Annotated in this window: 58 protein-coding genes (1 of these 58 cut by a window edge); 41 read left to right on the top strand and 17 right to left on the bottom strand. The window is 64.1% G+C overall.

The features are described from left to right. The 6 genes in view from GGQ68_RS16870 to GGQ68_RS16845 are tightly spaced (at most 33 nt apart) and all read left to right on the top strand, a layout consistent with a single transcriptional unit that may run on beyond the window. On the top strand, positions 1–173 hold the final stretch of the coding sequence (locus tag GGQ68_RS16870) for a sugar ABC transporter ATP-binding protein (RefSeq protein WP_183968067.1). Its footprint begins 1429 nt before the window's first position; only the last 173 of its 1602 coding nucleotides appear in the window; the start codon falls outside the window, past its left edge; the stop codon is at positions 171–173. Then, positions 170–1180, top strand: coding sequence for an ABC transporter permease (locus tag GGQ68_RS16865; protein WP_183968066.1), 1011 nt, complete (start codon positions 170–172; stop codon positions 1178–1180). Before GGQ68_RS16870 ends, GGQ68_RS16865 begins: the two co-directional genes overlap by 4 nt. A 33-nt stretch (positions 1181–1213) precedes the next feature. Then, positions 1214–1405, top strand: coding sequence for a hypothetical protein (locus GGQ68_RS16860; protein WP_183968065.1), 192 nt, complete (start codon positions 1214–1216; stop codon positions 1403–1405). After that, positions 1402–2736 (top strand): amidase, encoded by a 1335-nt coding sequence (locus GGQ68_RS16855; protein WP_183968064.1) that lies wholly within the window; start codon positions 1402–1404, stop codon positions 2734–2736. The genes GGQ68_RS16860 and GGQ68_RS16855 overlap by 4 nt, the downstream gene beginning before the upstream one ends. Positions 2737–2766: 30 nt before the next feature. Beyond that, entirely contained in the window at positions 2767–3372 is a 606-nt protein-coding gene (locus tag GGQ68_RS16850; RefSeq protein ID WP_183968063.1) for a malonic semialdehyde reductase, read from the top strand. A 14-nt stretch (positions 3373–3386) separates the two neighbouring features. Beyond that, a complete protein-coding gene (locus GGQ68_RS16845; RefSeq protein WP_221235621.1) occupies positions 3387–4649 on the top strand; it encodes an amidase in 1263 nt (420 codons plus the stop codon). Positions 4650–5055: 406 nt separating this feature from the next. Here GGQ68_RS16845 and acmB read toward each other — a convergent pair whose 3' ends face one another. From acmB to GGQ68_RS16825, 4 genes are all read right to left on the bottom strand, one after another. Continuing rightward, the gene (gene acmB, locus GGQ68_RS16840; RefSeq protein ID WP_183968059.1) at positions 5056–6243 is read right to left on the bottom strand and encodes a methyl acetate hydrolase AcmB; all 1188 of its coding nucleotides are present in this window, start codon (positions 6241–6243) and stop codon (positions 5056–5058) included. A 77-nt stretch (positions 6244–6320) separates the two neighbouring features. Then, complete coding sequence (locus tag GGQ68_RS16835) at positions 6321–7979, bottom strand: flavin-containing monooxygenase (protein WP_246429404.1); 1659 nt, start codon at positions 7977–7979, stop codon at positions 6321–6323. A gap of 187 nt (positions 7980–8166) precedes the next feature. Continuing rightward, complete coding sequence (locus GGQ68_RS16830) at positions 8167–9051, bottom strand: helix-turn-helix domain-containing protein (protein ID WP_183968058.1); 885 nt, start codon at positions 9049–9051, stop codon at positions 8167–8169. Between the two features lie 832 nt (positions 9052–9883). Then, positions 9884–10864, bottom strand: a complete 981-nt coding sequence (locus tag GGQ68_RS16825) for a GntR family transcriptional regulator (protein WP_183968056.1) — start codon at positions 10862–10864, stop codon at positions 9884–9886. Between the two features lie 284 nt (positions 10865–11148). Here GGQ68_RS16825 and GGQ68_RS16820 point away from each other — a divergent pair, with 284 nt between their 5' ends. The 12 genes from GGQ68_RS16820 to GGQ68_RS16765 are packed head-to-tail and all read left to right on the top strand — an operon-like array spanning position 11149 to position 22323. Then, entirely contained in the window at positions 11149–12222 is a 1074-nt protein-coding gene (locus tag GGQ68_RS16820; protein ID WP_183968054.1) for an ATP-binding cassette domain-containing protein, read from the top strand. Beyond that, positions 12219–13130, top strand: a complete 912-nt coding sequence (locus tag GGQ68_RS16815; RefSeq protein WP_183968052.1) for an ABC transporter permease — start codon at positions 12219–12221, stop codon at positions 13128–13130. Before GGQ68_RS16820 ends, GGQ68_RS16815 begins: the two co-directional genes overlap by 4 nt. Positions 13131–13134: 4 nt before the next feature. After that, positions 13135–13983 (top strand): ABC transporter permease, encoded by an 849-nt coding sequence (locus GGQ68_RS16810; RefSeq protein WP_183968050.1) that lies wholly within the window; start codon positions 13135–13137, stop codon positions 13981–13983. Beyond that, complete coding sequence (locus tag GGQ68_RS16805; protein ID WP_183968048.1) at positions 13980–14708, top strand: SDR family NAD(P)-dependent oxidoreductase; 729 nt, start codon at positions 13980–13982, stop codon at positions 14706–14708. Before GGQ68_RS16810 ends, GGQ68_RS16805 begins: the two co-directional genes overlap by 4 nt. Beyond that, positions 14705–15457 carry an SDR family NAD(P)-dependent oxidoreductase gene (locus GGQ68_RS16800; RefSeq protein ID WP_183968046.1) on the top strand — a complete coding sequence of 251 codons (753 nt, stop codon included), beginning with the start codon at positions 14705–14707 and terminating at the stop codon, positions 15455–15457. Before GGQ68_RS16805 ends, GGQ68_RS16800 begins: the two co-directional genes overlap by 4 nt. Positions 15458–15485: 28 nt before the next feature. Continuing rightward, a complete protein-coding gene (locus GGQ68_RS16795) occupies positions 15486–16712 on the top strand; it encodes an ABC transporter substrate-binding protein (RefSeq protein ID WP_183968043.1) in 1227 nt (408 codons plus the stop codon). A 55-nt stretch (positions 16713–16767) separates the two neighbouring features. Next, positions 16768–17814 carry an ABC transporter ATP-binding protein gene (locus GGQ68_RS16790; RefSeq protein WP_183968041.1) on the top strand — a complete coding sequence of 349 codons (1047 nt, stop codon included), beginning with the start codon at positions 16768–16770 and terminating at the stop codon, positions 17812–17814. Positions 17815–17850: 36 nt separating this feature from the next. Further along, positions 17851–18726, top strand: a complete 876-nt coding sequence (locus tag GGQ68_RS16785) for a polysaccharide deacetylase family protein (protein WP_183968040.1) — start codon at positions 17851–17853, stop codon at positions 18724–18726. Positions 18727–18781: 55 nt separating this feature from the next. Continuing rightward, the gene (locus GGQ68_RS16780) at positions 18782–19105 is read left to right on the top strand and encodes a hypothetical protein (RefSeq protein ID WP_183968039.1); all 324 of its coding nucleotides are present in this window, start codon (positions 18782–18784) and stop codon (positions 19103–19105) included. Next, complete coding sequence (locus GGQ68_RS16775) at positions 19102–20133, top strand: CobW family GTP-binding protein (RefSeq protein ID WP_246429403.1); 1032 nt, start codon at positions 19102–19104, stop codon at positions 20131–20133. The genes GGQ68_RS16780 and GGQ68_RS16775 overlap by 4 nt, the downstream gene beginning before the upstream one ends. Continuing rightward, positions 20134–21339 carry an ABC transporter substrate-binding protein gene (locus GGQ68_RS16770; protein WP_183968037.1) on the top strand — a complete coding sequence of 402 codons (1206 nt, stop codon included), beginning with the start codon at positions 20134–20136 and terminating at the stop codon, positions 21337–21339. Positions 21340–21342: 3 nt separating this feature from the next. Then, on the top strand, positions 21343–22323 hold the full coding sequence (locus tag GGQ68_RS16765) for an asparaginase (protein WP_183968035.1): 981 nt from the start codon (positions 21343–21345) through the stop codon (positions 22321–22323). A gap of 49 nt (positions 22324–22372) precedes the next feature. Here GGQ68_RS16765 and GGQ68_RS16760 read toward each other — a convergent pair whose 3' ends face one another. The 3 genes from GGQ68_RS16760 to fliI form a co-directional block, all read right to left on the bottom strand. After that, positions 22373–24460 (bottom strand): CFI-box-CTERM domain-containing protein, encoded by a 2088-nt coding sequence (locus tag GGQ68_RS16760; protein WP_183968033.1) that lies wholly within the window; start codon positions 24458–24460, stop codon positions 22373–22375. Between the two features lie 133 nt (positions 24461–24593). Next, the gene (locus GGQ68_RS16755) at positions 24594–25055 is read right to left on the bottom strand and encodes a hypothetical protein (protein WP_183968031.1); all 462 of its coding nucleotides are present in this window, start codon (positions 25053–25055) and stop codon (positions 24594–24596) included. Between the two features lie 85 nt (positions 25056–25140). Next, a complete protein-coding gene (fliI, locus tag GGQ68_RS16750) occupies positions 25141–26493 on the bottom strand; it encodes a flagellar protein export ATPase FliI (protein ID WP_183968029.1) in 1353 nt (450 codons plus the stop codon). 66 nt (positions 26494–26559) lie between these two features. On the opposite strand from fliI, the gene GGQ68_RS16745 reads away from it, so the two are divergent. From GGQ68_RS16745 to GGQ68_RS16710, 8 genes are read left to right on the top strand one after another with little or no spacing between them, the layout of a single operon-like run. Beyond that, the gene (locus GGQ68_RS16745) at positions 26560–26961 is read left to right on the top strand and encodes a flagellar basal body rod protein FlgB (RefSeq protein ID WP_183968027.1); all 402 of its coding nucleotides are present in this window, start codon (positions 26560–26562) and stop codon (positions 26959–26961) included. Between the two features lie 10 nt (positions 26962–26971). Continuing rightward, positions 26972–27382, top strand: a complete 411-nt coding sequence (gene flgC / locus GGQ68_RS16740; protein WP_183968025.1) for a flagellar basal body rod protein FlgC — start codon at positions 26972–26974, stop codon at positions 27380–27382. Between the two features lie 11 nt (positions 27383–27393). After that, complete coding sequence (gene fliE, locus GGQ68_RS16735; protein ID WP_183968023.1) at positions 27394–27723, top strand: flagellar hook-basal body complex protein FliE; 330 nt, start codon at positions 27394–27396, stop codon at positions 27721–27723. A gap of 17 nt (positions 27724–27740) precedes the next feature. Beyond that, positions 27741–28010, top strand: a complete 270-nt coding sequence (locus GGQ68_RS16730) for a flagellar biosynthetic protein FliQ (RefSeq protein WP_183968021.1) — start codon at positions 27741–27743, stop codon at positions 28008–28010. Next, positions 28010–28822, top strand: coding sequence for a lytic transglycosylase domain-containing protein (locus tag GGQ68_RS16725; RefSeq protein WP_183968019.1), 813 nt, complete (start codon positions 28010–28012; stop codon positions 28820–28822). The genes GGQ68_RS16730 and GGQ68_RS16725 overlap by 1 nt, the downstream gene beginning before the upstream one ends. Continuing rightward, positions 28822–30915 carry a flagellar biosynthesis protein FlhA gene (gene flhA, locus GGQ68_RS16720; RefSeq protein ID WP_183968017.1) on the top strand — a complete coding sequence of 698 codons (2094 nt, stop codon included), beginning with the start codon at positions 28822–28824 and terminating at the stop codon, positions 30913–30915. The genes GGQ68_RS16725 and flhA overlap by 1 nt, the downstream gene beginning before the upstream one ends. A gap of 1 nt (position 30916) precedes the next feature. Beyond that, complete coding sequence (locus GGQ68_RS16715) at positions 30917–31672, top strand: flagellar biosynthetic protein FliR (protein ID WP_183968015.1); 756 nt, start codon at positions 30917–30919, stop codon at positions 31670–31672. A 3-nt stretch (positions 31673–31675) separates the two neighbouring features. Further along, positions 31676–32803, top strand: coding sequence for an EscU/YscU/HrcU family type III secretion system export apparatus switch protein (locus tag GGQ68_RS16710; protein ID WP_183968013.1), 1128 nt, complete (start codon positions 31676–31678; stop codon positions 32801–32803). Between the two features lie 376 nt (positions 32804–33179). Here GGQ68_RS16710 and GGQ68_RS16705 read toward each other — a convergent pair whose 3' ends face one another. From GGQ68_RS16705 to motA, 3 genes are read right to left on the bottom strand one after another with little or no spacing between them, the layout of a single operon-like run. Continuing rightward, positions 33180–33605: a flagellar export protein FliJ gene (locus GGQ68_RS16705; RefSeq protein WP_183968011.1), complete on the bottom strand. Its 426-nt coding sequence runs from the start codon at positions 33603–33605 to the stop codon at positions 33180–33182. Continuing rightward, complete coding sequence (locus GGQ68_RS16700) at positions 33595–33843, bottom strand: hypothetical protein (protein WP_183968009.1); 249 nt, start codon at positions 33841–33843, stop codon at positions 33595–33597. Before GGQ68_RS16700 ends, GGQ68_RS16705 begins: the two co-directional genes overlap by 11 nt. Next, positions 33840–34706 (bottom strand): flagellar motor stator protein MotA, encoded by an 867-nt coding sequence (gene motA / locus GGQ68_RS16695; RefSeq protein WP_183968008.1) that lies wholly within the window; start codon positions 34704–34706, stop codon positions 33840–33842. The genes GGQ68_RS16700 and motA overlap by 4 nt, the downstream gene beginning before the upstream one ends. Positions 34707–34840: 134 nt before the next feature. Here motA and GGQ68_RS16690 point away from each other — a divergent pair, with 134 nt between their 5' ends. Further along, complete coding sequence (locus GGQ68_RS16690; RefSeq protein WP_183968006.1) at positions 34841–35896, top strand: hypothetical protein; 1056 nt, start codon at positions 34841–34843, stop codon at positions 35894–35896. Positions 35897–35902: 6 nt separating this feature from the next. Here GGQ68_RS16690 and GGQ68_RS16685 read toward each other — a convergent pair whose 3' ends face one another. Beyond that, positions 35903–36562: a winged helix-turn-helix domain-containing protein gene (locus GGQ68_RS16685; protein ID WP_183968004.1), complete on the bottom strand. Its 660-nt coding sequence runs from the start codon at positions 36560–36562 to the stop codon at positions 35903–35905. A 166-nt stretch (positions 36563–36728) separates the two neighbouring features. Here GGQ68_RS16685 and GGQ68_RS24615 point away from each other — a divergent pair, with 166 nt between their 5' ends. The 6 genes from GGQ68_RS24615 to GGQ68_RS16655 all read left to right on the top strand — a co-directional run bounded on the left by GGQ68_RS24615 (position 36729) and on the right by GGQ68_RS16655 (position 41716). Further along, complete coding sequence (locus GGQ68_RS24615) at positions 36729–37004, top strand: MucR family transcriptional regulator (RefSeq protein ID WP_183968002.1); 276 nt, start codon at positions 36729–36731, stop codon at positions 37002–37004. Positions 37005–37124: 120 nt separating this feature from the next. Then, positions 37125–37553 carry a Ros/MucR family transcriptional regulator gene (locus GGQ68_RS16675; protein ID WP_183968000.1) on the top strand — a complete coding sequence of 143 codons (429 nt, stop codon included), beginning with the start codon at positions 37125–37127 and terminating at the stop codon, positions 37551–37553. Positions 37554–37562: 9 nt separating this feature from the next. Then, positions 37563–38552: a flagellar motor protein MotB gene (locus tag GGQ68_RS16670; protein ID WP_183967998.1), complete on the top strand. Its 990-nt coding sequence runs from the start codon at positions 37563–37565 to the stop codon at positions 38550–38552. Between the two features lie 329 nt (positions 38553–38881). Next, positions 38882–39649, top strand: a complete 768-nt coding sequence (locus tag GGQ68_RS16665; RefSeq protein ID WP_183967996.1) for a hypothetical protein — start codon at positions 38882–38884, stop codon at positions 39647–39649. A gap of 190 nt (positions 39650–39839) precedes the next feature. Next, entirely contained in the window at positions 39840–41030 is a 1191-nt protein-coding gene (locus tag GGQ68_RS16660) for a flagellar hook-length control protein FliK (protein ID WP_183967994.1), read from the top strand. 17 nt (positions 41031–41047) lie between these two features. Then, positions 41048–41716, top strand: coding sequence for a flagellar hook capping FlgD N-terminal domain-containing protein (locus tag GGQ68_RS16655; RefSeq protein WP_183967992.1), 669 nt, complete (start codon positions 41048–41050; stop codon positions 41714–41716). A 16-nt stretch (positions 41717–41732) separates the two neighbouring features. On the opposite strand, the gene GGQ68_RS16650 is transcribed toward GGQ68_RS16655, so the two are convergent. From GGQ68_RS16650 to GGQ68_RS16630, 5 genes are all read right to left on the bottom strand, one after another. After that, entirely contained in the window at positions 41733–42380 is a 648-nt protein-coding gene (locus GGQ68_RS16650; protein WP_183967990.1) for a hypothetical protein, read from the bottom strand. Between the two features lie 86 nt (positions 42381–42466). Then, complete coding sequence (flgH, locus tag GGQ68_RS16645) at positions 42467–43228, bottom strand: flagellar basal body L-ring protein FlgH (protein ID WP_183967988.1); 762 nt, start codon at positions 43226–43228, stop codon at positions 42467–42469. Beyond that, complete coding sequence (flgA, locus tag GGQ68_RS16640) at positions 43225–43887, bottom strand: flagellar basal body P-ring formation chaperone FlgA (RefSeq protein ID WP_183967986.1); 663 nt, start codon at positions 43885–43887, stop codon at positions 43225–43227. The genes flgH and flgA overlap by 4 nt, the downstream gene beginning before the upstream one ends. A gap of 4 nt (positions 43888–43891) precedes the next feature. After that, on the bottom strand, positions 43892–44677 hold the full coding sequence (gene flgG, locus GGQ68_RS16635) for a flagellar basal-body rod protein FlgG (protein WP_183967984.1): 786 nt from the start codon (positions 44675–44677) through the stop codon (positions 43892–43894). A gap of 13 nt (positions 44678–44690) precedes the next feature. Next, positions 44691–45440 (bottom strand): flagellar hook basal-body protein, encoded by a 750-nt coding sequence (locus tag GGQ68_RS16630; RefSeq protein WP_183967982.1) that lies wholly within the window; start codon positions 45438–45440, stop codon positions 44691–44693. A 101-nt stretch (positions 45441–45541) separates the two neighbouring features. Between GGQ68_RS16630 and GGQ68_RS16625 the strand changes: the two genes are divergently transcribed. The 4 genes from GGQ68_RS16625 to GGQ68_RS16610 all read left to right on the top strand — a co-directional run bounded on the left by GGQ68_RS16625 (position 45542) and on the right by GGQ68_RS16610 (position 51345). Further along, positions 45542–47386 carry a hypothetical protein gene (locus GGQ68_RS16625; RefSeq protein WP_183967980.1) on the top strand — a complete coding sequence of 615 codons (1845 nt, stop codon included), beginning with the start codon at positions 45542–45544 and terminating at the stop codon, positions 47384–47386. 139 nt (positions 47387–47525) lie between these two features. Beyond that, positions 47526–48827, top strand: a complete 1302-nt coding sequence (locus GGQ68_RS16620) for a flagellar hook protein FlgE (RefSeq protein ID WP_183967978.1) — start codon at positions 47526–47528, stop codon at positions 48825–48827. 29 nt (positions 48828–48856) lie between these two features. Continuing rightward, a complete protein-coding gene (flgK, locus tag GGQ68_RS16615; protein ID WP_183967976.1) occupies positions 48857–50269 on the top strand; it encodes a flagellar hook-associated protein FlgK in 1413 nt (470 codons plus the stop codon). A gap of 14 nt (positions 50270–50283) precedes the next feature. Further along, a complete protein-coding gene (locus tag GGQ68_RS16610) occupies positions 50284–51345 on the top strand; it encodes a flagellin (RefSeq protein WP_183967974.1) in 1062 nt (353 codons plus the stop codon). On the opposite strand, the gene GGQ68_RS16605 is transcribed toward GGQ68_RS16610, so the two are convergent. After that, positions 51313–52086, bottom strand: a complete 774-nt coding sequence (locus GGQ68_RS16605; protein WP_343055967.1) for a winged helix-turn-helix domain-containing protein — start codon at positions 52084–52086, stop codon at positions 51313–51315. The two genes, GGQ68_RS16610 and GGQ68_RS16605, sit on opposite strands and share 33 nt — an antisense overlap. Positions 52087–52271: 185 nt before the next feature. Here GGQ68_RS16605 and GGQ68_RS16600 point away from each other — a divergent pair, with 185 nt between their 5' ends. The 4 genes from GGQ68_RS16600 to GGQ68_RS16585 form a co-directional block, all read left to right on the top strand. Further along, entirely contained in the window at positions 52272–53384 is a 1113-nt protein-coding gene (locus GGQ68_RS16600) for a flagellar basal body P-ring protein FlgI (RefSeq protein ID WP_183967970.1), read from the top strand. Positions 53385–53395: 11 nt separating this feature from the next. Continuing rightward, positions 53396–53707: a hypothetical protein gene (locus tag GGQ68_RS16595; RefSeq protein WP_183967968.1), complete on the top strand. Its 312-nt coding sequence runs from the start codon at positions 53396–53398 to the stop codon at positions 53705–53707. Between the two features lie 14 nt (positions 53708–53721). Beyond that, a complete protein-coding gene (locus GGQ68_RS16590) occupies positions 53722–54123 on the top strand; it encodes a hypothetical protein (RefSeq protein WP_183967966.1) in 402 nt (133 codons plus the stop codon). Between the two features lie 116 nt (positions 54124–54239). Then, positions 54240–55099 (top strand): flagellin N-terminal helical domain-containing protein (locus GGQ68_RS16585; RefSeq protein WP_183967964.1); only part of this gene is annotated, 860 nt, incomplete at its 3' end.

Genomic DNA, 55099 nt, shown 5'->3' with positions numbered 1-55099 from the left:
CCACCGATTATGAACAACTTGCCCAGATGTGTGACCGGGTGTTCGTGTTTCACCGAGGACAGGCGGTGGCCTGCCTGAGTGGCGCTGCGCTGACCCGCGAAGGTATCGCGCGCGCCTGTTTCCATGATCCGGGCGTTGCCAACACAAACCCATTGAAGGAGGCCGCGCAATGAGTGTGACGGACAATCCGCAATCCTCCGGGGCGCGGTCCGCGTTTTCGGGTTTCTCTCTCAAGCGCGAGGCGGAGCGCTATGCGCTGGTGCTGGCGTGGCTGGCGCTGTTCTGCGTCTTTGGCGCGATGCTGCCGGAGACGTTTTTGAAATGGCGCACGATCTCGTCGATGCTGGGATCGCAGGCGGTGCTGGTGGTGCTGGCGCTGGCGATCCTGGTGCCGCTGACGTCGGGGGATTTTGACCTCTCGGCGGCCTCTGCGCTGGTGTTCGGCGCGATGTTCGTGGCGGTGTCGGATGTGAACTGGGGCTGGGGCGTCGGCTGGTCCGTGGTGGTGGTGCTGGTGATCGGGGCGCTGATTGGCGCGGTGAACGCGTTCTTTGTGCTGTATTTCCGCATCCACAGCCTGATCGTGACGCTGGGGTTGGGGACGTTCCTGAACGGGATGACCTTGTGGATCTCGGACTCGCGGACCGTGGCGGGCGTGTCGATGGATCTGGTGGAGGTCGTGGTGATCCAGCGCCTGTTCGGCGTGCCGTTGGCGTTTTACTACGGTTTGGCGGTGGCGCTGATCATGTGGTGGGCGCTGGAGTACACCATCGCGGGCCGCAAGCTGTTGTTCGTGGGGCGCGGGCGCGAGGTGGCGCGGCTGAACGGCATCTCTGTGGACCGGGTGCGGGCGATGTCGTTCGTGTCCTCGGGCGTGCTGTCGGTGCTGGCCGGGGTGCTGTACGCCGGGATGACCGGGTCGGCGGATCCGACGTCGGGTCTGTCGCTGCTGCTGCCGGCCTTTGCGGCCGCGTTCCTGGGCGCGACGGCGATTTATCCGGGGCGGTTCAACCCCATCGGAACGCTGGTGGGCGTCTATTTCCTCATCACCGGGATCACCGGGCTGACCATGTTGGGCGCGGATGCCTTTGTGCAATCGCTGTTTTATGGCGGCGCGCTGATCGTGGCCGTGTCGCTGAGCCAGCTGGTGCGCAAGCGGCAACCGCAGAACTTTGGCTGACTTTTGGCTGATACACGACAAGGAGACGAGACCATGACAGACACACAACATGACGCGCTGCGCGCTTATCTGGGCCGCTCGCCCACCGACGAAGAGCGCGCGATCTTTGAGGATCAGCGCACGCGGGTGGAGTTCGGCGTGATGTCGCATCCGCTGTGGGATGAGCGCGAGACCCGCACGGGGTTGGCGGCGCGGGCCCCGTTCGAGGCAGGGCAGAGCGCATGACCATTGCCAAACTGCTCAGCGATCTGGAGGCGGGGCGCGTGACGTCCCGTGCCCTGGTCGATCAGGCCGAGGCGCGCATTGCGGCCGCCGGGACAGCCTCGCCGTTTTCGACGGTGGAGCTGGATAACGCCCGTGCGCAGGCGGAGGCCGTGGATGCGGCCCGCGCGGCGGGGGCGGCCTTGGGTCCGTTGGCCGGGGTGCCGCTGGCGCATAAGGACATGTTCGAGCGGCAGGGCGCGCGCATGGGGCGGGGGGCGCATCCCTCGGCGGCCTATGTGGCGGAGAACACCGCCGAGGTGCTGTCGCGGCTCGACGGGGCAGGGGCCGTGGATCTGGGCCGCTTGCAGATGTCGGAGTTCGCCATGGGGCCAACCGGCATGAACCACCACCACGGCGCGCCGCCCAATCCGGTGGTGCCGGGGGCGATCATCGGCGGGTCGTCGTCGGGGTCCGGCGTGGCGGTGGCCATGGGGATCGTACCCGCGGCGCTGGGGTCCGACACCGGCGGGTCGATCCGCTTGCCCGCGGCCTGCAACGGCGTTGTGGGCATCAAGCCGACGCCGGGCCGGGTGCCCATGTCGCACACCATGCCGCTCAGCTGGACACAGGATTGCGTCGGGCCGCTCGCCGCCAGCGTGGATTGCGCGCGGCGGGTGCTGTCGGTTCTGACCGGCGGCGCGACACGGGCGGAGACGCAAGAGACCGGGCCGCTGCGGCTGGGCTTTGATGCGGGCGATTTCGCCTGCGATCTGTCGCCCGATATGGCGCAGGTGTTGGACGAGGAGCGCAAAGCCTTGGTTCTGGCGGGTCATGCGGACCGCGACCTTGATCTGGGCTGGCTGGGCACGCTGGACGAACCTGCCAACGTCATCGCCATGGGGGAAGCGGCCACCGTACACGCCGACCGCTTGCGCGCGCATGCGGACAGCTATGGCGATCAGGTCAGAACGCGGCTGGTGCAGGGCGCGGCGATTTCGGCGCAGGCGTATTTGCGCGCGCGTCAGATCCGCGACATTGCCCAAGGCAAGATCGCCGAGGTGTTCAGGGATGTGGACGTGATCGTGCTGCCGATGCTGCCCGATGTGCCGCCACAGATCGACGCGCTGGCGCGGCTTGAAGGGGCGTCGCTTGCGGGGATGATCTCTGCCATGACACGGTTTGCGCGGCCTGCGTCGGTGCTGGGGCTGCCTGCGATCAGCCTGCCGGTGGCCTGGACCGACCGGGGGCCGCTGTCGCTGCAACTGGTGGGGGCGCCGTGCTCTGAGGATGTGCTGGCCGATCTGGCGCGGACGCTGGAAACCGCGAGCCTGCGCGTGCCGGAACCCGCCTGAAGGGCGGACGAAATAGTAAAGGACGACGATATGAAAGATCTGGAATTGCAAGACACGCTTGGCCCGGAGGCGCTGGATCAGCTGTTTCTGGAGGCCCGGTCGCAGAATGGCTGGCGGGACACGCCGGTGGACGATGCGACGCTGGAACAGCTGTATGATCTGGTGAAGATGGGGCCGACCTCGGCCAATTGTTCGCCTGCACGGTTCGTGTTCATCCGCACGGCCGAGGGCAAGGAAAAGCTTGCCCCGGCGCTGTCGAAAAGCAACGTGGACAAGACCATGACCGCGCCGGTGACGGTGCTGGTGTGCCACGACATGGAATTCTACGAGAAGCTGCCGGAGCTGTTCCCGCATGGGGATGCGAAATCATGGTTCACCGGCTCGCCGGCCCTGATCGAAGAGACCGCCATGCGCAACGGATCGCTTGCAGGCGGCTACCTGATCATGGCGGCGCGCGCGCTGGGGCTGGATTGCGGGCCGCTGTCGGGGTTCGAGGCGGACAAGGTCGAGGAGGCGTTCCTGGCGGGGACGACGTGGAAGGTGAACTTCATCTGCAACATCGGCTATGGCGACCCGGACAAGGTCTGGGGACGGTTGCCGCGCCTGTCCTTTGACGACGCCTGCGTGATGGTCTGACCATGGACAAGCCATTGACATTTCATGCAGGCACCGCGCGGCAGATGGTCGAGGCGGTGGCCGCTGGCACGCCTCCCATGGCCGTGGCGGAGGATATGATCGCACGTGTGCAGCAGGTCGAGCCTGCGGTGAACGCCTTTGCGTTTTTCGATGCGGACCGGCTGCGGGCCGAGGCGGATGCGCTGCCCGACGGCCCGTTGAAAGGTGTGACGGTTGCGGTGAAGGACGTGCTGCTGACGCGGGACATGCCCACGGCGCATAACTCTGCGCGCTACGCGGGATCGCAGCCGGGGATTGATGCGGCCTGCGTCGACACGTTGCGCAGCGCGGGCGCCTTGATCGCCGGAAAGGCGCGCACCACGGAGTTTGCGTCAACGACCGTCGGGCCGGGCACGACGAACCCGCATGATGCGGCGCGCACGCCGGGCGGTTCGTCCTCTGGCTCTGCGGCGTCCGTGGCGGCGGGGATGACGGCGCTTGCCCTGGGCACGCAGACCGGAGGCTCGACCATCCGGCCCGCGTCATTCTGCGGGGTCTTCGGGATGAAGCCCACGTGGAACGCCATCTCTCGTGAGGGGTCAAAGATGTACTCCGCCACCTGCGACACCGTTGGCCTGTATGCGCGGGCGGCGTCGGATCTGGAGCTGCTGGCCGATGTGTTCGGTTTTGACGGGTGCGATGTGCCGGACAGCCTTGCGGGGCTGCGGATCGGCATCAGCTACGGCACCACGCCGGAGGCCGCCGATGCGGACAGCCGCGCCGCGATGGAAAACGGGGCAGGGGTGCTGCTGGCTTTGGGCGCGGAGGTGTTCGACCTGACCTTGCCCGAAGCGTTCGATGGCATTCTGGAGTCGCACCGGGTTGTTCTGGCCCGCGAAGGCGCGTCGGCCTTTTTGAACGAGGTGCGGGCCACGCCGGATCTGGGTGCTTTCTTTTCCGACATGGTGGCAGCGCCGCCGACGGCGATCGAGGCGCGCGCGGCCTACAGGCAGGCGGACCTGTGTCGTGGGCTGCTGGACGATCTGTTCGAGGGTGGGCTGGATCTGATCCTTGCGCCTTCGGCCACCGGGGTTGCACCAGAGGGCATCGGGACGGGCGACCCGACGTACAACAGCATGTGGACGCTGATGCAGGTGCCGGTGGTGAACGTGCCGATGTATCGCACGGCTGCGGGGCTGCCTGTGGGCGTGTCGCTGATCGGGCGGCGGTATGAGGATCGGCGGGTGATCCGGGCGGCGTCGTTGTTGATGCCGGAGGCGGTCGCCCCGGTGGGCTAGGCGTGCTTGGGGTGCCGAGCAGCGTTTCAGTGCTGCAAGGTCCCGGCCCCGCACCATGATGCGTAAGGGGCGTGACCGGTTGGGCTGTGCGCACCGTGATGACACGTGATCCAGCGCCATCGGCGTCATGAGGTGGCCTCACGTGGCATGAAATTCCGTGCGATCCATCGCTGGTGGGCAAGTCCATGGCTGGCCCTCAGCGACCCGATCTGTGGACACCATGCGCGCCTGCCAAAGGACGCTGCAACGTGCCGGGAAAGCCAACATTGGGGCAGGGCGGGGCAAATCAGTCCGCCGCCCCGCGTCGTCGGTCTGTTGTGCGTCCGGTGCGGCCAGCGATCAGGTTTGCCACCTGTCTGCACATTAGTGGGCGACCGCCGGAGGGGCGGCGGTCGCGGTTGTTCGGTCAGGCCGCCTTGGCTGCCTTCAGGGAGGCGTAGAAGGCGGTTTCGAGATCCATGTAGCCGGTAAACGAAGCCGGATCGCCAAACGGCAGGATCTGCGTTGCCCAGAAGCCGCCGACCCCGTTGGCCCTGTCGATCCAGTAGAACAGGTTGGCTAGACCCGCCCAGCCGAGCGCCCCGGCGGGACGGCCTGTGGGGGCCTCCTCGTCATTGACCATGAAGCTGTAGGACCAGGATTTCGACAGGCCGGGAAAGAATTCGGCGTCGTTCGACAGTGACGGGATCACGCCCGGCAACATGCCGATCTTCTTGTCGCCCAGGTGGTTCTTTTCGGCCATGGCCACCGTTTCCGGTTTCAGCACGCGACCGTTCGGGCCCATTCCGTCATTGAGCCACATGCGGATGAACTTCATGTAGTCGCCAACCGTGCCGTACAGCCCGTGCCCGCCCATGTGGACCTCGGGCTTGTCCGGCAGTTCGAAGTCCATCGGTGTGAGCGACCCGTCCGCGCCGCGCGCATGCATCCCGGCCAACCGTTTGCGCAGGCTGTCGGTGAGCTCGAAGGTCATGTCCTCGATCCCGAGCGGGTCGAAGATCCGCGTCTGGAACACCTCTCCGAGGCGCTTGCCGGTGATGCCTTCGACCACCTGACCGCACCAATCCATGTTGGAGCCGTATTCCCACTTGTCGCCCGGATCGAACTGCAGCGGCGTCATCAGGGCTTCCTTTGAGGCGGTGATGACGCTGGGCTGACCTTTTTCCTGCGCCAGTCGGCTGTAGGTTTCGGAAAAGAAGTCATACCCGAGACCGGCGGTGTGGAGCAGCAGATGCTTGGTCGTCACGGGGCGCTTGGGGGCACGCAGGATCGGCTCGCCTGCCGCGTCGAAGCCCTCGATGACTTTCAGCTCTCCGATCTCGGGGGCGTAGGTGCTGGCCGGGGCGTCGAGATCCAGCTTGCCCTCCTCCACAAGCTGTAGCGCGGCGGTGGCCGTGATCGCCTTGGTCGTCGAAAAGATGGCAAAGACATCGTCGGTGGTCATCGCGGTATCGCCGTCTGTCCGGCGGAGGCCTGCGGCGCCTTCGTAGATGTTCCTTTCACGATCCGTGACCATCGCCACGACACCGGGCACGGCCGGATCGCCCGCGACGACGTCCTTCAGGATGGCGTCAGCATTGAAACTATGGCTCATGGTATCCTCCCATTTATTGAACCGAGTGGTGGTCCGCCCCGCGACGTGATCGGGGCGGACCGGTCGTTTGACAGCGGTCAGGCGGTCGCCGGGATGGCTGTCTTGCGCATGACAAAGGACGGGTAGCCCTTTTCGGCCATCTCGTTGCACAGGGTGCGGTAGGTGCCGACACCGCCGGTGTAAGACAGGACGCGACGCGGTTTTCCGGCCACGTTCGCGCCGTTGTACCAGGACTCCGTCTTCGAGATCAGCGTGGCATTGGCGGTCTCGTCATGATGCGCGACCCAGGCGTCTTCGCCGCTTTGTGTCGGTTCGATCACGTCATTGCCACTGTCGCGCAGATCCCGGATGCATCGGGTGATCCATTCTGTCTGCTGTTGCAGGCAGGTGGTCATGTTGCACAGCGCAGCGGACGGGGCCAGCGGAGCGCCCGTCATGAAGAGATTGGGGAAGCCGTATTTCATCATCCCCAGCGTGGTGCGGATGTCCTTGCGCCATTCTTCGGCCAGCGTCATGCCGTCGGTTCCGGTGATGTCGATCCGGGACAGCGCCCCGGACCCCGCGTCAAAGCCCACGGCCATGATGATGACATCGACCTCGTAGACGGTGCCATCCTGCAGCTTGACGCCCTCTGGCACGATCTCGGCAATCGGATTGTCGCGGACGCTGACCGCCTCCACATTGTCGCGCAGATAGGTTTCGAGGTACTGGCTTTCGAGCGGCACGCGATGGGTGCCAAAGCCGTAGTCGTCGGGACCGGGCACGAGGATGTCGATCAGACGCGGGTCCTTCAGCCGCGCGCGCATCTTTTCGCGCACGAATTCCGAGATTTCCTCGCTGACCTCTTCGTCGAAGAACATCTCGCCAAAGGACGCCAGCCAGAGCTTGAGCGAACCGTCCGCGTGGGTGTCTTCGAGCACTTGGTGGCGCTGGTCCGGCGTCAGGTCGGCCCAGGCCTGTTCAAAGTCGTACTCGAAGCCGGTGAAGGTGTGCGGGATGGTGGATTTCAGCTCGTCAAAGCGGCCCTTGTACCAGGCCACCTCTGCGGGGCCGTATTTCGGGTTCTTCATCGGCAGAACGTATTGCGGCGTGCGCACGAAGACGGTCAGTTGGTCCACCTCGGGCGCAATGGTCTGGATCACCTGAATGCCGGTGGCGCCGGTCCCGATCACCGCGACTTTCCTGCCTTGCAGGTCCAGACCCTCCTTTGGGTAGCGGGCGGTGTGCACGATCTGCCCGTCGAAGCTCGACTGCCCCGGAAAGCGGTCGGTGAGCGGCGCGGAGAGCATCCCGGTGCAGCAGACCAGATACCGCACCCGGACGCTGTCGCCCTGATCGGTCTCGACCGTCCAAAGGCCACTTGTCTCGTCCCAGGTCGCGCTTGTGATCGTGGTCGAAAAGGTGATGTCGCGGCGCAGGTCAAGGCTGTCGGTGATGTAATGCATCCAGCGCTCGATCTCGCGCTGACCGGGGAACCGTTCGCTCCATGTCCATTTCTTGTAGAGCTGTTCGTCGAAGAGGTACTGGTAGATATAGGCCTCGCTGTCGAACTTCGCGCCCGGGTAGCGGTTCCAGTACCATGTGCCGCCCACGTCCGATGCGGCGTCACAGGCGTGGACCTTCAGCCCCATCTGGCGAAGCTGGTGCAATTCGTAAAGTCCGGAGACCCCAGTCCCGATCACCAGGGCGTCCAGCTCCTCCGGCATCGGGTTTCGGTCCTTCGTGGTATCCAACATGCGCTTCTCCTCCTCCATTGGTGCGGCCTCCTCCAGGCCGTGTCGTCCGTCCCGCGACGGGGACATGAGGCGAGTGTGGAGCCGCTCTTGCGGGGTGTCTTGAGCGTTTGGGTGCGTGTTTTTGAATGATCCGGACATGGCGCCGGTGGTTTTGAACGAAACACACGCGGGCGCAGATCGGGCCGGGTCAGGACGCCTGACGGCGGAACACGGCGGGCGTCTGGCCGAACTCGGTCGAAAACATGCGTGTCAGATGCGCCTGATCGGAGAAGCCGCAATCCGAGGCGATGGCCTTGATCGGCAGGTCGGTGGTGGCCAGCAGGCGCCGCGCCAGTTCCAGACGGCGCGTCGTCACAAAGGCATAGGGCGGCTTGTCAAAGCTGCGCCGGAACTGCCGGGCAAACAGGCAGGGCGTCAGGCCGAGAGCCGTCGCCATGATCTTCAGGTCCAGAGAGCTGTTCAGGTTCGCATCGATGAACTCGATGATCCGGCGTTCCTGCAGGGGAGAGAGCGCGCCAGACCGTCTGGTTTCTTGCACACGAACGGAGGCATAGTTGCGCAGCATGTGAATGATCAGCCCGCGCGCGACGGTGTCGACGTAGAGCGCGCCGCCCAGTCCGCGACTGCGGGTTTCCTCGGCGATTGCGTCGACCGCGTGCGACATCACCGGATCGTCCGTGCGCAAGATATCATGCAGTGCCACCTTGCTGACGCTGCAGTCCATCACCTCGCTGGCGACCTCGGCCACCAGAGAGCCAGACAGATAAAGGTGCGTCACGTCGATTGTTTCACGCCAGTTCCAGCAGCATTTCTGCGCCCGCGTCAGCAGTGATGTTGCGCCGGGTCCGAGGGTCTCCCGCGTCCAGCGGCCATCGAAACGTCGCTGCATGGGCGTGCTGCCGGCCTTGTAACTGACAAGCATGAAATCATTCATCGCGGGGACGACCACGTCCTGGCCTCGATAGTGGTAGGACCTCAGCGCGACGTTCCGCCAGTCCTGACCGTCGCTGGACAAAAGGACGTCGCCCGGCACCCAGTCGGGCAGGTCTTCAAATGACAGTAACCCTTCCATCAAGCGTCTCCTCCATCTTGATATCCGGCGAATTCGGGGTCTTTCCAGATGCCTCCAGCCTTTACGATTCGCAGCGACGCACTGGTTCAGATCATCCGTGACCTTAGCAAATGTGGCCTCCCATTTCTACGCGACCTTCTGCTGAGTTCCGCGCCGCACGCCTGACAGGGGCAAGCCGGTGCAGTTTATTGTCTGCGCCGTCGTTCGGAGCGGGCGAGTCGCACGATCCGCGAGGTTTGGTGGCGCACTTCGACCGAAGACACCCACGGGGGGTACCACCTCCGTCGCATGTTGTGACCGGTGCAGGCGCGGGCCACTGCGCGGGTGACGCGCGGGTTTTTTCGATATCGCCAGTTATCTCATTTGCCGCGAACGGGGGGGCTTTGACAGGTTATTGTGTCAGGACCAGACCCGGAGCCGCGCCTCGCTCAGGCCGCCATGTCAGCGGAACAGGTGCTCCTCAGGCGGAGCGCATAGGCCCAAGGCCGCCGGTCGGGTGCTGCGCAAATAAGGTGTCGTTTTGAACAAAGCTCGGATGCGGCCTTGCTAAGTTAGTGCCGTCGGGGGCGGTTACATCATCAACGCCCATCGACCCCATCCCATGTGCGACGGCGTTGGATTGACGGCAGGAGGCGGCCGAAGGTTTGGCGATATGGGTGGCGGACATCCCAGGGGTGACCGTGAGCGAAGGAAAATTGCTGCGCCTGGCCGGGTGGTTTGAGCCTGACGGTCCAGTTTTCCTGGCTTCGGATCGAGTGTTCAGATCCTTTTGGCGGCGCTGCTCCATGGCCCGCAGGTGCTTGCCGGGAAGTGTGATCCGCAGGGCAGGGGGTCAGCCCGCTTGGAGGTAGGGCGCAAGGTCGTCCGGCGGGTCGAGCACGGAGACGATCTTGAGCTGGGCGATGGTTCGGTTCAGCGCGTTCCCGAGATGCGTCGACAGCATGCTGGCCGCGGCGGACCGGGTCTGCGCCAGGATGAGGTCGACGACCATCCCGTGCTCCGACAGGGTTTGTCGATCCGGCGGCAGGCCCAGCGAAAACAGCACTTTCTGCGAGGATCGCAGCGCGGCGCGATTGGACCGGACGTATCCAGCAAGGTCGGCATTCGGGGTGGAGAGGATCGCCAGATCGTAAAACCGGCCCTCCAGGTCGAACCAGATGTCGGGATCATCCGGCCCGTCCTGTGGCAGGGCGCGGATGTCGGCGCTCAGGCGGCCAAGCGCCTCGATATCGGGCATTGCGGTCTCCAGCGCGGCGACCTCGAGGATGGAGGCGAGCTCGAACTTGTTGCGGAACCGTTGCGCGGTCAGCGGCTCCACGACCCAGCGGGAGGTGTTGCTTTTGGTCACCAGACCACGCTCCTGCAGGCGCCCGAGAACATCCCGGACAACCGTGCGGCTGACACCGAAGTGTTCAGCGACCAGCGCCTCGATGATGCGATAGCGGCCGAAGATCAGGCAGCGCGCAAGGTCGGCTTCCATCTCTTCTTGCAGGCGCTGCCAGTTGGGTTTGCCCGCATCCTCGTCCAGCTGATCGAGGTCCAGCTCGATGCTGCGCAGGTCCAGCCGCCGGGGGCTGTCGCGTCCGGCCACCAGATACCCGCGACCGTCGAAACGGCAGAGGAGGCCTTCGTCTGCCAGCAGCGACAGGGCGCGTTTGACCGTGGCGCGGGACACGCTCAGCCGTTCAGACAGCGCACTTTCCTGAAGCACGAGGCCCGGTGTCAGTGTGCCGCTGTCGATGTTGCGCCGCAGAATATCTGCGGTGCTCTGGAACAGGGGGCTGCGCCTGGGGCCGAAGGCATCCTCTGGCATCTGCGGGTCCTTTTCGTCGGGGCCGTTGGGTCGGTCCCACAGTTGTACCTTATAACGTGCACCAAGTCTTTTGGTTGTTTGCATGCAATCACCACAACCAGGCGGGCGAAAATTTGGCGTTTTGCGTCCTGTTCACGCAATACAGCCCTCAAAAGTACGCTTTGCCAAGCGAAAACGCACAGAGTTCAGGCGGTTTACGAATTTTGTACGCAAAGATCATTTATTTCTTGCCGGAATCAAAAAACGATGTTTGTGTGCAGAAAATCAAAAACGGGGAGTGAAGCGTGCTAAATCTCAGCGGGGTGACGCGGCGATACGGTGAAACCGTCGCGCTCGAAGACCTCAACCTCATCGTGCCGGACGACACCTACATGTCGCTGCTCGGCGCCTCCGGCGCGGGCAAGACGACGCTCTTGCGACTGATCGCCGGTTTCGAGGAACCGAACGCGGGCCAGATCTCGCTCAATGGTGAACGGCTCGACGGCAAGGCGCCGCACAGGCGCGACATCGGTTTCGTGTTTCAGAACTTTGCGCTGTTTCCCCACCTGACCGTTCAGGAAAACGTCGAATTCGGCCTGAAGTACCGTGAGACCGGGGCCTGCGCCGATCCCAAGGAATTGACGGAACGTGCTGCGGACGCACTGCAGCTTGTGGGGCTCGACGGATTTGGCCATCGCGGCGTCGGTGAAATCTCCGGCGGGCAGAAACAGCGTGTGGCGCTGGCGCGGACGCTGGTGACCGAGCCGCGCATCGTGTTGCTGGACGAGCCACTGGGCGCGCTCGATGCCAATCTGCGCAACCGGATGTGCGACGAACTGCGCGCCATCCGCGAACGCCTGCGTGTCAGCTTCCTTCACGTGACGGGCTCGGAAACCGAGGCGCTGACCATGGGGGACACGGTCGCGGTGCTGTCGGATGGCCGCATCGTACAGGCGGACGGATCGACCGAGTTGTTCACCCGGCCGCACAACCCGGCCGCCGCGCGCCACCTGAACGCCTGGAACCTGCTGGAAGGCACGGCATGGGCGGGTGCCCTCGACACGTCCGCCGGGATGTTGCCGCTGTCGCGCCCTCTGGCAGAGGGTGCCGCCGCCCAGATCGCGTTGCGCTTCGACCAGCTTGGTGTGTCGGACCTCGATGCGGTGCCCGGCGGGCGCAGCCACTTCACCGCCCGCTACGTCACGGGTGAATTCAACGGCCCCACGGCGCTGTCCTTCTTTCGTGCGCCCGATGGTGCCCTGATCCAGGTGGTCGATCACCTGGGCGATCCGCGCCTGCCCGAGCTGACCGAAGGCCGCAGCTACGCGCTGCACTACGCGCCTGGGGATGCACTGCTTTTCGAGGGGGCCTCCACATGACAACGGTGACCACAGACATGCCCGACACGACCGAGACCAGCCCCGCCGCCGCGCGGGAGGCCAACGAGCGGCGCCGCGCGCTGATGCTGCTGTCACCCGGCCTTTTGTGGATGATCCTTTTCATGGTGTTGCCCATGCTGATGGTGATCTACGTGTCGTTCTGGACGCAGACGACCTTTGCCGTGAACGACACGCTGACCACGGCGAGCTGGGAGCGCTTCCTGTCTTCGGCGACCTATCTCGGGGCGATCGGGACAACGCTGCGGATCTGGGCCATCGTGCTGGTGGCGACGCTGGTCGTCGGCTATCCGGTGGCGCTTTTCATCGGCCTTTTCGTGAAAAACCAGACGGTGCAGACCGCGCTTCTGGTGGCCTGCGTGATCCCGTTCTGGACGTCGTTCCTGATCCGCGTGATTGCCTGGCGTCCGATGCTGGGCACCGAAGGCGCGATCAACACGATCCTGATGAACCTCGGGCTGATCAACGAGCCGCTGACCTTCCTGCTGTTTTCCGAGTTCTCGGTCCTGGTGGGCATGACGCAGATCTACTGCGTGTTCATGGTCGGTCCGATCACTTTCATGATCTCCCGCATCGACGAAAGCACCATCGAGGCCGCGCGTGACCTTGGCGCTTCCTTCGGGACGATCTTTCGCCGCATCGTGCTGCCGCTGTCCATGCCGGGTGTGATCGTCGGCGCGATCTTCGTTTCTGTCATGGTGCTGGGCGAATTCGCCACCGCGGCCTCCCTTTCGGGTCGCAAGGTCAACCTGCTGGGCAACATCATCGTCAGCCAGGTCGGATCGCTGAAATGGGCCTTTGCCGCCGTCGCGGGCGTTGTCCTGACCATCATCATCACCGCTGTCATCACGCTCGCCCTGCGCGTCGTGGACCTGCGCAAGGAGATGTGAGCCAATGAACACCAACCTTCTCAAGCCCGGCCTCGCGGCCTACACCGGCCTGTTCCTGCTGTTCCTCTACGGCCCGCTGATCGTGCTGGCGATCCTCAGCTTCCAGGGCCCGAACGGTGGTCCGCAGTTCCCGGTCCAGGAATGGTCGACCTACTGGTATCAGCACCTTTTCGGGGCAACGGACACCAGCCGGGTGTCGCAACTGCCCGTCGGAGAAAGCCTGCTGCGGTCGCTTGTGCTGGCCTTCATGACAACCGTGGTGTCCACCGTTCTGGGCGTGATGAGCGCCGAAGCTTTCCGCGTTCGCTTCAAGGGCTCCGGCCCGGCCTTCTACCTCATCATCCTCGGCATGATGGTGCCCGGCGTTCTGGTGGGCCTCGGCATGGCGCTTTTGTCGAACTTCATCGGCGTGTCGCGGGCGTGGTGGGGGACGGCCTTCGTGCTGCACGTGGTCTACACCTACCCCTTTGCCTTTCTGGTGATGCTGGCGATCTTCAACCGCTTTGATCGCACGGTGGAGGAAGCCTCCCTCTCGCTCGGCGTCTCTCCGGCGCAGACCTTTCGCCGGGTGACGTTCCCGATCATCTTCCCCGGCGTCCTGTCGGCCATGCTGTTCAGCTTTACGCTCAGCTATGACGAATTCTCGCGGACGCTGTTCACCATCGGGCGCGAACTGACGCTGCCCTTGTCGATCTACGGGACCTTCTCGGTCGAAATCTATCCCAACCTCTTTGCCTTCGGGGTTCTGACCACGGTGTTCAGTTTCACCCTTCTGGTGGTCTACGGCCTGCTGATGAAGCGGTTCACCGCCGTGAAATCGGGCAGCTACAAAGGCCAGGAGGAGGCGGCATGATCGCTCTGGTCACTGGTGCGGGCTCCGGCATCGGGGCGGCCATCGCCCTGCGGCTGGCCGAGGACGGGCACACCGTCGCGGTCAACGATCTTCACCTCGATGCGGCGCAGGCCGTGGCGGATCAGATCACCGCGGCGGGTGGCACGGCCAAGGGCTTTGCCGCGGATGTCAGCGACGAGACGGCGGTGGGCGCGATGATGGACGAGGTCCGGTCCACCCTTGGCGCGCCGCAGATCGTGGTGAACAACGCGGGGTTCGGCCATCAGGCACCGTTCATGGAGATTGAACCGGCCATGTTCGACCGGATCTTTGCGGTGCATGTGCGGGGCACGTTCCTCGTCACCCGCGCCTGCCTTCCGGCGATACTGGAGGCGGGGCAGGGGGTCGTGGTCAACATCGCCTCGCAGCTGGGACAAGTGGGCGGGGTCGAGCTGACCCACTACGCCGGGGCGAAGGCGGCCATCATCGGCATGACGAAATCGCTGGCCCGCGAAGTCTCGGCCAGGGGGGTGCGCGTCAATGCCGTCGCGCCCGGACCGATCAACACGCCGTTGGTCGAGGCCCTCTCCGAGGACTGGAAGCGGGTCAAGAAATCAGAACTGCCGCTCGGCCGCTTTGGCGAGCCATCCGAGGTGGGGGGCGTCGTGTCCTTCCTGTGCTCGGACGATGCGGCGCTTTTCGTGGGCCAGACACTTGGCCCGAACTCCGGGGATGTGATGCTATGAGCAAGAAAATCGTACTCGTGACCGGCGCCGGCATCGGCATCGGCAAGGCCGTGGCCGAACGCTTTGGCCGCGAGGGGGCGCATGTGGTGGTGACCGACGTGCTGGCCGATGAGGGCCAAGCCGTGGTGGACGCCATCGAGGCCGCGGGCGGCAGCGCCGAATTCCAGCCGCTGAACGTGCGCGACACTGCCGCCGCAGATGCGCTGGTGGCCGACGTGGTGGCGCGCCACGGCGGGATCGACGTGATCGTGGCAAACGCGGGCATCGCCCACCGTGTGCCCATGTCCGAGATGACGGACGAGAAATGGGATGAAACCTTTGACATCGACCTCAAGGGCATGTTGCGCGTTGTCCGCCCGGCGCTGCCCGCGATGAAGGAAGGCGCGTCCATCGTCTGCCTCAGCTCCATCATGGGCGTGGCTTACGGCTGGGACGAACACGTGCACTATTCGTCGGCCAAGGCGGGTGTCGTGGGCTTTGTGCGCGGCCTCGCGGTGGAGCTGGCGCCGCGCGGCATCCGGGTGAACGGCGTCGCGCCGGGCTACATCCGCACCGCGCAGCTGCTCAGCGAACAGAACAGCCTTGGCCCGAAGGCGGCAGAGATCGCCTCCCCCTACATCCCGATGGGCCGCCTCGGCGAGCCGTCAGAGATCGCATCGGTCATCGGGTTTCTCGCATCCTCCGACGCTTCCTACCTGACCGGGCAGGTGGTGACGGTCGACGGCGGCCTGCTTCCGGGCCGCTACTAAAAACAGTTCAACAACAGGGACATGAAAAATGACAACCTATAGCAAACCGACACGTCGGGGTTTCCTGCAGGGCGGCGCGGCGCTTGGCGCCCTGGCCCTGGGGTCCGGCATTCACCCATGGACCCGTGCGGCGATGGCGCAGGATCTGTCCGGTCAGTCGCTGCGCACCACCGGCCTGTCGACCACCGTGCAGGACCGCATCCTGAACGCCTTTCAGGCGGCAAGCGGCGTCGAGTCCGTTTCCGGCACTCCGGCCACCTTTCCCGATGCACAGACCAAGATCCTGTCCGGGTCGGCGGATTACGACTGCTGGGAAATCATCGGCGAGCGCCTGCCCGCCCTGATCGCCACAAACAATGTCGAGACCATTCCGACATCGGCTCTGCAGAACTGGGATTCGATCCGCGATGTCTTTACCACGGTGAACCCGAAGTGGGCCCCCTCCGCGCAGATCGCGGGCCAGATCTGGGCGGACGAGGCGCAGACCGAGCTTTACATGGTGCCCGCCGTCTACAACTTCGACTCCATCGGCTACAACCCGGAGGTTCTGTCGGAGGAAGAGGCCAACACCTGGACCGCGCTGTTTGACGAGAAGTGGAAAGGCCGTTCCGGTCTGAACGTCGACCCGCTGATCGCCATCGGTCAGGCCATCCTGGCGCTGAACTCGTTGGGGATGCTGGAGGCCAAGAACCCCGGCAACCCGACCATGGCAGAGATCGACGAGGCGGCGAAGTTCCTGATCTCCAAGAAGAAGGACGGCCAGTTCCGCGCGCTGTGGGGCGACTTCGGTGAGCTGGTGAACCTGATGGCGTCCGGCGAGATGGTCGTCTGCGATGCGTGGCAGCCCGCCGTCATGGCGGTCAAGGCGCAGGGCAAACCCGCGCGCTACGCCTCGCCGAAGGAAGGCACGCGCGGCTGGGCCATCGGCCCGTCGATGCTGGCCGGAACGCCGAACCGCGAGGCCGTCATCGCCTACGCCGATTACTGGCTGTCGGGCGAGCCGGGCATCACCGTGACCGAGCAGGGCTACTACTCGCCGTCCACATCCATCAAGGACACGATGGATCCGGCGAAATACGCCTTCTGGTACGAGGGCGCACCATGGGAAGGCGAACCCGAGCGCGGCATCAACCCCGGCGACCTGCGCGATGGCGGCTCGCTGGAGGAACGCTCCTCCAACGTGGCGTACTGGCACCAGTGGCCGGACGAATACGACCACCTCATCCAGAAGTGGGACGAGTTCCTCAACGCCTGATCACCCAAGGGGGGAGGGCGTGTGTCCTCCCCCCACCATCCAACGAGGGGCCAAGATGCTTCACGATCTTGAACTGATCCAGGTCGGCAAGACCTATCCCGACGGCACGGTGGCGGTGTCGGATTTCGACCTGAAGGTCGAGAAGGGCGAGTTTGTCGCCTTCCTCGGGCCGTCCGGCTGCGGCAAGTCCACCACGCTGCGCATGATCGCGGGCTTCGAGGACATCACCAACGGCGAGATCCTCATCAAGGGGCAGAACGTGTCCGCGATGCCGCCGGAGCAGCGCCCGACCTCCATGATCTTTCAGAACTACGCGCTGTTCCCGCATATGACCGTGCGGCAGAACGTGGCCTTCGGCCTCGATCTGAAGAAGATGCCGACATGGGAGAAGGACGACAAGGTCGACCGCATCCTCGACATGTTCGATCTCAACGACTTTGCCGACCGTCGCGCGGACAAGCTGTCGGGTGGACAGCGTCAGCGGATCGCGCTGGCGCGTGGACTGGTGGTGGAGCCGGAGATCCTGCTGCTGGACGAACCGCTTGGCGCGCTTGACGCGAACCTGCGCCGCATCATTCAAAACGAGCTGAAGCTGCTGCAACGCGAACTGGGCATCACCTTTATCTTTGTCACGCACGCGCAGTCCGAGGCGCTTGGCCTGTCGGATCGTGTGGTGGTGATGTCGAATGGCGTGGTGGAACAGGTGTCGCCGCCCAAGGAGCTGTACCGCCGTCCCGTGAGCCGTTTTGTTGCGGATTTCATCGGGTCCAACACGATGATCGCGGGCCGGTCCGTGGGGGCGGGGCAGATCGACACGCCGCTGGGCCTGCTGAGCGGGCAGGGCGCGGGCGACCTGGCGGTGATCCCGGCCGAGGCCTTTCGCATCACGCCCGCCGGCACCCCCGGCGAAATCCGGCTCGACGGCACGCTGACCGGCAAGTCGCTGGTCGGTTCGGTCGGGCACCTGAGGGTGCGGCTGGCCGACAACCGCGAGATCAGCGTCGAAACCCACGCTGCAACACCGGGGGCGCAGGCCCTGACCCCGGGCCAGCCCATCACTCTGGGCGTCGATCCTGCGGCGGTCACGCTCATTCAATCCTGACACTCCTGACTTTTCAGACCAACAAAGGAACAACACATGACCAAGGAAATTCTGGTAGGCTTCGGCATCGACGTGGACGCCGTGGCGGGCTGGCTCGGCTCGTATGGCGGTGAAGACAGCCCCGACGACATTTCGCGCGGGATGTTCGCAGGCGAAGTCGGCTCCCCGCGCCTGCTGGACCTCTTCGACAAGACCGGGCTGAAAACCACCTGGTTCATTCCCGGCCACTCTGCCGAGACCTTTCCCGAGCAGATGAAAGAGGTGGCCAAGCGCGGCCACGAGATCGGCATTCACGGCTACAGCCACGAGAACCCGATCGCCATGACCCGCGAGCAGGAGACCGCCGTGCTCGACAAGAGCATCGAGCTGATCACCGAGCTTTCGGGCAAGCGTCCGACCGGCTACGTCGCGCCCTGGTGGGAATTTTCCAACGTCACCAACGAGCTGCTGCTGGAGCGCGGCATCAAGTACGACCACTCGCTGATGCACAACGATTTCACGCCCTACCGCGTGCGCGTCGGCGACACATGGACCAAGATCGACTACTCCGGCAAACCCGCGGACTGGATGAAGCCGCTGGTGCGTGGTGAGGAAACCGACCTGATCGAGATCCCGGCGAACTGGTATCTCGATGACCTGCCGCCGATGATGTTCATCAAGACCGCGCCGAACAGCCACGGCTTCGTGAACCCGCGCGACATCGAGGAAATGTGGCGTGACCAGTTCGACTGGGTTTACGAAAACATGGATTATGCGGTTTTCCCGATCACCATTCACCCCGATGTGTCCGGTCGTCCGCAGGTTCTCTTGATGCTGGAGCGGCTGATCAACTACATGAAGGGCAAGGAAGGCGTGCGCTTCGTCACTATGGACGAAATGGCCGACGACTTCGACAAGCGCTTCCCGCGCTGAGCCGAACCGGGGGAGCGTTCCGCGCTCCCCCCCCCTTTTTCAGGAGGTAAGCGCCATGTGCTCGCTTTGCGGCATCCTCGGATGCGACGATCATTGGACCAGCGCCGTGGACCGCCCCGGCGTCTACTCGCGCAACACCGACCGCCATGCCCGGCGCAGCGAGGGTGCGCGACGGCTGAAGGCCGCGAACCGCGTGCTGGACTTTCGCCGCCTGAAGATGTCCGAGTTCCACGGCACGTCCTATGTGCTGAAAAGCCCCACCGGCGCGTCGCGGGTGTTCGACGCGCTGTCGCACCTCTGGCCGGAGGCGGAGGCCCTCGCCACGCGCGGTTTCGACCCGCTGGACGAAGAGCTGATCGCCTTCATGGAGCGCCAATGACCAGACCCTTGATGACACCTGTGACCTTGCTCACCGGATTTCTCGGCTCGGGGAAGACGACGCTGCTGCAGAAATTGCTGACCGATCCGGACATGGCGCGCGCCGCCGTGCTGATCAACGAATTCGGTGAAATCGGGCTGGATCACCAGCTGCTTGACCGGATCGATGACAACGTGGTGCTGATGAAATCCGGCTGCATCTGCTGCACGGTGCGCGGAGAGGTGGCGGACGCCCTGATCAACCTCGACGAGATGCGCGCGCGCGGCGAGATCGACTTTGACCGCGTGGTGATCGAGACGACAGGTCTGGCCGATCCCTACCCGGTGTTGCAAACGCTGCAGGCGCACCCGGTGCTGCGCAGCCACTTTCGTTCCGGCGGGGTGCTGACGACGGTGGACGCGGTGAACGCCGCCGCCCAGATGAACCACCGCGCAGAGGCCGTGCGCCAGATCGCCGCCGCGGACCGTATCGTTCTGACGAAGACCGACCTTGCCGGCGACGTGACCGATCTGCGCGCCGCGCTGGCGCGCGTGAACCCGGTGGCGCGTGTCGTGACCTCGGACATGGGGGCGTCGGACATCCTCGGGGATCTCGACGCCGTGCACAGCCTCATCGAGCCGGACGCCTGTGGCACCTGCGGGCATCACCACGACGGCGATGACCACGATCACGGGCATCATCATCACCACCACGATGACACCCTCGGCGTCGTCACCTTTTCGCTGACGGTGGAGCACCCGCTTGACTGGACCGACTTCGGCATCTGGCTGACCCTGCTGCTGCACCGCTACGGCGACAGGATCTTTCGCGTGAAAGGCATTCTGGCCATCGACGGAGAGGACCAGCCCGTGGCGGTCCACGGCGTTCAGCACCTGGTGCACGCGCCCGTCCACATGGAGCATTGGCCCGACGGGCCGCGTCACTCCAGACTTGTGTTCATCCTCGAAGGGATCGACCCTGCGTTGATCCGGCGGTCGTTCCATGCCTTCATGCGTCTGGACGACACAACCGGGGCAAAGGCCGCCTGAATGGAAAAACTGCGAATCCTGTGTACCGAAATCCTGCCCTGGCGGCTGCTGAAAGCGCAGGCCGAGCAGGATCTTGGTTTCGAGCTGGAGTTCCTTGAACAGGATTTCGTGGGGGCGCAGCGCACGGCCGCCATGTCTCCTGACACCTATGATGTCTATGACCAGTGTTTCCACAATCTCGACATCGTCTGGCATTGGCGCGCAATCCAGCCGATTGACGTGGCCCGCATCGACACCTGGAACGAGATGGCCGGGCTTGCCCGGACGGGGCAGTCCTCCGTTCATGGCGTGGTGCAGGGCGCCGGGGACCGACCTGCCTCGCGCCTGTATGTCCAGTCAGACGCGTCGCTGGGGGAAACGCCCACGGGGCGCATCTCCATGCTGCCGACGGTCTACAACTTCGACAGTTTCGCGGTGAACAGCGAAGTCTCGAACCTTGACGTGGACAGGGACATCACCAGCTGGGCAGAGCTGCTGGACGACCGGTGGGCCGGGCGTGTGTCGCTGGTCGACGAACCGGCCATCGGGGCGTTCGACCTGACCATGGCGCTGATCGCGGCGGGGCGGATGCAGGTGCGTGACCTTGGCAACATGAGCATCGCTGAGATCGAGGAGATGTTCGCCCATGGCCTTGAGCTGACGAGAAGCGGCCACTTTGCGCCGTTCTGGCGGCAGGCGATGGAGCCGGTTGCGCGGTTCGCCTCGGGGGAGCTGGCGATCTCGTCGATCTGGTCGCCCTCCGTGGTGGAAATGAAGGGCCGTGGCCTGAAGATCCGGCAGGCCACCCCGGTCGAAGGCTACCGCGCCTGGCATGGGGGCATGTGCCTGTCGGCAAGACTGGCGGGGCGCAAGCTCGACATGGCCTATGCCTGGATGAACTGGTTCCTCGCCGGATGGGCCGGGGCCACCATGGCGCGACAGGGCTACTACATGTCCGTGCCGGACCGGGTGCGTGCGGTGCTGGAGCCCGACGAATGGGATTATTGGTACGGCGGCAAACCGGCGGCGCGCGACCTGCCGGATCCTACGGGGCGGCCCGCCATCAGGGCTGGCGAAATCCGTTCCGGCGGGTCATACCGCGACCGCGCCAGCCGCATCGCGGTCTGGAACACCACGATGGATGAACACAATTTCCTTGTGCGCCGCTGGGGCGATCTGATTGCCGCAGCCCGGCCGCGCAACGGACGAGCACGCAAAACGGGATAACACATGAAACAGGTCGTACTCATCTCCACCGGCGGGACCATTGCGTCGGTCTCGGATCATGCGGGCGGTCCGGTCAACGCGGCACTGGCGGGCGAGCGTCTGCTGGATTCGCTGCATCAGAAGCCGGACGGCATCGCGGTGCGGGTTGAGGATTTCCCGGCGCGCGGCAGCTACGCGCTGGATCTGGCGACGATCCACGCGCTGTGTGCCCGGATCACCGAAACGCTGGCGGACGCGGCGGTGGCCGGTGTGGTGGTCACCCACGGCACCGACACGATGGAGGAAAGCGCGTTCCTTGCGGATCTGCTGGTGCGCTCTGACAAGCCGGTGATCTTTACCGGGGCGCAGCGTCATGCGGGCGTCGCGGACACCGACGGGCCGCGCAACCTTGGCGATGCGATCACCTGCGCCGCCAGCGATGCATTGACCGGCGTCGGCCCGGTGATCCTGTTTGAGGGCGAGCTTCACGCGGCGCGCGACGTGACGAAGGTTCATGCCTCGCGCGTCGACACGTTCCGTTCGCCGGGCTTTGGCAAGCTTGGCGACGTGGACGAAGGCCGGGTGCATATCGGGCGCAGGCCCGGCGCGCGCGTCACCCTGTCGACGCCGACCCTCGATCCGGATGTGGAAATCATAGCGCCCGGGCTGGGCACCACGCCGCGCCTGCTCGACCATTGCGGTGCCAGCGGCGTGTCCGGCGTGGTGATCGCGGGCTTTGGCCGGGGCAATGCGCCGATGGGGTTTGCGGATGCGGCGAAACGGCTGATCGACAAGGGCATCCCGGTGATCGTGGCGACGCGCTGCGCCGAGGGGCGGACGATGGCGGTCTACGGCAAGGATTCCGGCGCCACGACGCTGGTCGAGGCAGGCTGCCTGCTGGCCGGTGAGCTGTCGCCCTACAAGGCGCGGCTTTTGCTGGCGGCCCTGCTGGGGCAGGGCGCCACACGAGAGGAAATCGCGGCCGCTTTCGCGCGCTTCGCCTGACGGCGCGCGTGCGCGGGGGGCACGCGGCCTGACGGCGCGCCCCCCTCGCTCAGGTCCGGCGCAGGATGGTTCGGCGGAGCAGCCGGACCAGCACGGACAGCACCGTGCGGGCGATCAACGACAGACCGGGGCTGCGCCTGACAGGCACCGCAAGGACTGGTCCGACCCGCCAGTAGAACGCCACGAAGGCCCGCCCCGGAGCCGTCCGTACCAGATGCTCGTCGCGCAGGCGGCGCAGGTCGACCACATCCGGGTGCCAGGCGTTTTGGTAGGCGGCGGTGGCGACGAAACAGCTGCCCGCGCCGCTGCTTCCGCCAGTGCTGTCGTCTTCGTCTTCCTCATCCTCTTCGGGGGGATCTTCCTCCTCTTCCAGCGGCGGCAGGCCCGGACCATCGTCGTCTGTGTCGGGATCGTCGTCATCGTCGGGATCGGTGTCCGGATCACCGCCCACTGCGCCCCCATCAGGATCATCCCAAGGCCGGGGATTGGTGTCGTTGAAGGCCATCAGTTCGTCAAAACGCGCGGTGTCGTCCTCGAGGTAGCGCAGGCTGCCCCAGCTGCCCCACTGGCTCGACGGGGCGACGTCGACAAAGGCGTTGAACAGGGTGCCGCCGGCCTCGTCCCAGGACTCCAGCAGCTCACCGTAGAGGTCGCCCATCCCGTCGGAATAATTCAGATGCTGGAAAAACTCCGCAAGCTCCGGGTCCGTGGCGTTCTCGCCTATCCCCACCACATGTGTCCCGCCTTCGTACATCACCATGGACAAGTCATGCGCTTCGGCCACGGCGGCGTGGTATTCAAACATCTCTGACAGCGCCGCAAGGCTGCCGTCGGGATTGCCCGTGATCGAGCCGTCCCGCAATTCCTGAAGCGCGAGCGGTGTCGCCATGTCGTAGCGGTGCGCCTCGACATAGGCGTCCCGTTCGGAGCCGGTCAGGCCCAGCTCGTCGGCGTCAGACTCCGCCGCCAACTGGCTGTCCTCGATCCACTCGCGCACGGTGTCGGCCTTTTCGCGCCCCAGCGCGCCGTCGAAATAGCCGGTGACCGCGTAGGTGTCGAAACTCTCGGAGGGCGGCGGGTTGCCCATGGCCTGCCAGGCGGGGGCGTTCAGCGCGGAATCTTCCAGCCCCGGCCAGCCGGTGTGGGTGGCAAAGACCTTGACCAGTGCGTCTTCCTGCCCGGCGTAGACTTCGTCGAGCACATCGGCCATTTCCGCGGCGCGCGCGCCGTAGTTCTGCATCCAGCCGTCGGGCAGGGCCTCGCCAAAGCGCTCCACGCCTTCGGCAGCGGAGGCATGGGCCTGAGGAAAGGTGAAGTTCCACACCTCGTTGGAGAACTCGTAATGCGCGCGCAGATCCGGGTCGAGCGTGTCGCGCACGTAGGTCGCGAAGGTTTCGATGTAGTCCTCCGAGGCGCCGAAGGGCATGTTGAACCACGGCTCTGTGCCGGTGGCATTGGACAGGGCGACCATGACCTCCACCGGGACGCCGCCCGCGTAGGTGTAATCGTCGATCTGTGGCGCGTCGGCCCAGTCCTCGTCGGTGCTGCCATTGGTCTGCATCCAGTCCATGAAGCGCAGCGCGTGCACGTCCTCCACCACCGCCAGCCAGTCAGGGTTGAAGATTTCGCCCTCCTCGAAGGCGGCGATGTTGTCCTCGTGCACAAGGCTGATGTCGCGGATGTAGTCTCCGGTGCCATTGGGGTCTGTTTCGGCAATGCCGACGGCCAAGAGCGCCTCGCCGGTGGGGGTGTAGTCGAGCCAGATCTCGGTGTCCGTGACGCTGAGAATCTCGGCGCCGAAAACGGTGATCTCGCCCTCACCCGACCAGCTGAGGCGGTAGGTGCCCGCGGCTGACACCGCCTCGGCGGGGTATTCGGTCAGCATGAAGGTTTCGATATGTGTGACGCCTGCGGGAATCTCGGTCGGCCAGCCATTGGCGTCCAGAACCCCGGCGGCGCGGAGGTCGTCCTCTCCCATCCCGCCCCATTGCCCTTCCAGGTGGCCGGTCCAGGGGCGCGCGGTCTTCATGATGTCGAGGAAGGGCATCTGGGTCGAGAAATCGGCGATGCCATTCAGACCGAGCGCCAGCCCGGCATCTCCGGTCTGCGTGCCGGTGTTGATGTCTGTGGCAGGCATGGGGCGCTCCGAAAGAGGGCTGGGTCTCCTCTGAACACTCCATGAGAAATATTATTTAAAAATTAACGATGGTGAAAATCAGGGCCTGTCATGAACATTCATTGCTGCTGATATGACGCGTTGGCGACAGTGTTCAGGCGGCCGGGCTTGCGACGGTTTTGAACGGACGCTCCGCGCAGTCGGTCTTTCCCGAACATGTGCGGCGTTTGATCCGGTCCAGTGCGGGCGCGGGTGGCGGGATTGATTTGCGCCCGTTATGCGCCTGATCCGACGTATGATGCTGCTTGGCGGTGCTGCCGAGGTGTTTTGACCTGCGGACCCTGATCCCGCGCGAGGGTCCGACGCCTTTGAGCACGGTGTTATTGCCCGGCAAACCCACCGAGTCTGCACCGCTGGTTTCAATGGCGCGGGCTCTTGGTAGAGGATTTTGCACGCCTGCCTTGGCCAGGACTTTCAACACGGTTGTCTCGACGCGGTGCTCGTACAGCGGGAAATCCAGTGTTTGGCCGTCGCGCCCCACAGCGCGCCGATCGCCCAGAAGTTTCCTGTTAGAGCTGCAAGCCACGGTGGCGCTGTTGCGGTTGCGGGCGGCCATGCGGAGTTGGCGGATCGCGGCATCAAGGATTGCGCGGCTTGCACAGGCTGGCCTTTGGCGCATCGAGAGCGAGACCTTGGGTGACTCAGCTTTTGGTGTCGGGCACCTCAATCCCGGCATCTGTCAGACAGGCATGGAGACGGGCAAAGGTCTCGGACGGCTCCATGGCGTCTCGCTTGCTTTGACCAAGCAGCGCCTCCAGCGGGCGGTAGAGCTTGATCGCGGCATCGACCTCCGGGTCACTTGAGGGGCGGTAGGCGCCAATGCGGATCAACTCTTCCATATCGACATATCGGGCAAGCGCCCGGCGGGCCGTGCGGTAGATGGCGTATTCCTCCGGCGCATGGCAATCCGGCAGCATCCGCGAAATCGACCGCAGCAGGTTGACCGCCGGGAAGCGACCCTGTTCGGCAATGCGCCGGTCGAGGACGATGTGACCGTCCATGATGCCCCGCACGGCGTCCGCGATGGGATCGTCCATGTCATCGCCGTCCACGAGAACCGTGTAGAGCGCGGTGATATCACCGGCATCACCGGTGCCCGGACCGGCGCGTTCCAGCATCCGGGGAAGCTCTGCGAAGGTGGTGGGAGGATAGCCCTTGGCGGTCGGGGGCTCGCCCCCGGCCAGACCGATTTCACGCTGCGCCATGGCAAAGCGGGTGACGCTGTCGAGCAAAAGCAGCACTTGTTTGCCCTGGTCGCGGAAGTGTTCCGCCACAGCCGTGGCGGTCCAGGCGGCCTGCCGGCGCATCAGGGGCGGTTCATCACCGGTGGAGACGACGACGACCGCACGGGCGCGACCTTCTTCGCCGAGGTCGTCTTGAAGGAAATCCTGAACTTCGCGCCCGCGTTCCCCGACGAGACCCACCACGATGACATCTGCCTGCGCGTTGCGCGCCAGCATGGCCATCATGGTGGATTTCCCGACGCCGGAGCCGGAGAAGACGCCCATGCGCTGACCACGGCACAGGGGTGCGAAGGCGTCCACCACCTTGAGCCGGGTGGCGAGGCGGGGACCGACCCGACGGCGGGCAAAGGCGGGAGGCGGCGCGGCGCGCAAGGCACGGGGCCTGTCCCCCTCCGGCAGATGCCCCTTGTCGTCGAGAGGTCTGCCAAGCGCATCGACCACGCGCCCGATCCAGGCGTCATCGGGGCGAATGTCCGCGCCGGATGTCGTGACCTCGACCTGATCGCCGGTGCGCACGCCATCCCAGCTGCCGAAGGGGAGGAGCTTGATGCCGGTGACATCGATGCCGACGACTTCGGCTAGAACGGCGCCGCCGCTGCCATGGACCGTGCAATGCTCACCAATGCCGACCGCCCGCTCCAGACCCGAGACGGTCAGCACCAATCCCAGAGCCGAAGTGACTTCGCCCTTCACGGATGTCCGGTCAATCGAGCGGGCAAGACTAGAAAGCTCTGAAAAGGCTGTATGCATGGTACTATCCATTGCTAAGCAAGATTTAATCATGCTATCCTTGATTGAGGTAAAAGGAAACTGGTCATGAAGCTTGGGGGAATGTCCTTTTTTCAGCTGGCGTCTCAGCGGATGACATGGCTGGGTGCCCGTCAAACCGTGATTTCCGAGAACGTCGCGAACGCCGACACGCCGAACTACAAGGCCAAGACCACCAGTGGTTTCGATGCCATGGTCAGCGGTTCAGAGGCGATGCAGGGGCTGAGAACGACGGACGCCCAACATATCGGCAGCGGCGGCGGAACGCCTCGGGGTGTTCAGGTGCAGGAAGACGAGACGGCCTGGGAAGGCAGCATCGACGGCAACACCGTTGCGCTTGAACAGCAGACGATCGCGGCGGCCGAGGTCGCCGGCAACTACCGGCTTGCGGCGGAGCTGTACCGCAAGGGGCACAACTTGCTGACCATCGCGGTCACGGGCGTGCGGTAAGGGGGCACACATGGATACACTCAAATCGGTTCTTTCCGTTGCGGCCAGTGGCATGCGGGCACAGGGCGAGCGGCTCAAGGTCGTGTCGGAAAACGTGGCCAACGCCAGCTCGACCGGTACCACCGACGGCGCCGACCCTTATCGCCGCAAGATCATCTCCTTTCAGGAAATGATCGACCGCGACAGCGGCGCCTCGATGGTTGGGGTCGAGAGCATTCGCCGTGACACTGCCGATTTCGATCTCAGCTACGACCCGTCACACCCGGCAGCGGATCAGGACGGCTTCGTCAAGGTGTCGAACGTCAACACGATCCTCGAAATGAGCAACATGCGCGAGGCGTCGCGCAGCTACCAGGCCAACCTGAACATGTTCGAGACAGGGCGCACCATGCGCACGCAGCTGCTCGACCTCCTGAAATAAGAGGGCGACCCATGGCGACCGATCCCACCTCCCTGCTGTCCGTGAACGCTGCCTCGGGGGCCTATCGCGCCTCGCGGGACATGACGGCCAGGAATGCCGCACCGGCAGGTCAGGAGACCGCGCGCCCCAGCTTTGGCGACATGGTGTCCAAGGCCGGGGCCGATGCGCTGCAGACGGTCCGCGAGGCCGAGGCGACGGCCCAGACCGGGCTTCGCGGCAACGCGGACACGCAGACCGTGGTGGAAGCCACGCTGGAACTGGACACGACGGTAAAGACGGCGGTCGCCGTCCGTGACCGTCTGGTCGAGGCCTATCAGGAAATCATTCGTATGCCGATCTGATCGGTTCGGAGGCGGTCTTGACCGAAAGCGATACCTACACGATCCTGTCCGACGCCTTTCTCACGGTGCTGTACGGCTCCGGTCCGATCATGGCGATCGCCCTGGTGGTCGGACTGCTCATCGCCTTTTTCCAGGCGCTGACGCAGGTGCAGGAAATGACCCTCACCTTCGTGCCCAAGATCGTCGCAATCTTCATCGGCCTGCTGGTCTTCACCCCTTTGATGTACACCGTGGTGCGGCGACTCTCCGACCGGGTGTTCGACCTCATCGTCAGCGGGGGCCTGTGATGCGGGTGTTTCGTGTCGCGATGGTCTGCACTGCGGTTCTGGCGGGGCAGGGGGCGCTTGCCGATTGGAGTGACTTTTACCGTCCGTCCGCGACTGTTTCGTCGGGAGCCATCGCCGGATCGGAGGGGGACCCCGCTGGCATCTGCGTCCGGGAAATCCTGCGCGCGCAGGTGAAGCACCAGATCCCCGGCAACCTGCTGCTTGGCATTGGCCTTCAGGAGAGTGGCATGATGCACAAGGGCGAGCTGACGATCTGGCCCTGGGTCGCAAATGCCGATGGAGACGGGCGCTTCTTCGACACGCCGGCACAAGCGGCAAGCTGGGTGCGGGCGCGTCAGGCATCCGGCGTCTCCTCTATCGACATCGGCTGCATGCAGGTGAACCTGCGCTGGCATCCGGAGGCCTTTGCCGCCCTGGAGGAGGGCTTTGACCCCGCGCGCAACGTCGACTACGCGGCCCGGTTTCTAAAGCGGCTGCATGACCGCGAGGGCGACTGGATCGCGGCGGCAGGGCATTACCACTCCGCCACCGATGCACAGCAGGAGGTCTATCTTGGCCGGCTGGAGCAGAACGTCGGCATCGCCAACGACCGGCTGGACATCTTCCGCCAACTCGCGGCCGCAGGTGGTGGGGCAGGGCGGTCGCCCATCGCGTCGACGTCGGGCCGTGTCGTGGCCGATCCTTTGCCCGGCGGACATTTCTGGACCTCCGAAATCACCCTGCGTTCCGGGGCAGCCGCGTCGGGCGGGCGAAGCCTTTTCGGGCGAGAGGTGCTGTCACCGGTGCTTCCGGCCTTCCGAAAGATGTTCTGATGGCGATGAGCGAAGCGTCTTCCCGCGGGCTTGCCGGCTGGCTGAGCAAGGGGCATGGCAACCGCGACGTGGGCTTTGCGATTGCGGTTGCCCTGATCCTTGCCGTGTTGTTCGTTCCGTTGCCTGCGGCGGTGCTGGACTTCGGGCTCGCGGTCTCGCTTTCGGTGTCCGTGCTGGTGCTTATGGTGGCCCTGTGGATTCCGAAACCGTTGGAGTTCAACAGTTTTCCGACGCTGCTCCTTGTGGTCACGATGTTGCGGCTGTCTCTCAACGTGGCCTCCACGCGGCTGATCCTGTCCGAGGGCCATACCGGGCCGGGCGCGGCGGGGGGCGTGATCGAGGGGTTCTCTCGCTTCATCGTGTCGGGCAATTTCATCATCGGGATCGTGGTCTTTGCGATCCTGCTCGTCATCAATTTCGTGGTCATCACCAAGGGGTCGACCCGGATCGCGGAAGTCACGGCGCGCTTCTCGCTCGATTCCATGCCGGGCAAGCAGATGGCGATCGATGCCGACCTTGGCGCCGGGATCATCGACGAAGATCAGGCCCGCGCGCGGCGCAAGGAGGTCGAGGACGAAAGCGGCTTTTTCGGCGCGATGGACGGTGCGTCGAAATTCGTGCGCGGCGACGCGGTGGCGGGGCTGATCATCACGCTGATCAACGTCGTGGGCGGCATCCTGATCGGCGTCGCACAGCACGGGTTGTCCCTGTCGGAGGCCGCGGATTTCTACACCGTGCTGACCATCGGTGACGGGCTTGTCACACAGGTGCCCGCGCTGATCGTGTCGCTGGCGGCGGGTCTGATCGTGACCAAGGGCGGCACGGAGGGGGCCGCCAACGAAGCGGTCCTCGGGCAACTTTCGAAGTTTCCCAAGGCGTTGTTCATGGCGTCCCTGTTGCTGTTCGGGATCGGGCTCCTACCAGGGTTCCCAAGCCTGATCTTCACGGCCCTCGCCATCATCATGGCCGTCTTGGGGGTGGCTGTCATGCGGCAGGCCGAAGAGGCGCAGGCCTCTGTGGACCGCGAGGACGCCGCAAGACAGCGCGCCGAAGCCGTCGCACCGGAGGACAACATCCAGGAGACGCTGAAGCTTGACGGGCTGCGGCTCGAACTGGGGCAGGGGCTGGTGCAGCTCATCTCCAACAGCGACGCGGCGCTGACGGGCAAGATCAAGAGCCTGCGCAATCTCTTTGCCCGCGAGTTCGGTTTCGTCCTGCCCTCCGTGCGGATCAAGGACGAGCCCATGCTGCCGGCGCAGACCTACGCGATCCTCGTGCAGGGCGTGGAAGTGGCGCGCGGCGAGCTGCGCCCGACGGGCATGATGGTGGTCAATCCCGGCGCGTGCGGCCTGCCGGGAGAGCGTGGCAAGGACCCGACTTTCGGACTGGATGCGCTGTGGGTCGACAAGGAAACCGGCGCGCGGGCCGAGGCGATGGGCCTGACGGTGGTCGATCCCGAAAGCGTCATCATCACGCACCTGACCGAAGTGGTGAAGGAGCACCTGCCTGAGTTGACGACCTACGGCGCGACACAGGATCTGGTCGAGGGGCTCGACCGCGAATACCAGAAGCTCGTGGCAGAGATCCCGGGCAGTGCGCCCATGGTCCTGGTCCAGCATGTGCTGCAGGCGCTGTTGGCGGAGCGGGTGTCGATCCGGAACCTGCCGCTCATCATTGAATCGATTGCCGAGGCCAAGCGGTCCACCTCCAGCGTGACGCAGATCACCGAGGCCGTGCGGCGGCGGCTGTCGAACCAGATCTGCAAGGCGCTTCAGGATGATACGGGCTTCATCTCGGTGATTTCCATGTCGCCCGCCTGGGAGAAGGAGTTCCTGGAGGCGCTGCGGGTGAACGGCGATGACCGAAACTTCGTCATGTCGCCGCAACGGGTGCAGGAATTCGTGCTGCAGGCCCGCAGGGAGATCCAGAAATTCGCGGAACAGGACCAGTGGCCCGCGCTCTTGGTCAGCCCCGAGATCCGCAGTTTCGTGCGGTCCATGCTGGAGCGGGTCAGCCCGATGACGGTGGTTCTGTCGCACAACGAGATCCATCGCAAGACGGCGCTGCGCACCCTTGCCACCGTGGGCCAGTGAGGTGAATCTGGCCGCCCTTCTGAGCGTGGAGTTCCTTGGCGTGGCATTGGTCTTTGCGCGCATCGGCGGGATCGTCATGTTCATGCCGGCCTTCGGAGAGTCCTTCGTTCCGGTGCGACATCGCCTCGCGCTGGCGCTCGTGCTGGCATTGGCGTTGTATCCGGCCGTGCCGCAGGGGCCGATTTCGCTTGATGCGCCGGGCCCGCTGGTGGGGATGATCGCCATCGAACTGACGCTGGGCCTGTGGATCGGGCTGACCGCGCGTATCCTGCTCAGCGCGCTGGAGTTTGCCGGTTCGCAAATCGGCCTGGTCTCCGGCCTGTCGAATGCCTTCTCTCCCGGCCTTGGCTCGTTTCAGGGCTCGACGCTGATCTCGACTGGTCTGATGCTGGGCGGTGTGGCGGTGATCTTTGCCACCGACCTGCACCACCTGATCATCGCGGCCATGATTTCGAGTTACCAGATCTTCCCGCCGGGACAGATCCTGCCGTCCGACCTTGCGCAGCAGATCGTCAAGGCGGTCTCGCAAAGCTTCTACCTCGGGCTGTCGATCGTGGCGCCGTTCTACGTCATGGGCCTGCTGGTCAACCTCGGGATGGGGCTGGCCTCGCGGATGATGCCCTCGCTGCCGGTCTTCTTCGTGGCCGCGCCCGTGCTCATCATGGCAGGCCTTCTGGTTCTGGTCATGGCAACGCCGGTGATGCTGCGCGAATTTGCCGAACGGTTCGGTGAATGGCTTGGCATGATGGTGTTCTGAACCATGGCAGATGAGGACGACGACAAGGACAACAAGACCGAGGAGCCGACGGAGCGAAAACTGCGCAAGGCGCGCGAGAAAGGCGATGTGGCCTCCTCCAAGGAAGCGGGCAACGTCATGGCCGTGCTGTCGCTTTTCGCCATCGCGTCCTTCGTGCTGCCCTCCGTTTCGGCACCGCTGGCGGGCGTGTTGCGCAATGTGCTGGAAACCGCGGGCGCGGTCGAGATCGGGACCGGCGTCGCCGGACTGCGCGATCTTGGACTGGTCAGCTGGGAGGTTCTGCGCGGCGTGGGCATCTTGCTGGGGCCGTTGATGGCACTGATGGTCGTCGGGGCCCTGGCGGGGGTTGCCCTGCAGGGGGATGTCGTGGTTGCCGCCGAGCGGCTGAAGCCGAAACTGTCGAAGATCTCACCGATCTCCGGCTTCAAGCGGCTGTTTTCGGTGGCGGCCTTCGTCGAGTTCTTCAAGAGCGTGGCCAAGGTGCTGATCGTCGGTGTGATTGCCGGTTGGGTCGTGCTGGAGGCGGTTGGCCGGATCTGGCAGACGCAGGGTCTTTTGCCGGAGATGGTGTTCGGTTTCGTGCGGGTCGAGGCGGCGCGGATGCTGCTCATCACGCTTGGCTTTGTCACCGTGGTCGCCGTGGCTGACATCCTGTGGAAACGCTTTGAACACCGTCGCAAACAGCGCATGTCGATGAAGGACATAAAGGACGAGGTCAAGGAAACCGAAGGTGACCCGCTGATCCGGTCCAAGCGCATGAACATCCGGCGCGACCGTGCCCGGCAGCGGCTGGCCCAGGCGGTGCCGCGCGCCACCGTGGTCCTGACCAACCCGACCCATTATGCGGTGGCGCTGAAATACGAAACGGGTGTCGACATGGCGCCGGTCTGCGTGGCGAAGGGAGCCGACCTGATGGCCGCGCGCATCCGGACTCTGGCGCGGGAGAACGAGGTTCCCATGGTCGAGAACCGCCCGCTGGCGCGCGCGCTGCACGATGTGGCGGAGCTGGACAAGGAGATCCCGGTCGAACACTGGGAAGCTGTGGCCGCCATCATCGGCTACGTGATGGACCTCGAACGCAACATTCGCCGCGCACCGCCGGACGGCTCCAGCCTGCGCGAAGACCCCTGACGACACGCGGCTGCCACTCGGGCGTGGCTTTGCTGGCGACGTGGACCCTTTTCCAGGGCATCACACTATGCCGTTGTGCTCAGGCCATCAACATAGCCATGCCCGAGGTCGAGGACGGGAGCACTGTCTGGGGCATCCTGTGTCGGGATTCCCACCGACAGGTCGGTCCGCCGGGTGTGGCCCGCAAAGGTGCGTGATGGATCCTATCCGAAGTGGGCTTCGTTTTGGTGGATCGGCGGGGGTGCAACATGCAATCGAGGCTGTCCAGGACGTTCTGGATGAAGGTGTATCCGAAACTGAGCCGATCAAGGGCCACCCATGAGGGCCAGATATCGCGCGCGCTGTCCGTTCCGGCAGGGAAGCTGTCAGCCGGGTGTCAAGGTTCCCAACGCATGACCGTCAGCAGATCCATGTCATGGGCTTCACGCTTTCGCGCGGCCTTTCTGCCTTCGCTTTGGCGCCGCTGGCGGAGGGTCTCATAGGTCTTCTGCTCCGACAGAGCGGCGCGAAGCCTGTCCTCTGCCTGGGCGACCTCGGGTTGCAGCCTGGCGATTTCGTGGCTGATCCGGTCGAGTTCGGCCCGCATCGACCGAATGAACCGACCCAGGTATGGCGCCCCTTCCAGTCCCTCAATCCGGGATTCTCCGGACAGCCGCGCAAGGAGGGCTGTCTTCTCGGCCTCCAGCTGGACCATGCTGTCGCGCAGTGACGCGGTGCTTTGCGCTTCGCGTTCGGTGTCCATGCGCTTGAGGCGTTCCATGACTTCGAGCGCCCGCAAACGCCGTTGCCGGTCAGTGTTCATCTTCGGGCGTTTCGACTGGCTGGGGCAGGGCGGTCGGGGCTGCTGTGCCGCCAAGCGCCTCGCGCATCCGTCCCAGCACCTCCTGGGGGAAGCCATATTCCGACGGGGGCAGATTGCTGAACGTGCCGCCCACGGCCGCCGAGGTGAAACTTGTTTCCTCCGGCTCCGGTGCCGGATCGGCGGCATGGAGGCTTGTCGCGCCAAGGATAAGCAAGGGCAGGGCCGTGCGGCGGATCATGCCGCAGGAAGCTCTTTTTGCGCGGCTTCGACCTCGTAGAAGTCGGGCTGCATGCGTGTCGGGATGCTTCCGCGACCAATTTCCACACAAATGCTTGGCGGGTGATCGGCGACCATCGCAACAAAGATGTCACGAATAATGAGGTAGAATGTGCCGTCCTCCTCCTCGATCTGCTTCAGGCGGCCGGAGATGGGCTGCACCATGCAGTAGGCAAGGAAGACGCCCAGGAACGTCCCGACCAAAGCGCCGCCGATCATGCCACCCAGAATCTCGGGCGGTTGGTCGATGGAGGACATCGTCTTGATCACGCCAAGCACGGCGGCCACGATCCCGATTGCCGGTAGCCCGTCGGCGACCTGCTGGATCGCATGAACCGATGCCAACGATTCATGGTGGTGCTTCTTGATCTTGCGATTGATGACATCTTCGGTGGCGTACTTGTCGTCGAATTGCATCGACAGCATACGGAAGCTGTCGCGGATGAGGTCGATGGCAAAATGATCCGCGGCAATCCGGGGGTAGCGGCTGAAGATGTCGCTGTCTGAAGGCGACTCGATATGGCCATCCAGCGCAAGGATGCCCTTTGCCTTGTAGATGCGGGTCAGTTCGTACATCAGTTTCAGCAGGTCGCTGTAGTCCTCGGCTTTCCAGCGCGGACCTTTCAGCACCTTCACGATACCGGCGGCCGATTTCTTGATGACGTCGACGCTGTTGGCGATGACAAAGGCGCCGAGCGCAGCGCCCCCGATCATCATGCCTTCGAAGGGCAGGGCATGCAGCACGATGTCCATCTTGCCGCCCGACAATATGAAGCCCCCGAACACGAGGCCAAAAACGAGGGCAAGTCCCAGAATCATCGTCATAGGGTGTGGTCTCTGCTCTGTGAAGCGAAGCCGCCGGAACGGCAATTGCCATTATTTCTTAAGTAAATTTGACTTTCTTTCAAGTATAAACAAGGATAAATTGAAATATGTAAGGATAGCCGAGGCAAGTGACCATGATCGCCGAACAACTGGCATACTTTTTCGATGCATCTGCTCTTGGCTGTGTGTTCGAGGAGTGGCCCGAGGACATCGGACTTGTGCTCTGTCTGGATGAATCAGGCACCTGCGAGATGTTGCTGCACCATGCCGAAGAGGGGCAGGGTGTTTTGAAAAAAGCCGGGGCCTTGCTGGGGCGTGGTGCCGGAGAGTTCGCGGTGGTGCCGGCAATGGACGGTTATCCGACGCGGCGGGTGATGTTCTCTGACGAGCAGAAGCTTCTGGCATTGGTCGAGGGCGAAGCGGATCTTGCGGAAATGGCTGCCGACTACCTCATGAACTATCGCTTTGAGAAGGCGCGGAAGGCGCGTGAACGCCAGCAGGCCGAAGCGGCCCGCGCGCGACAGGCTGAACTGGGCCCGCGCCTGATCGAACCCTTTACGTGGCGGCCGAGGCTTCATCTGTCGGAGGTCCGGTCCAAAGTTACGCCGAAGCGGACGCTCAAGCCGAAGAAGCCCGACATGCCGGAGGGGTACCTGCCGTCGCAGGATGCCGTTCAGAGCGAGTGCTGGTTCGCGGACGGAGAGCTGCGCCTGGGCGATCGTGGTGTCCGGCTTGCCCTCGCCGCGGACATGGTGGACATCAAGACAAGCACGCGCCTCGTGCAGGAGGTCGGGTTTCGCGATGATTTTTCGCGGTTCGTTCTTCCCCGCGGGGCCGTCGACGGTTGGCTTCCTGGGGAGCCGCTGGTGATCGACATTCCCGAGGATCGTTTTCCGGCGGGGCTGCGCGAACGGTTCAAGCTCGCCCGTTCGGCAGAGATCACCGTTACAGCCCAGGGCGTCTTTGTTGCACCGGGAAGTGCGCTTGCAGAACAGGGGGACGCGTCCGGGGGCAATGAGGACACATCGCCCCGACGCAAGCGCCGGCGTTTTCTCACGCCGGTCAGCATTGCCGTGGCGCTTTTGGCCGTCGCGAGCCTGACCGTGGGAACCATGATCGAGGCGCTGGAAGCGGACGGGCTGCCAGTGCTGCTGAACCCGCTGCCGGCGTCGGTGGAGGCCGGAGCCTGAGCCTTTTCAGAGCAGGGGCTTGCCCTCCATCACGTAGCCTTGGGCCCGGATCGTACGCAGGCGCAGCTCATCGCCGAAAGCAACCTGAAGCTTCTGCCTTATCCGGGCAATATGCACATCCAGCCGACGATCCCCGTAGGTCCAGTCATCTTCGCCCAAGGCCTGGGCGATGGTGGCCCGGCTGACAACGCTGTCTCCCCCCGTGCTGAGGACCGTGAAAATGCGTTCTTCGAGAGGCGTCAGCCCGACCTGCGCCAGCCAGGCGGCCCGCTGCCCCACCTGCACCGCGCGGTGCAGCCGCGCCGCCAGGCGGGCCTTCAGCTCCGACGGATCGTTTTCCGCTCTCACGGCATCATCGGCGCCCGCAACGAAGGCTTCGCTGACGCCGCGAGGGCGGTTGCCATGGTCGACTGCGACGATCACGGCATCCGGGATCTGACGCCGAACGGACGCGATCAGCGACAACATCGCTTGATCCCGCGCACCATGCGCGGAGAGACCGACGATCATTGCCGTCAACGGCACGGACGCCTCGATCAGATCCTCCATTTCCGCAGGTCGGGCGCGCCGCAGGACGCGACGCAAACCACTGTCCCTAAGCAGGTCTGCCCAGCGGCTTCGACAGCGCGTGTCCCGATCCAGCGCCACCGCAAAGGGTGATCTCAAAAAGACTTTCGTTTTTGGGTTGTGCTTTTGCTCGCTCATCTTCAAGAATTGTCAATATTTCGGTAAGTTTTCATCAAGGATTAACCTTACCTGCGTATTCCTTAATTTGTGCCGTGACCGAGATGTCATTGCGAATGCCATTTAACAACAAGAAGAGAGCCGGGACATGAGGATAAACCTGCGCCAAGTTCTGAACCGTGTTTTGGGGCAACACCCCGCGACCGGGGAACGCGCGGTTTCACCCGATGATACGTGCGCCAGCCTGCGCTGCCTGGAGACAGGTCAACGGAGACCCCTGTTGAGAAGGCACCTCCGTGAGACGCTCGGCATGACCGCCGAGGAATACCGCGCCAAATGGAACCTGCCCGAAGACTATCCGATGGTGTCGCGCGCCTACGCTGATCAGCGGAAAGCCGCCAGATCCATGAAAAGGCAAGGATAGGCTTGAAAATCTGCCCAAAAGATTAAGTATAAGGGAACTTTTCAATGGTTTTTTCATTGTACACTTTGAATCCAGAGTATTTCGCTCAAGGATATTATGGCAGCCAGGGGTAAGATCAGCATGAGTGCAGAGGATCACAAGCAGGACACCGTCGGTCGTATCGTTGCGGCCTATGCGACCCGGTCGGACGTCAGCCCGGATGACATCGTTGCGCTATATCACCGCTTGTCCGGCGAACTGGCCAAGCAGGGGCTCGTCGAGGCGGTTGCGCCGGCGTCCAGCAGTGCTGCATTGCGCCCGGCCGTACCGCTCGACCGTGCCTATACCGAAGACAAGGTGTTCTGCCTCTGCTGCGGACGCGGCTTCAAGATGCTCAAGCGTCACCTGGGGGCGGAACACGGCATGACCGAGGCGGAGTACCGCGCGGCTTTCGGCCTGCCCGAGGATTTCCCGCTGGTCGCGCCCAGCTATTCGCAGAAAAAGGCGGCGCATGCCAAGGAAGCGGGGCTGGGCCGATACACGCGATCCTTGCCTGTCCCTCAGGAGTGAAGCTGACCCATGGCGGGAAGCAACGAACAGACCATCATCATAAAGCGGATCGAGGAAGAGGGCGGCGAAGGGCATCATGGCGGCGCCTGGAAGGTGGCCTATGCCGACTTCATGACGGCGATGATGGCCTTCTTCCTGCTCTTGTGGATTCTTGCCGCATCCGACGAGGAAAAGCTGCGGGGCCTGGCTGATTACTTTACGCCCAGCCTGTCGCAAAGCGGTGGGCGCGGAGATGGTTTGCTGGATGGCACGGTCCTGGCCGAAGATGGCGTGATGAGCGGGAATGATGGCCCGGCCAGTCCGGAGCGGCTGCCGAGCTTCGGGCAGGAAAATCCCCTGGCAGTGTTCGACAGTCGTTTGCGTGACACGCATCCCAATATCCAGGTCGAATACGACACGCGGCCCGAAGGACGTCAGGAAAGCGCCACGATCAAAGAGGGCAGCGATCCGCTGGAGGCGGCACGTGTCGCGGCGGCGGTTGAGCGGGCCGCGCAGAAGTGGGCAGAAGACCAGGCGCGCCTCGAACAGCAGATCATGCAGGAGGTCGTGACGAGCCCCGAGCTGGAGCGGTTCTCGGACAACTTGCGGTTCGACCGGACCGAGGACGGTCTGGAGATCCAGATCGTCGATAATCGGGGCGAATCGATGTTCGCAACGGGCAGCGCGCGGATCGAGGCGCGCACGCGCGACCTGATCCGCATCATTGCGGAAGCCGTGGTTGAATTGCCGAACGATATTGCAATCTCAGGGCATACCGATTCGATGCCGTTCACGCGGTCGGAGACATATTCGAACTGGGAGCTTTCCGCCGATCGTGCCAACGCGACTCGCCGTGTGCTCATAGCCAGTGGGGTCAGGGCGGACCGTATCACGCGGATCTCGGGTCTGGCGGATACGAAGCCGCTGGATGCTGCGGCGCCGGACGCTCCGGAGAACCGCCGGATCAGCGTGACGGTGCAATACCCGCAAGACGCAGAACCTGTGCAAGTTCAAGACTGATTCCAGTAGATGTCGCGAAGTGGTGCAGTGCCACCACATGTAGTATATACCCAGTTTGCTCCACCATTATATCCACACCTTTTTGAAAGTATGTTAAGAAGACTCCGAGGTTGTGGAGGCGTGTTCTGGTGTCTGAGCTTCCGAGGCGGTCTGGATTCATGTATTGAAACCAAATGCTTGCGCATAAACTCTAGCTTCGGGCAGTTTGGCCCGTAAGTTTCGAGCCCGCTCAGATGTTAACCTTTTCTTAACACTTGGCGGCTTCACCGGCTCCCTACCACTAAATACTGTGGTCCCAAGCAGACACTAAACAAGGGAGGCGGCCACAAATGCGCAGCGGAGAGATACTTGGCCTGATCTGGCGCGACGGCGTGGCCCTCCCGTCAGATGGTGGTCATCGCAATTTCGAGGCGCTTTTTGGCCAGATCCTGCCGGTGCGGACGGCTGCTCTTCTGGCCGGGAAGGCGTGTCCCCATCCGCTCGCCATGTCAGACGAGCTCGAACTTGCCCCTGCCTTGCCGCTGGGTGACGTGCTGGTGGAGGAACTCCCGCTTGATCTGCCATACGGCACGATGGTGCTGTTCCTTCCCGAGTGGGAGACCGACATGTCTCTGCTTCTTGGTGGGGCCGTTGGCGAAACCTTTCAACTGATGATCAATCTCGCCTGCGTCCCGATGGAACGCGAAACCGATGCGCTGTACCTTCTGGCGCATGCGGCGGTGCGGCGTGTGGCCGGGCTGGCCGCGCGGGGGTGCCCGGTTGATCCGGGGGCCTTCAACCTCGGGCTGGCGGGATGCCTGCAACGACATTGGGCTGGTTCGAGCGGAGCACAGATCATGGATCCGACGCTGTTCGCGCGTGAGGATTTTCTCTGGCAGCCCTCCCTGACGCACTATCTTGCGCGGCTCGATCCCGGTTTCACCGCGCCCGACCCCCGGATCATCAGCGCGGACCTTTTGGGGGTCTCCGACCAGCCGCTCCAGTTGCCGGAATGGACCAGCCGGATGGAGGCGGTGATGCGGGCCGTCCTTGGCGCGCCGGAGCGGGAGCCCGCGCCAGTTCACAGCGGCCTGGCCGCGCGCTTTAACCTTCAGTAAATCATAATAGCCTTCCGAGGCGGCGCGATTTGTGTTTACTTGTTCTTGAGAGAACAGGTGATTTCGCGTGTGTCAGGCCTGCTTACGATGAGACTGCGCAAGGATTGCGCGCCATCGTCTGCTTGGATCAAGCGCGACGTCGCGCCGCCGGGTCCAAGTCGACCGCGGCTTGTCAGGAAAGCGGCCTCAAATGGTGAACCTCCTTTCGATCTTTGGCGCGCAGCCCGCTTCGGCGCGGATCGGTGAGGTCGCCCCGGCCGCCAAAGGGGCGGAGGCGGCGTTTGCTTCGTTCCTGTCCTTTCTCCGCAGCGAAGAGAGCGGTCCCATCGAAGAGGCGGCCCCGGATCTCCTGTCGCTGCTCGAAGAGATCGAGGTGGCGCTGGCCGACCCCGACATGACGGATATGGAGATCGAAGCGGCCCTGACACCCAAGCTGGAGGATCTTGTGCAGGCACTTCGGGCTATGCCGGGGGCCGTCGAGCTGCTGTCCCTGGCGGTCGAGGTGGATCTGGCGGGCGCCCCGCAGCCGGAGGATGTGTCTTGGCGATCATTTGCAGAGGCCGTGCCGGTGCTGAGCCGTATCTTCGATGTCGCGGCGCCCCAGCCTGCTCCTGAAGAGATCAGCACGCCCGGTGTTCGCGCCCTGTCGGGTCATCTGCTCGCGCAGGTTGAGACAGGGCGCGCGCGCCCGGTTCCCGCGCAGCACTTGCCGGACACTTCTGAGCGGCAGGGGGCCGATGCTGCGCAGTATCGGCCATCGCCGGAAACACGTGGCACATTTCCCGACAGGGTGCTGACGCCGGTGACGTCCATTGGCCAGACGCCCTCGGGCGCGGAGGGTCAGCAGGCGGCTCAACCGTCGGTGCAATCGCCCGCCAACATCCTGCCACCCGTGAGCGTGGCGCCAGAACCGGTCCCTGTCATGCCGACGGAAGCCGCGCGCCCCGTCCAGATGCCTGCCCCGAGTTCCGATCAGATCCTCAACCAGGTCCGCGCCAGCGTGAGTGAGACCGGCCGCATCCGGGTGGAGCTGAACCCGGACGGCATGGGGTCGCTGGAGATTGACCTTGCCGCCGATGATGGCGGTCAGCTTCGGGTGACGGTGCGCGCGGAGCAGGCATCGGTGCTGACGGCGCTGCGGGCAGACCGTGACGGTCTGCTGGCCATGCTGCGCGACGCCGGTCATCAGGTCGATGATCGAGGCCTGAGTTTCTCCGATTTTGGCGCCCGTCAGTCGGGGCAGGGCGATACGCAGGGGCAGGGGGGCCGTCACGCCACGCCTGCCGGGCTGTTTGCCGCCACGGATACCGGGGCGGACGTCGACCCGGACCATATCACTGTCACGTTGCCGGGGTTCGGCGGCGTCGACATCCAAGTTTGAATCGAGAGGAGACCGCCGTGGCGATTGATCCCTTCGGCCCCGGTTCCGTGACCGGTGCTCGTACCACCGCTTCCAGCTCCATGAGCCAGCTCAGCGAGGATTACGAAAGCTTCATCACGCTGCTGACCGCGCAGATCCAGAACCAGGACCCGCTGGAGCCGATGGACAGCACCACGTTCATCTCCCAGCTTGCACAGTTGAGCCAGGTCGAACAGTCCGTTGCGGTCAATGACAACCTCGAAGGGATCTCTGGCCAGTTGTCGAGCATGTCGGCCATCGGCGGCCTGAACCTGATCGGGAAAAACGTGGTCGCGCCAAGCGACGAGGTGGCGTTACAGGACGGTCAGGCGATCGCGGGCTACAGGCTGGCGGCGGACGCGGCCTCGGTGTCCGTCTCCATCAAGTCGGCGGACGGCACCCTGCTGCGCCGCTACGACGACCTGGACCGCAGCGCGGGCACGCTTCACTCGCTGTCGTGGGATGGATTGGATTACGAGGGCCTGCCACTCCCGTCGGGCCGCTATTCCCTTGAAATCCGTGCCGAGGATGCGGCGGGTAACGTGGTGCCAGGTCAGACCTATGCCGCATCGACGGTGCGCAGCATGACCTATGAGAACGGTCTTGCCACGTTGCACCTGGCGAATGGGGAGACCACCAGCGCCGGATTGATCGAAGAGGTGTGGTAAGCGCGCGCCGCAGGTTTCAGCTGCGCGGCACGTTCGCTTTGACCATCGACAGGAACATTACGTCGGTGACGCCGTCCCCGAAATCGGCCTGAAGGTCGGACACCAGGGCGCGTGTCAATTTCTCGGTGTCGATATCGGGGCCCTGCATGGTCGATGTGCCCGCCGCGTCATGCATTGAGGCGAGGATCACGTCCCGCAGGCGCGAGGCGTTCTCCGCCACGTTGAAGGCCTGCGCGGTTGCCGTGTCGCGCATCGCGACGCCGACTTCCGAGACAACATAGGTCACGCTGTCGGGGTGATAGACGGGAACGCTGACACGGCCGAGCCGCACGACGCTGCCATCGCCCAGTGGGTCCTTGCGCAACAGGCTGGCGGTGTGGTCCTCCGCCCGGCGATGCGCGGCTTTTTCGGCATGGCCGGGTGTGTCGAGGCGGTGGCTTCCATCCTCGTCACTTGGGGCGGTCATTGCCGTTTCGGCAAGGGAATCCAGCACCTGCTCGGCCGCGTTACGCCGGCCATGTTCAAAGGTTTCTTCAGCCGCAGAGGTCAGCGCCGGGGTGGCGTGGTCAGCGGCGCTGCCGGACAGCATGAACTGCCCGCCTGCGAAGCCCGCGGCCCCGCAAAGGACCGGCAGGGCTGCAAAGGCGATATGGGCTTTCTTCATGACCGATTCCCGAATGTTCCTGTTCGAGTAAGGTTATGAATTCCAATTCAGGCAATAGTTGTATTCAAATATGGTTAAAGTTTGGCTTAGTACGGTAGGATGATGTCCATCACGTCCTCGCCGTAGCCGCGCGCCTGCTGGCGGCTGATCGCGCCACGGCCGCCGTAGCCGATGCGCGCCTCTGCCATCTTGTCGTAGGGAATGGAGTTGTCGCGGCCGATGTCCTGCGGGCGGATGATGCCCGATACCCTCAGCTCGCGCAATTCCTCGTTGACCTTGACCTCCTGCCGGCCGAGCACGATGAGGTTCCCGTTTGGCAGGGATTGCACGACCAGCGCCGCCATCCGCAGGGAGATCGCCTCGTTGCGGGCAATCGAGCCATCCCCGGATGCCCCTGTGGAGGAGGTGATGTCGACAAGGTTGCCCTCCGGCAGGTCTTCGGGGCCGACGCCGGGCAGAACCTTGTCGATCTGGGTGCCGTAGCCAAAGAAATTCGGGAAGGCGAGCGTGCTGCGCCCGGTGCGGTTGCGGTCGGATTCGTTGTTCAGACTGGCCTGGTCGTCGATGTCGATGATGATCGTCAGGATGTCGCCGACCTTGGTGGCGCGTTGATCGCCGAAGAAGCCGGAGGAACCCCGTTCCCACAGCGAGGCGCGTTCCGCACGGTAGGGGGCGGTCGCGATCTCCGGCGGTGGCATCGGCACGTTGATGTTGCGCGCGGCGGCCAGGTCGCCCGGGTCGATGCCCACGGGGCTGAGTTCGGGTTCGCGGTCGAAGGCGGCCGTGCTGCAGCCTGCGAGAAGGATCAGCGCGGTTCCGGTCAGCAGGAGGGCGCGGGGAGACGTCATCGGATCACCTCTACAAGACCATCCGCGCGGGCCACGGCGGTCAGGGAATTGTTGCTTACGAGATTGACGATGCGCACATCCTGGCCGCGATGGGCATCAGAGAGCGCCCGGCCGGGCGCGGTCACCACCAGCCTGCCGTCGTCATAGAGAATGTTCACCTTGTCGCCGCGCCCGATCACCAGCGGTTCCATCACCGACTGGCGCATCACCGGACGGCCCTGCGCCAACATGCGACGCACCTGCTTGCCTTCGAGCGATGCCGGGTCTGTCAGGGTAAAGGCTCCGACGCGGGCGACCGGAAGCTCGGTGATCCTGAAATCGGCCTCGCCGATGATTTCGCCGGGCATCAGGCGGCGCGTGGGCACCGGCAGGCTGAGTTTGGCCAGCGCCAGCCCCTGCAGGCGGTGGGTCACGCCGGTGTCGGTCACCGCGTTGGCAAGGAAGCTGCCGCTGTCCGGGTCGATCCAGAAGGCGGAAATCAGTTCCGCTTCCTTCACGGACCCGGCGCTGAAGCGCACGTGAATGGTGGCCTCCACGGGCAGCTCGTCGCCCCAGCGCTGCCGCACCTGTTCCTCGATCAGGACGGACGTGCTTTCGGCCAGGGCAGGCGAACCCGCCATGAGGATGGCGCAGAGCAGGGAGATCAGACGGCGAAACATGGGGTTACTTGATCTGGTTTGCGGCGGACATCATCTGGTCGGCGGTGGAGATGGCCTTGGAGTTCATCTCGTAGGCCCGCTGCGCCTGGATCAGGTCGGTGATCTGGCGGATGATGTCCACGTTGGATGCCTCCAGATAGCCCTGGCGCAGAATGCCGACGCCTTCGTCTCCGGGCAGGGCGGGGATCGCATCGCCGGAGGCCACGGTCGCCTCCAACAGGTTGTTGCCCAGCGGGCGCATCCCGGCGTCGTTGACAAAGGTGGTGAGGGTGAGCTGGCCGACTTCCACCGGGATCGGATCGCCATCGACGTAGGCGCTGACGATGCCGGTTTCGCTGATTTCGACGGCGGTGGTGTTGTCCGGCAGCACGACGCCGGGGTCGATCTCGAACCCCTGGTGGTTGACGATCTGCCCCTCGGCAGAGAGCCGGAAGGAGCCGTCGCGTGTATAGGCCTGGTTTCCGTCCGGCATGTTGACGGCGAAATAGCCGCGCCCGTCGATGGCAAGATCGAGCTGGTTTTCCGTCTGCGTCAGCCCGCCTTGCGTGTTCAGGCGCAGGGTGCCCACCGACCGCACGCCCAGACCGATGTCCAGCCCGACCGGGCGCGTGGTGCCCTCTTCGGCGGTGACCGCGCCTTCGCGCGACTGGTTCTCGTAGATCAGGTCGGTGAAAGAGGCGCGCGCGCTCTTGAACCCGGTGGTGTTCGCGTTGGCGATGTTGTTCGAGATCACGTCAACATTCGTCTGTTGCGCCATCATGCCGGTTGCGGCGATGCCCAGTGCCTTCATCTGCGTCCCTCGCTTAGCTGTTCCGTCCGATGCGGCTCAGCATTTCCTTTTTCAGTTCGTCGTCGGAGGCCATCAGGTTCAGCGAATGCTGGTAGGCCTGCTGGATCTGGATCAGTCGCGTGACCTCGGTCACCGGCTGGACGTTGCTGCTTTCCACGGCGCCCTGGATGACAGTGGACCCGGTGTCGTCCGGCACCAGTCCTGCGTCCTCGGCCTGCGGGACGAACATGCCGCCTCCGGCGCGGCTGAGCGTCTGGCGGTCGGGAAGCTCGAAAATGCCGACCTGGCCCATTACGCCGCCGTCGGGCGACGAGATCACACCGTCATCGGAAATCGCCAGAGCGTTCGCAAACTGCGGAGGGATGTTGAGCGCCGCACCTCCAAGGTCGAGGATCTGTGCGCCGTTCGCCGTCGTGACCTGGCCCTGCGCGTTCAGCACAAGCTGACCGTCGCGACCGTACCCGGTGCGACCATCGGGCATCTCGTAGGCGAACCAGCCTTGGCCTGTCAGCGCAAGATCGAGCGGATTGCCGGTCTGCACGACAACACCGGGGGTGTCATCCACGTAGGAGCCTCGGTCGAGCACGTAGTGCGTGCCTTCGCCGTCCACTGCGGCATTGCTCTTCTCCAGGTAGCTTTCAAACAGGACCCGCTCTGCCTTGAAGCCGCTGGAGCTGGCATTGGCGATGTTGTTGGAGGTCACATCAAGCTGTCGCTCAAGCGCGGAGAGCTTGGACAGCGCGACATATGTCGAATTATCCATGTGAACCTCCAATCTAAGCTTATCTGTACATTCTTTTCTTGCGAAGAATGCGGGCTTTGCTAGGATAAAGCAAGTATTATCAGGAAGAGGCGAGCAAAGAAGTGACCTATCCTTGCGCTTTCCTCGGACAAGCCTTGGCGACGGCCGGGTTTATCCTCTGCGCTGTTCCGGTGCTGGCGGAGCGGGACGCAGGCGCGTCGGTCACGACGTTCGAAGCGCCGGCGCTCGGCTCCATGCGGGTCATCGACCCGGCGCCCTTGTACCTGAGCCGCCGCGAAACGCGTCCCTTCCTGGAGGAACGCCGCGAGCTGATGCGCCGGCTGCAAGGTGCAGAAGAGGATGCGACGGCGCGCGCCCGGGCGCTCACGGATCTCGCTGAATTCCACTTTGCGCATGGCATGGCGCCCGAAGGTCTGTCGTTGCTCGCCTCTGTCGACGGTGCGGAGCTGCCGCTGGCGCATCGGCTGCGGGCAGCCGCCTTCGAGCTTGCGCTCGGCCTGATAGACCTGCGTGAGCGCCCCCTGACAGGACGGGCCAAGGCGCTTCTGGACCCGGTGCATCGCGACTGGGCCGACCAGCCCTTGTTTCTGGCGTTGCATCACATCGGAGAGGGGCGTTGTTCCGAGGCTGCCGTTTTGCTGGATGCAGCTGTCGGTCGCCTCGCGCGGTTCTCGTCCTCCGTGCAGGAAAGGGTGCTGCCGGGTCTGCTCGAATGCGCAATTCGGTCAGAACGGTGGCGCTTGGCCAGGGATATCGCCGCGGCCTTCGATGCGTATCCTTCGCTCCGGGACAGCCCGGCCTACCATTTCCTGCTGGGAGAAGTTGCAAGCGCGGGGGAGGCCCCGCTGGCCGCGTTTGACAGTTTCGTGCGGGCGCAGTCGGGCGACGACCTCTGGGCGCATCGCGCGCGGCGGGCCTTGGTCGATCTTGGACTGGGCGAGGACGTTCTTGGGCCGGATGAGGCGGTACGATTGCTGTCGCAGGAGGCGCAGATGTGGCGCGGTGGTCCGGAGGCGGCAGAAACGCTGCACGCGCTGGCCTCGCTGCAGATGATTGCGGAGGATCAGGTCGGCGCGATCGAGACCTACGGCCAGCTCATGGTGCGCCATCCCGGCACGACGCAGGCCAGCGACGCGCAGCAGAAAGCCCGGACCCTGATTGATGCCCTGTATCAACGAGGGGCTGCCCGCGACATGTCCCTGACGCGCTACATGGCCGCGCATGAGCGCATCGCGCCGCTGTTTCGGTTCACGCTGAATTTCTCGGAGGCCGCGACTTTGCTGGCGGATACGTTTCTGGCTGCGGGCGGCACGACCATCGCCGCGCGGGAATACGCGACCATCCATGATTACCTCGTCGCTGGGCAGGACCTCGGGATTGTCGATATTCCCGAGGGTGCGCTGCAGCGGTTGAAGGTCAAGGAGGCGGAGGCGCTGGCGGCGGGCGGGCAGTGGGAAACGCTCGGCGCCTTGCTGGCGCAACCGTTGGACCTGGACGATCCCGACTTGCGCCGCCGTCTCGAGCGCGTTTCCGTGCGTCTCCTGCAGGAAACGGGGCGCAGCAGCGAACTTTTGACCGGCACTGCCGAGGACGCCCCGGATCAGGTGCTGAGGCTGCGTGCGCAGGCCCGGTTCGACGCAGCGGAGTGGCCGGAGGCGATGACGGCCTATGGCCGGCTGCACGACCGGCTGGGTGGGGATATGCCCCTGCCGGACAGCATCCGCTATCTTCTTGCAGCCCACCGCAGCGGGGACATGGTCCGCACCGCAGAAATCGCGCGAACCTTTCCCGCGTTGACGGAGTTGCCCGCCTGGGCCGACATTTCTCGGAGCCTGACCCATGCCGCGCCCGAGCTTTTGCCGCTGCGGCAGGACACGGCACGCGCCCGGATCGAGAGTGCGGGCGAGGTGCTCGAAACCTTGCCGGGGCGAGAACAGCTCAATTGATGCGCCGCGCAGGGGTCTGAGCAGGCAAGATTCCCGCAAAAATTGCCAAGTAAACAAATCTTTAACCGTGGTGTAACCGAGTTCTGTTAATTGGTTAACGAACGGTGGGTCATCACCGACAGAAAAAGACGAGGCGGATATGAGTATTTCCAACGCGATGGCATCCGGGGTCAGCGGCCTGCTTGCCAACTCCAAGGCGGTCGAAAACATCTCCTACAACATCGCGAACGCCGATACGGTGGGGTATCGCCGCAGCTTTTCGCAGATGATTACCTCCGGCTCGACCTCGGCTTCGGGCAGCTTCGCCACGGGCGTTGCGACCGCGGTGACCCATTCCAACACCGCCGAAGGCAGCTTCATGGACACCGCCGTGGGATCCAACATGGCGATCACCGGCAGCGGCTTCTTCGTGGTGAACTCGAATATCGACGCCTCCTATACCGCCGGGAACATGTTCACCCGCGTGGGCAGCTTCGAACCTGACGACAACGGCAATCTGGTGAACGCCGCCGGGCTTTATCTGATGGGCTTTCCCTACGGAGGCGATGGCACCCTCGGGGCTGTGGACCGTGCCAGCTTTGGCGACCTCGAGCCGGTGAATATCGCCAATCAGGCGATCAGCGGCACGGCGACGACGTCGGCATCGCTGTCTGGCAATCTGCCGTCACAGGAAACCGGTCTCGATACGCCGGGCGAAGCCTTCGTGACCTCGGCGGAATACTATAACGACCTGGGCGAGGCCGAGCGTCTGACCCTGTCCTTCCAGCCCACCGGAAACGATGACGCGTGGGTGGTGACGATTTCGGACGGGACGACGGAATACGGCAGCGTCACGATGACCTTCAATGACAGTGGCCCGGATGCCGGCTCCCCTGCGTCCTTCGACGATGTCACGGTGACCGCGACCGCGCCCGGCGGGTTTGCCTTTGACCCTGCGACCGGTGAGATGACGCTGACCATCAACAATGCGGACACGCCGCAGGTCGTCACCATGTCGCTGGGTGCGCCGGGCAGCTTCGACGGCCTGACGCAGTTTGCCGGTGACTACACGCCGATGACCGTGAAGCCGAACGGCAGCGAAAGCGGCACCCTGACCCGCGTGGAGTTCGACGAATTCGGGGACGTCTGGGGCGTTTTCGACAATGGCACGCGCAAGGCGCTGTACTCGATCCCCTTGGCCACTTTTGCAAACCCCAACGGGCTGGAGACCAGCAACAACTCGACCTTCCATATGTCAAACGATTCCGGCGGCTTCTATCTCGGACAGGCCGGAACCGGCGAAACCGGATCGTTGAGCTCGGGGGGCGTGGAGTCTGCCAACGTCGATATCGCCGAAGAGCTGACCGACCTGATCCAGCGCCAGCGCGCCTATTCCTCGAATGCCAAGATCATCACCACGGCGGACGAGATGCTGAACGAGACGGTGAACCTGAAGCGTTGATCGGCGCCGCCGACGGATAGGAACACACCATGAGCCTGATTTCCGCTCTCAACGCGGCGCGCAGCGGCATGAGCACCAGTTCCCGCTGGGCCGATACCGTATCGACGAATATCGCGAACGCGAACAACGCCAGCTACGCCCGGCGCGAAACGCAGATTACCACCAACGCGCAGGGCGCGGCCCAAGTCAGCGAGATCACCCGCGCCGTCGACAGTGCGCTGGACGGCCTCTATCGCACCGAGGTCAGCCGGACCGCAACGCAGGATGCCATCGCCACGGGGCTGGCAGGGTATACCGCGCTGCTCGGTGACACCGAAAGCACCGATACCATGCTGACGCGGCTGACAGATTTCCAGAACGCGCTTGGCCTTTTGTCTGTCTCGCCAGCAGACACCGGGCTGCAGCGGGCCACGGTCGCCGATGCGCAGGAACTGGCGCAGGCGCTCAATCGTGCGGGGGGCGCCCTCGATGCCGCGATGGGGCGCGCTGAAGAGGGTGTCGTCGCCGATGTTGCGGCGGTGAACGACCGGCTTGGGCGGATCGCGGCGCTCAGCGAGCGGCTGGCGTCCTCCGACGGGAATGGCGAGGCGCCGCTTTCGGTTCACGACGCGCTTGGCGCCGAGCTTGACGCGCTTGCGGAATACATGGACGTCACGACACGCACGGATGGTCACGGCCGGATGGAGGTCTTTACCTCGGGTGGCACCGCGTTGCTGACCGGCGGCAGGCCGGAGACGTTGCGATTTGACGCCGAAAGCGGAACGCTGTGGGCCGGGAGCGTCGACATCACACCGGGCGTTTCCGGCAAGCGGGGCATTTCCGAAGGCTCCATTTCCGGCAAGGTGGCGCTTTACACGACGGTTCTGCCGGAGATGCAGGCGCAGCTGGACGAAACCGCCCGCGCGCTGATCTCCGGAATGGAGGCGGCGGATGCCAGTCTTCTGCCCGGTGAGGCGGGTCTTTTCACGGACGCAGGAGCCGCGCTGACGGATCCGGTCGCGCCGGGGCTGGCCCGCCGGATCGCGGTGAACGAGGCCGTGGTGCCCGAGGTCGGGGGCGCACTCTGGCGGATCCGTGACGGCGTCGGTGCGGTGGTGCCGGGCGCGGCCGGAGCCAACGGCCAGGTCATGGATTTTGCCGATGCGCTCAATGGCAGCCTGACGTTCGACGAGGCGCACGGTCTGGGCAGCGACGTGCCGCTGTCGCGCTTCATGTCATCGCTGATTGCCAGCCAGAACAGCACCCGCGCCTCGGCCGAGACCTCCGCCGAACGCCTGGCCGCCGGTGCCATCGCCACGCAGACGTCGCGCATGTCCTTCATGGGCGTCAATGTCGATGACGAGCTTCAGCAGCTCGCCATGATCCAGCAATCCTATGGCGCCAACGCGCAGGCCCTTTCGACCGTCTCCGAGATGATCGACACCCTGCTGGCAGCCGTGTGACCCGGGAGCCCAGCATGATCGGTTTCACCCGCGCCCCGTCGACGCTGTACAGCAACCTGTTGCGTCGAAATGCCAATGCGGAGATGCAGGCGCAGTTGTCGCGCGCCGAACAGGAGTTGGCCACCGGCATAAAGAGCGACATCTACAAATCGCTCGGACCGACGGCGGCCGAAGCGCTGAGCCTCGATGCTGCCCTGTCTCGTGATACGGCGCAGATCGCGGCGAACAAGCTGCTTGGCGGGCGGCTCGACACCATGAGCAGCGCGCTCGGCTCCATGGGCGAGGCCGTGCAGTCCACCCTGCAACTGGCGGTGACCAACAGCGGGTTCAACGGTGGTACGGCCAGCGGTCTCCAGACCTCGGCCCGGGCGTCGCTTGATGCGCTGATGTCCATGGCCAACGCGAATTACGGTGGCACCCCGCTTTTCGCGGGCCCCTCGGACGGAGCCCGCGCGTTGCAGGATTACGACACGCCCCGGGCGGAGACCGGGCTGTCGCCCCGTGTGGTGATCGACGGCGTGATGGCGGGCGGGCTGGGGTCCGTATCCGACGCCACCGCGCGTATCGCGGAGCTCGACGCGATCTTTTCCAATACCGCCGCGAACCCGGATGAGACTTTCGATGCGCTGTTCTTTACCGGTGCCACGTCGGCGGACCCCATGTCTGCGGGGATCGGCGACGGGATCACGGTCAACTACGGGGTTCAGGCGAACGATGACGCGTTCCGGCAGGCCTTGCAGGGACTGGTGATGCTGGCCACGACCGACGCATCGGAGATCGGTGATGCAGAGGCATACGCAATCTGGGTCGACACGGCAGCGGCACGGTTGAGCAGCGGCCTCGAAGGGTTGCTGGACAGCCAGGTCCAGCTCGACACGGCATCGGCGCGGATCGACGAGGCCAATACGGGGATGGAAGATCGCGCGAACCTTTACAAGGGGCGCGTGGCCGAGCTGGTGGAAGTGGACAGCTACGAGGCGGCGACCGAGATCACCGCACTCGAAACTCAGCTTCAGGCGAGCTACGCCGTGACGGCGCGGCTGTCACAGTTGAGCTTTCTGAACTTCATGAGGTGATCCGGAGGTGTTCGGCAGGCGCGTAGGGTCCGTCCGCACGGCGTCCAGTTCGGGTGCCGTCCTGGGTGTCAGCTTGTAGCCACGACCGCGGATCGTGCGGATATGCGGGTCTCCGGTGGGCGACATGCTTTCGATCTTCTTGCGGATGCGGCAGATATAGACATCGATCACCTTGTCGAAGGGCTGATCCTGAGCCATGCCGTAGACCGCGTCGTAGATCACCGATTTCGACACCACCCGGGGGGCGGAGAGCGCAAGCTGTTGGAAGATCGCAAGTTCGCGCTGCGACAGCTTCATCGGTTTGCCCGCCACGTCCGGATCGCGCCCGTCGAAATACGCGGTAAGATCGCCGATGTGCAGGCAGCTGGCAGCGTGTCCGTGAAACCGGCGGGTGATCGCATTGACCCGGCTGCGCAGTTCAAGCCCTGTCAGCGGTCCGACGATATCGTCGTCGGCGCCCGCATCAAGTGTTTGCATCGCAGCTTGCGGATTGCGGACCATGCGCAGCACAAGGATCGGATTGCGGCAGCCGGAGCGCCGCAGTCGCGCGATGCGCTCCACCAGCTTGGGGTGTTCGGCCAGCACGACGGGCCGCGCGGCGTAACCATCTCGGCCGAGCAGATCCAGGTCGCGATCAAAGAGATCGTCATCGACCGACACGGGTTCCCACTCCGCCTCGTCCAACCTCGACAGAAGGCCGTGAAAGGCGTTGGATCGCGGCTCGTAAAGATAGATATGCACCACGCACTCCCGATAGGTCGTTGGATCTTGTTATCCATGACTGAGTGCGCCGATCATGATGCGGTCCGGCCCGATGGTCAAGTATAAGACAAGAATAGTTTCTCTATCCTTGATTTAATCATTGCTGAAAAGGGTGCATCCATGTTTAATCTTGAGCAATGGAAACCCTTCGACGCGGAAGCTTCATGCGGATCGCAGCCAGTATTGCCGCCTTCATCGGGGCTCTTTGCCTTGCCGTGCCGTCCGTCGCGGACGTGCGGATCAAGGACATCGCCACCTTTGAAGGTGTGCGCGAGAACCAGCTCGTGGGCTACGGGCTTGTCGTCGGGCTGAACGGCACGGGGGACAGCCTGCGCAACTCGCCGTTCACCGAGAAGAGCATCGAGGCAATGCTGGAACGGTTGGGGGTCGGCAACCTGTCAGACGACCGCATCAAGACGACCAACACCGCCGCCGTGATGGTGACTGCCATGTTGCCGCCCTTTGCGCGACTGGGATCGCCCGTTGACGTCGTGGTCTCGTCGCTCGGGGATGCGACATCGCTGCGCGGTGGCACGCTGATCGTGACGCCCCTGACCGGGGCCGACGGTGAAGTCTACGCGGTGGCGCAGGGCCCGATCGCTGTCGCGGGGTTCTCGGCCACCGGGGTCGCCGCGTCGATTACCGAGGGCGTGCCCACCGTTGCCCGGATCGAGAACGGCGCAACCGTCGAGAACGAGGTGGATTTCCAGCTTTCCGCTCTGGACTCCGTGCGTATCGCCCTGCGCAACCCGGACTTCACCACGGCAGTGCGCATGTCGGATGCGATCAACAACCGTCTAGGGGGGAACTCTTCGCAGGTCCTGGATTCCGGGACGGTGGAGCTTGCGCTGCACGGAGCCGGGAAGGGGGACGTGCCCGGCGTGCTTTCGGAGGTGGAGAACCTGCGGCTGGAACCCGACAGCATCGCCAAGGTCGTGATCGACGCCAAGACCGGGACCATCGTGATCGGCGCCAACGTGCGCATCGACAGGGTGGCGGTCAGCCAGGGTGGCCTGACGGTGATGGTGCGCGAGGACCCGGAAGTCAGCCAGCCGAACCCGATCACCATCGGCGGAACAACAGTCGTGGTGCCCCGGACCTCTGTCGCGGTCGAGGAGCAGGAAACGCATTTTACAATCCTCGAGGGCGCCGATGTCAGCCTTCAGCGGCTGGTGGATGCGCTCAACGCCATCGGCCTGAGCGCGACGCAGACCATCTCGATCCTGCAGGCGATCAAGGCCGCCGGCGCCTTGCACGCCGATCTGGAAATCATCTGAGGAGCCTCGGCATGGACATCGGCAGCAACATGGCGGCGCTTCAGGTCACGGGGGCGCAGGTCGCTCAGCCGGGGGCCGCCGCGCCCGATGCCCCGCACAGCGCGGTGAAGGAATTCGAGACCATGTTTCTCACCCAGATGGTCGACGAGATGCTCAAGCAGGTGGATATCGGTGATTTCGGGGGCGGGCAGGCGGAGGACACCTGGCGCTTTTTCCTGGCGGAAGCCTTCAGCCGCGAGATCGTCGAACAGGGTGGTGCCGGGCTGTCCGCCAGCCTGGAGCGGTCGCTTTCGGCGTACAGCCAGACACGGAAAATGGAGTGAGGGAGATGCCAGCGATGACACATGCCGAAGCCGGACAGCTCATCGACCGTCTGGCCCGCGTCCTGCGCGACGAGATCGCCGCCATCGGGCAAGGCGAATTGGCCCGTATCGACGAGCTGTACCCGCGAAAGGCAGAGCTTCTGGGCGAAATTGAGACGGCATTTGGATCGGGCGAAAAATATTTCGGCGGTGACGATGCCCAAAGCCGGAAACTGCACCGCAAGCTCGATGAATTGCGCGATCTCATCCAGACGGACCTGGCATTGTTGAAGCGCATGACGGAGGCCACAGGCGCCGTGGCGCGGGAAATCGAAAGAATCCGGGATCGTCAAAGCCTTCGCGGTGTCTACGATCGAGAGGGTGCCCCGGCACAAGCATCTGTGACTCCCTCGCAACGGTTTGACAAATCGATCTGAATCGACCGGTTCAAAAACTTATACTGTTCCAATTTTGCGTGTTACGCATGTTCTACGGCAAAGTCCGTTTTCGTCAGAAAGACGAAAGATAACGATAGAAATCGGAGCAGAACCAAGTGTCTTCCATCAACACCAACGCCAGCGCCATGAACGCGCTGTCGACCCTTCGTCAGGTCAACAAGGACCTCGAAGGCACCCAGAGCCGCATCTCGACCGGTCTACAGGTACAATCGGGCAAAGATAACGCGGCCTATTTCCAGATCTCCGAGACCATGAAGGGCGACAGCTCGGTCTACGCGTCGATCAACGAAGGCCTCACCCTGACCAAGAACTCGGTCTCGACCGCACGTCTTGGCGCAGAAACCATCAACGGCCTCGCACAGGAATTCCTCGACAAGGTGGCCTTCGCGCAGGGCGCGACCGGCGGCTACGACGAGGTTGAAAACGACCTGTCCGAGCTCGTGAAGCAAATGGAAACCACGCTGAGCCAGTCGACCTTCAACGGCGACGACATGCTGGGCGCGGGATCTTACAACAACATCGTCAACGACGCCGGTGGCTCGGTCAACGCGATTGCGTCGGTCGATGGCACCATCGGGACTGCGGTGACAAACGCTGACGCCACGGTGGGCGTTGCGCGCAACACCGTGACCGGCATCAGCCGCGCCGGCGGCACCTACGCGACCACTTCGATCGAGGTGGGGACCCACGACATGGCGGAGCTTGTCGCGTCGTTCAAGGCCATCGTGGAAGTTGCCGGGACGACCACCGGTGGCGACAATGTCACTGGCTTTGGCGCAACCGCGGCAGCAGGTGACACCACCGACAACTTCTTGGCAACCGCGCTGGCAACGACCGAAGGTCTCGCAAGCCAGGTCACTGACATCGCGACCAAGCTGGGCCAGTCGGAGAAGTCGATCGAGAACCAGCAGGAGTTCCTCTCCTCCGTGGTCGACAACATCGATGCCGGTGTCGG

This window comes from Sagittula marina (assembly GCF_014196795.1).
GTDB lineage: Bacteria > Pseudomonadota > Alphaproteobacteria > Rhodobacterales > Rhodobacteraceae > Sagittula > Sagittula marina.
Note: the sequence above shows the minus strand (reverse complement) of the source record. Positions and strands in the feature narration are given on the sequence as shown.

Excerpts from the sequence above, each read along its gene's own strand:
- GGQ68_RS16865 (WP_183968066.1), top strand. The coding sequence starts at position 170 with ATGAGTGTGACGGACAATCCGCAATCCTCCGGGGCGCGGTCCGCGTTT.
- GGQ68_RS16860 (WP_183968065.1), top strand. The coding sequence starts at position 1,214 with ATGACAGACACACAACATGACGCGCTGCGCGCTTATCTGGGCCGCTCG.
- GGQ68_RS16855 (WP_183968064.1), top strand. The coding sequence starts at position 1,402 with ATGACCATTGCCAAACTGCTCAGCGATCTGGAGGCGGGGCGCGTGACG.
- GGQ68_RS16850 (WP_183968063.1), top strand. The coding sequence starts at position 2,767 with ATGAAAGATCTGGAATTGCAAGACACGCTTGGCCCGGAGGCGCTGGAT.
- acmB (WP_183968059.1), bottom strand. The coding sequence starts at position 6,243 with ATGAGCCATAGTTTCAATGCTGACGCCATCCTGAAGGACGTCGTCGCG.
- GGQ68_RS16835 (WP_246429404.1), bottom strand. The coding sequence starts at position 7,979 with ATGTTGGATACCACGAAGGACCGAAACCCGATGCCGGAGGAGCTGGAC.
- GGQ68_RS16830 (WP_183968058.1), bottom strand. The coding sequence starts at position 9,051 with ATGGAAGGGTTACTGTCATTTGAAGACCTGCCCGACTGGGTGCCGGGC.
- GGQ68_RS16825 (WP_183968056.1), bottom strand. The coding sequence starts at position 10,864 with ATGCCAGAGGATGCCTTCGGCCCCAGGCGCAGCCCCCTGTTCCAGAGC.
- GGQ68_RS16815 (WP_183968052.1), top strand. The coding sequence starts at position 12,219 with ATGACAACGGTGACCACAGACATGCCCGACACGACCGAGACCAGCCCC.
- GGQ68_RS16810 (WP_183968050.1), top strand. The coding sequence starts at position 13,135 with ATGAACACCAACCTTCTCAAGCCCGGCCTCGCGGCCTACACCGGCCTG.
- GGQ68_RS16805 (WP_183968048.1), top strand. The coding sequence starts at position 13,980 with ATGATCGCTCTGGTCACTGGTGCGGGCTCCGGCATCGGGGCGGCCATC.
- GGQ68_RS16800 (WP_183968046.1), top strand. The coding sequence starts at position 14,705 with ATGAGCAAGAAAATCGTACTCGTGACCGGCGCCGGCATCGGCATCGGC.
- GGQ68_RS16795 (WP_183968043.1), top strand. The coding sequence starts at position 15,486 with ATGACAACCTATAGCAAACCGACACGTCGGGGTTTCCTGCAGGGCGGC.
- GGQ68_RS16790 (WP_183968041.1), top strand. The coding sequence starts at position 16,768 with ATGCTTCACGATCTTGAACTGATCCAGGTCGGCAAGACCTATCCCGAC.
- GGQ68_RS16785 (WP_183968040.1), top strand. The coding sequence starts at position 17,851 with ATGACCAAGGAAATTCTGGTAGGCTTCGGCATCGACGTGGACGCCGTG.
- GGQ68_RS16780 (WP_183968039.1), top strand. The coding sequence starts at position 18,782 with ATGTGCTCGCTTTGCGGCATCCTCGGATGCGACGATCATTGGACCAGC.
- GGQ68_RS16775 (WP_246429403.1), top strand. The coding sequence starts at position 19,102 with ATGACCAGACCCTTGATGACACCTGTGACCTTGCTCACCGGATTTCTC.
- GGQ68_RS16770 (WP_183968037.1), top strand. The coding sequence starts at position 20,134 with ATGGAAAAACTGCGAATCCTGTGTACCGAAATCCTGCCCTGGCGGCTG.
- GGQ68_RS16765 (WP_183968035.1), top strand. The coding sequence starts at position 21,343 with ATGAAACAGGTCGTACTCATCTCCACCGGCGGGACCATTGCGTCGGTC.
- GGQ68_RS16760 (WP_183968033.1), bottom strand. The coding sequence starts at position 24,460 with ATGCCTGCCACAGACATCAACACCGGCACGCAGACCGGAGATGCCGGG.
- GGQ68_RS16755 (WP_183968031.1), bottom strand. The coding sequence starts at position 25,055 with ATGGCCGCCCGCAACCGCAACAGCGCCACCGTGGCTTGCAGCTCTAAC.
- fliI (WP_183968029.1), bottom strand. The coding sequence starts at position 26,493 with ATGCATACAGCCTTTTCAGAGCTTTCTAGTCTTGCCCGCTCGATTGAC.
- GGQ68_RS16745 (WP_183968027.1), top strand. The coding sequence starts at position 26,560 with ATGAAGCTTGGGGGAATGTCCTTTTTTCAGCTGGCGTCTCAGCGGATG.
- flgC (WP_183968025.1), top strand. The coding sequence starts at position 26,972 with ATGGATACACTCAAATCGGTTCTTTCCGTTGCGGCCAGTGGCATGCGG.
- fliE (WP_183968023.1), top strand. The coding sequence starts at position 27,394 with ATGGCGACCGATCCCACCTCCCTGCTGTCCGTGAACGCTGCCTCGGGG.
- GGQ68_RS16725 (WP_183968019.1), top strand. The coding sequence starts at position 28,010 with ATGCGGGTGTTTCGTGTCGCGATGGTCTGCACTGCGGTTCTGGCGGGG.
- flhA (WP_183968017.1), top strand. The coding sequence starts at position 28,822 with ATGGCGATGAGCGAAGCGTCTTCCCGCGGGCTTGCCGGCTGGCTGAGC.
- GGQ68_RS16710 (WP_183968013.1), top strand. The coding sequence starts at position 31,676 with ATGGCAGATGAGGACGACGACAAGGACAACAAGACCGAGGAGCCGACG.
- GGQ68_RS16705 (WP_183968011.1), bottom strand. The coding sequence starts at position 33,605 with ATGAACACTGACCGGCAACGGCGTTTGCGGGCGCTCGAAGTCATGGAA.
- GGQ68_RS16700 (WP_183968009.1), bottom strand. The coding sequence starts at position 33,843 with ATGATCCGCCGCACGGCCCTGCCCTTGCTTATCCTTGGCGCGACAAGC.
- motA (WP_183968008.1), bottom strand. The coding sequence starts at position 34,706 with ATGACGATGATTCTGGGACTTGCCCTCGTTTTTGGCCTCGTGTTCGGG.
- GGQ68_RS16690 (WP_183968006.1), top strand. The coding sequence starts at position 34,841 with ATGATCGCCGAACAACTGGCATACTTTTTCGATGCATCTGCTCTTGGC.
- GGQ68_RS24615 (WP_183968002.1), top strand. The coding sequence starts at position 36,729 with ATGAGGATAAACCTGCGCCAAGTTCTGAACCGTGTTTTGGGGCAACAC.
- GGQ68_RS16675 (WP_183968000.1), top strand. The coding sequence starts at position 37,125 with ATGAGTGCAGAGGATCACAAGCAGGACACCGTCGGTCGTATCGTTGCG.
- GGQ68_RS16670 (WP_183967998.1), top strand. The coding sequence starts at position 37,563 with ATGGCGGGAAGCAACGAACAGACCATCATCATAAAGCGGATCGAGGAA.
- GGQ68_RS16665 (WP_183967996.1), top strand. The coding sequence starts at position 38,882 with ATGCGCAGCGGAGAGATACTTGGCCTGATCTGGCGCGACGGCGTGGCC.
- GGQ68_RS16660 (WP_183967994.1), top strand. The coding sequence starts at position 39,840 with ATGGTGAACCTCCTTTCGATCTTTGGCGCGCAGCCCGCTTCGGCGCGG.
- GGQ68_RS16650 (WP_183967990.1), bottom strand. The coding sequence starts at position 42,380 with ATGAAGAAAGCCCATATCGCCTTTGCAGCCCTGCCGGTCCTTTGCGGG.
- flgH (WP_183967988.1), bottom strand. The coding sequence starts at position 43,228 with ATGACGTCTCCCCGCGCCCTCCTGCTGACCGGAACCGCGCTGATCCTT.
- flgA (WP_183967986.1), bottom strand. The coding sequence starts at position 43,887 with ATGTTTCGCCGTCTGATCTCCCTGCTCTGCGCCATCCTCATGGCGGGT.
- flgG (WP_183967984.1), bottom strand. The coding sequence starts at position 44,677 with ATGAAGGCACTGGGCATCGCCGCAACCGGCATGATGGCGCAACAGACG.
- GGQ68_RS16630 (WP_183967982.1), bottom strand. The coding sequence starts at position 45,440 with ATGGATAATTCGACATATGTCGCGCTGTCCAAGCTCTCCGCGCTTGAG.
- GGQ68_RS16620 (WP_183967978.1), top strand. The coding sequence starts at position 47,526 with ATGAGTATTTCCAACGCGATGGCATCCGGGGTCAGCGGCCTGCTTGCC.
- flgK (WP_183967976.1), top strand. The coding sequence starts at position 48,857 with ATGAGCCTGATTTCCGCTCTCAACGCGGCGCGCAGCGGCATGAGCACC.
- GGQ68_RS16610 (WP_183967974.1), top strand. The coding sequence starts at position 50,284 with ATGATCGGTTTCACCCGCGCCCCGTCGACGCTGTACAGCAACCTGTTG.
- GGQ68_RS16600 (WP_183967970.1), top strand. The coding sequence starts at position 52,272 with ATGCGGATCGCAGCCAGTATTGCCGCCTTCATCGGGGCTCTTTGCCTT.
- GGQ68_RS16595 (WP_183967968.1), top strand. The coding sequence starts at position 53,396 with ATGGACATCGGCAGCAACATGGCGGCGCTTCAGGTCACGGGGGCGCAG.
- GGQ68_RS16590 (WP_183967966.1), top strand. The coding sequence starts at position 53,722 with ATGACACATGCCGAAGCCGGACAGCTCATCGACCGTCTGGCCCGCGTC.